Source organism: Arthrobacter sp. AOP36-F1-5, from assembly GCF_058137995.1.
Window position 1 is genome coordinate 3,422,996 of record NZ_CM176892.1, and the last position, 57,671, is coordinate 3,480,666.

52 protein-coding genes, 2 tRNA genes, 1 pseudogene and 1 riboswitch (2 of these 56 running past the window's edge) are annotated in these 57,671 nt (G+C 62.9%); of the genes and pseudogenes, 32 read left to right on the forward strand and 23 right to left on the reverse strand.

All coding sequences use genetic code 11. The annotated features are described in order from the left end of the window. Nucleotides 1–758, reverse strand: partial view of a CCA tRNA nucleotidyltransferase gene (locus tag AC3ZI9_RS15790; protein ID WP_444554450.1) — the 5' portion only. The gene continues 706 nt to the left of window position 1, outside the view; only the first 758 of its 1,464 coding nucleotides appear in the window; the start codon lies at nt 756–758; its stop codon lies off the left edge, out of view. 97 nt (nt 759–855) lie between these two features. Between AC3ZI9_RS15790 and AC3ZI9_RS15795 the strand changes: the two genes are divergently transcribed. The 5 genes from AC3ZI9_RS15795 to trxA all read left to right on the forward strand — a co-directional run bounded on the left by AC3ZI9_RS15795 (nt 856) and on the right by trxA (nt 6,250). Then, a complete protein-coding gene (locus AC3ZI9_RS15795; protein WP_444554451.1) occupies nt 856–1,383 on the forward strand; it encodes an NUDIX hydrolase in 528 nt (175 codons plus the stop codon). After that, nucleotides 1,373–3,076 (forward strand): murein biosynthesis integral membrane protein MurJ, encoded by a 1,704-nt coding sequence (murJ, locus tag AC3ZI9_RS15800; protein ID WP_444566103.1) that lies wholly within the window; start codon nt 1,373–1,375, stop codon nt 3,074–3,076. The genes AC3ZI9_RS15795 and murJ overlap by 11 nt, the downstream gene beginning before the upstream one ends. 98 nt (nt 3,077–3,174) lie before the next feature. Continuing rightward, nucleotides 3,175–4,803, forward strand: a complete 1,629-nt coding sequence (locus tag AC3ZI9_RS15805; protein WP_444554453.1) for an ABC transporter substrate-binding protein — start codon at nt 3,175–3,177, stop codon at nt 4,801–4,803. Nucleotides 4,804–4,917: 114 nt separating this feature from the next. Continuing rightward, nucleotides 4,918–5,898 carry a thioredoxin-disulfide reductase gene (gene trxB, locus AC3ZI9_RS15810; protein WP_444554454.1) on the forward strand — a complete coding sequence of 327 codons (981 nt, stop codon included), beginning with the start codon at nt 4,918–4,920 and terminating at the stop codon, nt 5,896–5,898. A gap of 28 nt (nt 5,899–5,926) precedes the next feature. Next, complete coding sequence (gene trxA / locus AC3ZI9_RS15815) at nt 5,927–6,250, forward strand: thioredoxin (protein WP_444554455.1); 324 nt, start codon at nt 5,927–5,929, stop codon at nt 6,248–6,250. Between the two features lie 1,214 nt (nt 6,251–7,464). On the opposite strand, the gene AC3ZI9_RS15820 is transcribed toward trxA, so the two are convergent. The 8 genes from AC3ZI9_RS15820 to rpmH form a co-directional block, all read right to left on the reverse strand. Next, nucleotides 7,465–8,583 (reverse strand): ParB/RepB/Spo0J family partition protein, encoded by a 1,119-nt coding sequence (locus AC3ZI9_RS15820; RefSeq protein WP_444554456.1) that lies wholly within the window; start codon nt 8,581–8,583, stop codon nt 7,465–7,467. Nucleotides 8,584–9,118: 535 nt separating this feature from the next. Further along, nucleotides 9,119–10,072, reverse strand: a complete 954-nt coding sequence (locus AC3ZI9_RS15825) for a ParA family protein (RefSeq protein ID WP_444554491.1) — start codon at nt 10,070–10,072, stop codon at nt 9,119–9,121. Between the two features lie 228 nt (nt 10,073–10,300). Then, the gene (gene rsmG / locus AC3ZI9_RS15830; protein WP_444554457.1) at nt 10,301–10,951 is read right to left on the reverse strand and encodes a 16S rRNA (guanine(527)-N(7))-methyltransferase RsmG; all 651 of its coding nucleotides are present in this window, start codon (nt 10,949–10,951) and stop codon (nt 10,301–10,303) included. Nucleotides 10,952–10,996: 45 nt separating this feature from the next. Further along, nucleotides 10,997–11,503: a Jag family protein gene (locus AC3ZI9_RS15835; protein ID WP_444554492.1), complete on the reverse strand. Its 507-nt coding sequence runs from the start codon at nt 11,501–11,503 to the stop codon at nt 10,997–10,999. Between the two features lie 69 nt (nt 11,504–11,572). Continuing rightward, nucleotides 11,573–12,532 carry a membrane protein insertase YidC gene (yidC, locus tag AC3ZI9_RS15840; RefSeq protein ID WP_444554458.1) on the reverse strand — a complete coding sequence of 320 codons (960 nt, stop codon included), beginning with the start codon at nt 12,530–12,532 and terminating at the stop codon, nt 11,573–11,575. A gap of 6 nt (nt 12,533–12,538) precedes the next feature. Then, complete coding sequence (gene yidD / locus AC3ZI9_RS15845; RefSeq protein WP_444554493.1) at nt 12,539–12,916, reverse strand: membrane protein insertion efficiency factor YidD; 378 nt, start codon at nt 12,914–12,916, stop codon at nt 12,539–12,541. Beyond that, the gene (rnpA, locus tag AC3ZI9_RS15850; protein WP_444554459.1) at nt 12,903–13,298 is read right to left on the reverse strand and encodes a ribonuclease P protein component; all 396 of its coding nucleotides are present in this window, start codon (nt 13,296–13,298) and stop codon (nt 12,903–12,905) included. Before rnpA ends, yidD begins: the two co-directional genes overlap by 14 nt. A gap of 70 nt (nt 13,299–13,368) precedes the next feature. Then, nucleotides 13,369–13,506, reverse strand: a complete 138-nt coding sequence (gene rpmH / locus AC3ZI9_RS15855; protein ID WP_444554460.1) for a 50S ribosomal protein L34 — start codon at nt 13,504–13,506, stop codon at nt 13,369–13,371. A gap of 519 nt (nt 13,507–14,025) precedes the next feature. On the opposite strand from rpmH, the gene dnaA reads away from it, so the two are divergent. From dnaA to AC3ZI9_RS15915, 12 genes are all read left to right on the forward strand, one after another. After that, on the forward strand, nt 14,026–15,441 hold the full coding sequence (dnaA, locus tag AC3ZI9_RS15860; protein WP_444554461.1) for a chromosomal replication initiator protein DnaA: 1,416 nt from the start codon (nt 14,026–14,028) through the stop codon (nt 15,439–15,441). Nucleotides 15,442–15,846: 405 nt separating this feature from the next. Then, on the forward strand, nt 15,847–16,968 hold the full coding sequence (gene dnaN / locus AC3ZI9_RS15865; protein WP_444554462.1) for a DNA polymerase III subunit beta: 1,122 nt from the start codon (nt 15,847–15,849) through the stop codon (nt 16,966–16,968). A gap of 43 nt (nt 16,969–17,011) precedes the next feature. Next, nucleotides 17,012–17,899, forward strand: a complete 888-nt coding sequence (gnd, locus tag AC3ZI9_RS15870) for a phosphogluconate dehydrogenase (NAD(+)-dependent, decarboxylating) (RefSeq protein WP_444554463.1) — start codon at nt 17,012–17,014, stop codon at nt 17,897–17,899. A gap of 15 nt (nt 17,900–17,914) precedes the next feature. Next, nucleotides 17,915–19,102, forward strand: coding sequence for a DNA replication/repair protein RecF (gene recF, locus AC3ZI9_RS15875; RefSeq protein ID WP_444554464.1), 1,188 nt, complete (start codon nt 17,915–17,917; stop codon nt 19,100–19,102). Further along, entirely contained in the window at nt 19,099–19,656 is a 558-nt protein-coding gene (locus tag AC3ZI9_RS15880) for a DciA family protein (RefSeq protein ID WP_444554465.1), read from the forward strand. Before recF ends, AC3ZI9_RS15880 begins: the two co-directional genes overlap by 4 nt. 261 nt (nt 19,657–19,917) lie before the next feature. Then, nucleotides 19,918–22,113 (forward strand): DNA topoisomerase (ATP-hydrolyzing) subunit B, encoded by a 2,196-nt coding sequence (gene gyrB, locus AC3ZI9_RS15885; protein WP_444554466.1) that lies wholly within the window; start codon nt 19,918–19,920, stop codon nt 22,111–22,113. 49 nt (nt 22,114–22,162) lie between these two features. After that, nucleotides 22,163–24,853 carry a DNA gyrase subunit A gene (gyrA, locus tag AC3ZI9_RS15890; RefSeq protein ID WP_444554467.1) on the forward strand — a complete coding sequence of 897 codons (2,691 nt, stop codon included), beginning with the start codon at nt 22,163–22,165 and terminating at the stop codon, nt 24,851–24,853. Continuing rightward, nucleotides 24,850–25,401: a DUF3566 domain-containing protein gene (locus AC3ZI9_RS15895; RefSeq protein WP_444554468.1), complete on the forward strand. Its 552-nt coding sequence runs from the start codon at nt 24,850–24,852 to the stop codon at nt 25,399–25,401. Before gyrA ends, AC3ZI9_RS15895 begins: the two co-directional genes overlap by 4 nt. 110 nt (nt 25,402–25,511) lie before the next feature. Further along, nucleotides 25,512–25,585 (forward strand) — tRNA-Ile (locus AC3ZI9_RS15900). Between the two features lie 37 nt (nt 25,586–25,622). Continuing rightward, the gene (locus tag AC3ZI9_RS15905) at nt 25,623–25,739 is read left to right on the forward strand and encodes a DLW-39 family protein (protein WP_444554469.1); all 117 of its coding nucleotides are present in this window, start codon (nt 25,623–25,625) and stop codon (nt 25,737–25,739) included. Between the two features lie 10 nt (nt 25,740–25,749). Beyond that, nucleotides 25,750–25,822 (forward strand) — tRNA-Ala (locus tag AC3ZI9_RS15910). Between the two features lie 43 nt (nt 25,823–25,865). Beyond that, the gene (locus tag AC3ZI9_RS15915) at nt 25,866–26,066 is read left to right on the forward strand and encodes a hypothetical protein (RefSeq protein ID WP_441356577.1); all 201 of its coding nucleotides are present in this window, start codon (nt 25,866–25,868) and stop codon (nt 26,064–26,066) included. 360 nt (nt 26,067–26,426) lie between these two features. Here AC3ZI9_RS15915 and AC3ZI9_RS15920 read toward each other — a convergent pair. Further along, nucleotides 26,427–27,467 (reverse strand): annotated as a pseudogene (locus AC3ZI9_RS15920) (recombinase family protein); the annotation flags it as partial. 421 nt (nt 27,468–27,888) lie between these two features. Between AC3ZI9_RS15920 and AC3ZI9_RS15925 the strand changes: the two are divergent. Both AC3ZI9_RS15925 and AC3ZI9_RS15930 read left to right on the forward strand, forming a co-directional pair. Then, on the forward strand, nt 27,889–28,584 hold the full coding sequence (locus AC3ZI9_RS15925) for a hypothetical protein (protein ID WP_441356576.1): 696 nt from the start codon (nt 27,889–27,891) through the stop codon (nt 28,582–28,584). Nucleotides 28,585–28,602: 18 nt separating this feature from the next. After that, nucleotides 28,603–29,085, forward strand: coding sequence for a GNAT family N-acetyltransferase (locus AC3ZI9_RS15930; protein ID WP_441442608.1), 483 nt, complete (start codon nt 28,603–28,605; stop codon nt 29,083–29,085). Between the two features lie 36 nt (nt 29,086–29,121). Here the strand turns inward: AC3ZI9_RS15930 and AC3ZI9_RS15935 are convergent, their stop codons facing one another. After that, nucleotides 29,122–29,529 (reverse strand): RidA family protein, encoded by a 408-nt coding sequence (locus tag AC3ZI9_RS15935; protein WP_441356574.1) that lies wholly within the window; start codon nt 29,527–29,529, stop codon nt 29,122–29,124. 219 nt (nt 29,530–29,748) lie between these two features. Here AC3ZI9_RS15935 and mobF point away from each other — a divergent pair, with 219 nt between their 5' ends. Beyond that, the gene (gene mobF / locus AC3ZI9_RS15940) at nt 29,749–33,204 is read left to right on the forward strand and encodes a MobF family relaxase (protein WP_441442611.1); all 3,456 of its coding nucleotides are present in this window, start codon (nt 29,749–29,751) and stop codon (nt 33,202–33,204) included. Nucleotides 33,205–33,375: 171 nt separating this feature from the next. Here mobF and AC3ZI9_RS15945 read toward each other — a convergent pair whose 3' ends face one another. Genes AC3ZI9_RS15945 through AC3ZI9_RS15955 form a run of 3 tightly spaced genes read right to left on the reverse strand, consistent with a single transcriptional unit; the run spans nt 33,376 to nt 35,990 of the window. After that, nucleotides 33,376–34,227 (reverse strand): ABC transporter ATP-binding protein, encoded by an 852-nt coding sequence (locus AC3ZI9_RS15945; RefSeq protein WP_441356572.1) that lies wholly within the window; start codon nt 34,225–34,227, stop codon nt 33,376–33,378. Then, nucleotides 34,202–34,900, reverse strand: a complete 699-nt coding sequence (locus AC3ZI9_RS15950; protein ID WP_441356571.1) for a TetR/AcrR family transcriptional regulator — start codon at nt 34,898–34,900, stop codon at nt 34,202–34,204. The genes AC3ZI9_RS15945 and AC3ZI9_RS15950 overlap by 26 nt, the downstream gene beginning before the upstream one ends. Before the next feature lie 58 nt (nt 34,901–34,958). Beyond that, entirely contained in the window at nt 34,959–35,990 is a 1,032-nt protein-coding gene (locus AC3ZI9_RS15955) for an ABC transporter substrate-binding protein (RefSeq protein ID WP_444554471.1), read from the reverse strand. A 65-nt stretch (nt 35,991–36,055) separates the two neighbouring features. On the opposite strand from AC3ZI9_RS15955, the gene AC3ZI9_RS15960 reads away from it, so the two are divergent. From AC3ZI9_RS15960 to AC3ZI9_RS15975, 4 genes are all read left to right on the forward strand, one after another. Further along, entirely contained in the window at nt 36,056–36,946 is an 891-nt protein-coding gene (locus tag AC3ZI9_RS15960) for a siderophore-interacting protein (RefSeq protein ID WP_441442605.1), read from the forward strand. Continuing rightward, nucleotides 36,924–37,955: a FecCD family ABC transporter permease gene (locus tag AC3ZI9_RS15965; RefSeq protein WP_441442604.1), complete on the forward strand. Its 1,032-nt coding sequence runs from the start codon at nt 36,924–36,926 to the stop codon at nt 37,953–37,955. The genes AC3ZI9_RS15960 and AC3ZI9_RS15965 overlap by 23 nt, the downstream gene beginning before the upstream one ends. Beyond that, entirely contained in the window at nt 37,952–39,004 is a 1,053-nt protein-coding gene (locus tag AC3ZI9_RS15970; RefSeq protein WP_441442603.1) for a FecCD family ABC transporter permease, read from the forward strand. The genes AC3ZI9_RS15965 and AC3ZI9_RS15970 overlap by 4 nt, the downstream gene beginning before the upstream one ends. 616 nt (nt 39,005–39,620) lie before the next feature. Continuing rightward, entirely contained in the window at nt 39,621–40,511 is an 891-nt protein-coding gene (locus tag AC3ZI9_RS15975; protein ID WP_444554472.1) for a DMT family transporter, read from the forward strand. 70 nt (nt 40,512–40,581) lie between these two features. Here the strand turns inward: AC3ZI9_RS15975 and AC3ZI9_RS15980 are convergent, their stop codons facing one another. Further along, nucleotides 40,582–41,505 (reverse strand): hypothetical protein, encoded by a 924-nt coding sequence (locus AC3ZI9_RS15980; protein WP_444554473.1) that lies wholly within the window; start codon nt 41,503–41,505, stop codon nt 40,582–40,584. A 170-nt stretch (nt 41,506–41,675) separates the two neighbouring features. On the opposite strand from AC3ZI9_RS15980, the gene AC3ZI9_RS15985 reads away from it, so the two are divergent. The 3 genes from AC3ZI9_RS15985 (at nt 41,676) to AC3ZI9_RS15995 (ending at nt 44,864) form a co-directional block, all read left to right on the forward strand. After that, nucleotides 41,676–42,221 carry a peptidylprolyl isomerase gene (locus tag AC3ZI9_RS15985; protein WP_444554474.1) on the forward strand — a complete coding sequence of 182 codons (546 nt, stop codon included), beginning with the start codon at nt 41,676–41,678 and terminating at the stop codon, nt 42,219–42,221. A gap of 121 nt (nt 42,222–42,342) precedes the next feature. Next, nucleotides 42,343–43,215 carry a rhomboid family intramembrane serine protease gene (locus tag AC3ZI9_RS15990; protein ID WP_444566106.1) on the forward strand — a complete coding sequence of 291 codons (873 nt, stop codon included), beginning with the start codon at nt 42,343–42,345 and terminating at the stop codon, nt 43,213–43,215. A 677-nt stretch (nt 43,216–43,892) separates the two neighbouring features. Next, nucleotides 43,893–44,864, forward strand: coding sequence for a GNAT family N-acetyltransferase (locus AC3ZI9_RS15995; protein WP_444554475.1), 972 nt, complete (start codon nt 43,893–43,895; stop codon nt 44,862–44,864). Between the two features lie 28 nt (nt 44,865–44,892). Here the strand turns inward: AC3ZI9_RS15995 and AC3ZI9_RS16000 are convergent, their stop codons facing one another. Then, nucleotides 44,893–45,507, reverse strand: a complete 615-nt coding sequence (locus AC3ZI9_RS16000) for a LysE/ArgO family amino acid transporter (protein ID WP_444554476.1) — start codon at nt 45,505–45,507, stop codon at nt 44,893–44,895. Nucleotides 45,508–45,578: 71 nt separating this feature from the next. On the opposite strand from AC3ZI9_RS16000, the gene AC3ZI9_RS16005 reads away from it, so the two are divergent. Further along, complete coding sequence (locus AC3ZI9_RS16005; protein WP_444554477.1) at nt 45,579–46,490, forward strand: ArgP/LysG family DNA-binding transcriptional regulator; 912 nt, start codon at nt 45,579–45,581, stop codon at nt 46,488–46,490. 44 nt (nt 46,491–46,534) lie between these two features. Here AC3ZI9_RS16005 and AC3ZI9_RS16010 read toward each other — a convergent pair whose 3' ends face one another. After that, nucleotides 46,535–47,026 (reverse strand): DUF3817 domain-containing protein, encoded by a 492-nt coding sequence (locus AC3ZI9_RS16010; RefSeq protein ID WP_444554478.1) that lies wholly within the window; start codon nt 47,024–47,026, stop codon nt 46,535–46,537. Between the two features lie 70 nt (nt 47,027–47,096). Then, nucleotides 47,097–47,161: riboswitch (guanidine-III (ykkC-III) riboswitch) on the forward strand. 21 nt (nt 47,162–47,182) lie between these two features. Between AC3ZI9_RS16010 and AC3ZI9_RS16015 the strand changes: the two genes are divergently transcribed. Then, nucleotides 47,183–47,497, forward strand: coding sequence for a DMT family transporter (locus AC3ZI9_RS16015; RefSeq protein ID WP_444554479.1), 315 nt, complete (start codon nt 47,183–47,185; stop codon nt 47,495–47,497). Between the two features lie 15 nt (nt 47,498–47,512). Here AC3ZI9_RS16015 and AC3ZI9_RS16020 read toward each other — a convergent pair whose 3' ends face one another. Beyond that, complete coding sequence (locus tag AC3ZI9_RS16020; protein ID WP_444554480.1) at nt 47,513–47,764, reverse strand: cell division protein CrgA; 252 nt, start codon at nt 47,762–47,764, stop codon at nt 47,513–47,515. Between the two features lie 141 nt (nt 47,765–47,905). On the opposite strand from AC3ZI9_RS16020, the gene AC3ZI9_RS16025 reads away from it, so the two are divergent. From AC3ZI9_RS16025 to AC3ZI9_RS16035, 3 genes are all read left to right on the forward strand, one after another. Beyond that, on the forward strand, nt 47,906–48,706 hold the full coding sequence (locus tag AC3ZI9_RS16025) for a class E sortase (protein WP_444554481.1): 801 nt from the start codon (nt 47,906–47,908) through the stop codon (nt 48,704–48,706). Nucleotides 48,707–48,772: 66 nt separating this feature from the next. Continuing rightward, nucleotides 48,773–48,937 carry a hypothetical protein gene (locus AC3ZI9_RS16030; protein WP_443383319.1) on the forward strand — a complete coding sequence of 55 codons (165 nt, stop codon included), beginning with the start codon at nt 48,773–48,775 and terminating at the stop codon, nt 48,935–48,937. Between the two features lie 2 nt (nt 48,938–48,939). Further along, nucleotides 48,940–49,584: an anthranilate synthase component II gene (locus AC3ZI9_RS16035; RefSeq protein ID WP_444554482.1), complete on the forward strand. Its 645-nt coding sequence runs from the start codon at nt 48,940–48,942 to the stop codon at nt 49,582–49,584. Nucleotides 49,585–49,660: 76 nt separating this feature from the next. Here AC3ZI9_RS16035 and pknB read toward each other — a convergent pair whose 3' ends face one another. The 5 genes in view from pknB to AC3ZI9_RS16060 are tightly spaced (at most 24 nt apart) and all read right to left on the reverse strand, a layout consistent with a single transcriptional unit that may run on beyond the window. Then, nucleotides 49,661–51,706 (reverse strand): Stk1 family PASTA domain-containing Ser/Thr kinase, encoded by a 2,046-nt coding sequence (pknB, locus tag AC3ZI9_RS16040; RefSeq protein WP_444554483.1) that lies wholly within the window; start codon nt 51,704–51,706, stop codon nt 49,661–49,663. Nucleotides 51,707–51,730: 24 nt separating this feature from the next. Next, nucleotides 51,731–53,617, reverse strand: coding sequence for a protein kinase domain-containing protein (locus AC3ZI9_RS16045; protein ID WP_444554484.1), 1,887 nt, complete (start codon nt 53,615–53,617; stop codon nt 51,731–51,733). Beyond that, complete coding sequence (locus AC3ZI9_RS16050; RefSeq protein WP_444554485.1) at nt 53,614–55,062, reverse strand: penicillin-binding transpeptidase domain-containing protein; 1,449 nt, start codon at nt 55,060–55,062, stop codon at nt 53,614–53,616. The genes AC3ZI9_RS16045 and AC3ZI9_RS16050 overlap by 4 nt, the downstream gene beginning before the upstream one ends. Further along, entirely contained in the window at nt 55,059–56,537 is a 1,479-nt protein-coding gene (locus tag AC3ZI9_RS16055; protein ID WP_444554486.1) for an FtsW/RodA/SpoVE family cell cycle protein, read from the reverse strand. Before AC3ZI9_RS16055 ends, AC3ZI9_RS16050 begins: the two co-directional genes overlap by 4 nt. After that, on the reverse strand, nt 56,534–57,671 hold the 3' portion of the coding sequence (locus AC3ZI9_RS16060) for a PP2C family protein-serine/threonine phosphatase (protein WP_444554487.1). The gene runs 275 nt beyond the window's last position; the window shows 1,138 of its 1,413 coding nt (coding positions 276–1,413); its start codon lies beyond the right edge, outside the window — the gene reads right to left on this strand; its stop codon occupies nt 56,534–56,536. The genes AC3ZI9_RS16055 and AC3ZI9_RS16060 overlap by 4 nt, the downstream gene beginning before the upstream one ends.

Here is a 57,671-nt window from a genome sequence, read left to right on the forward strand (position 1 = left end):
TGGTGTTCGTCGACCTCCAGGCGCAGAGCGGAGACCTCGGGCAGCACGTGGTCGGCCAATCCGGTGCGCACCAGCAGGTCGACGCCCTCCCGCGGGTGGCGGCCGGTCATCAGCTTGATGAGCTCGTCGCGGACCCGTTCGGCGGAGATGATGTCGATCCGTGCCGCCATATCGGTCATCGCGGCTTCGACCTCGGGGTCCACCGTGACCCCCAGCTGGGCGGCGAACCTCGCGGCCCGCATCATCCTCAGGGGGTCATCGGAAAAGGACGACGCCGGGGTTCCGGGGGTGCGGATCAGCCCCTGTTCCAGGTCCTTGAAACCCCCGTAGGGGTCCACCAGTTCCAGCTCGGGCAGGCGCAGCGCCATCGAGTTCATGGTGAAGTCCCGACGGTACAGGTCCTCCTGGAGCGAGGTTCCGAAGGCCACCACCGGCTTGCGGGAAGCCGGGTCATAGGCGTCCGCCCGGTAGGTCGTGACCTCGATCGTGTGTTCGGCACGGCGCAGGGCGATGGTGCCAAAGGCCCGGCCGACCTCCCAGGTGGCGTCCGCCCATCCGGCGACCACGGCCAGGGTCTGGTCCGGATCTGCGTCGGTCGTGAAATCCAGGTCCGGTGAGACGCGGCCCAGGAACAGGTCCCTGACCGGGCCCCCAACCAGGGACAGGGCGTGGCCGGCCGCGGTGAAACGGTCGGCCAGTTCGAAGACGACGGGGGGAAGGAGCGTCCTGAGGGCGGATGGTGCGGGTAGCTGCTGCATAGTCCGTTAAGCTTGTCAGATTTTTCCGCCGGCGCCTGACGCGCGGCGTACGCGGGGCGGGCACATGTGCACAGCAAAGATGGATAGAGTGGTTTCCATGGCCCATCCAGTACCTCGCGCTCCGAAGCGCACACCGCTGAACGCCTCCATGGCGTCTGCGCAGCCGGGCCAGCATTCCCTTCCCACCGTCGAGGAAATCTCCTCCGGCGGAGTCATCGTCGATACGGCGCTGCCCGGACTCCCGGTGGCAATCATCGCCCGCTACAACCGGGGTGGCCGGCTTGAATGGTGCCTGCCCAAGGGCCACCCCGAGGGCGAGGAGACCAATGAAGCGGCCGCCGTGCGGGAAGTGGACGAGGAAACCGGCATCGCCGGACGGATCCTCGCCCCGCTGGGCAGCATCGACTACTGGTTCACCGTGACGAACTACCGCGTGCACAAGACGGTCCACCATTTCCTGCTCGAAGCCACCGGTGGAGAGCTGACCGTCGACAACGATCCCGATCACGAGGCAGTGGATGTCGCGTGGATCCCGATCGCCGAACTCGGCAGGAAGCTCTCCTTCCCCAACGAGCGCCGCATCGCGGAATTGGCCCGGGACGTCCTCGCTCAACATGGCAACTGAGACCACCACGGACCAGAAAGCTGGTTCGAACGCCAAGGCTTATCACCTCATGGCCTCGGGGACCATTGTGTCCCGGGGTCTGGGCTTCGCCCGGACGGCCCTGTTGGCCTTCGCCATCGGATCGAATGCCATGGTGGCGGACATCTTCGAAAAAGCCAACGTCATCCCCAACATCATCTTCATGCTGCTGGCAGGAGGCATCTTCAACGTCGTGCTGGTCCCGCAGCTGATCAAGGCCTCGCGGGCCGCGGACAAGGGCTCGGACTACACGAGCCGGCTCATCACGCTGACCATGGTCGTCATGGGTGCCTTCACCGTGCTGTTGACCCTCGGGGCCGGCCCCATCATCACCATCCTGACCAAGGACTGGTCGGAGCCGATGCTCACCCTGGGCACCGCGTTCGCCTATTGGTGCCTACCGCAGATCTTCTTCTACGGCGTCTACGCCGTCGTCGGACAGGCCCTGAACGCCCACGGACGCTTCGGCGCCTACATGTGGGCGCCGGTCGCCAACAACGTCGTGCAGATCCTGGTCATCATCGGGTTCATGATGTCCTTCGGCAAGTACGACGGCGATCCGGACCAGTTGGCGAACTGGACATCGATGCAGACCCTCTGGATCGCCGGCGGTTCGACCCTGGGCATCGTGGTCCAGGCGCTCGTGCTGTTCATTCCGCTGGCCCGTTCAGGTCTGCGGATCCGTCCCAAGTTCAACTGGCGGGGCATGGGGTTGCGCCATGTCGGGAAGCTGGCGATCTGGACGCTGGGTTCGATGACCATGGGCAACGTCGCATCGTTGATCTACGCCCGGCTGGTTTCCAGCGCGGCGAACGCGCGCAGCTCCCTGCCCCCGGGGGAACGGGCGGGCGTTCCGGGCGAACAAGCGCTGAACGCGATGCAGCTGGTCACCGTCCTACCGCACTCCATCTTCGCCTTGTCGCTGGCCACCGTCCTGTTCAATGAACTCTCACGGGCCTTCGCCGACAATAAGCGGGAGAAGGTCGCTCCCGCCCTTTCCCAGGGACTCCGCACGACGGCGGTGCCCGTCGTGTTCGCCACGGTCGCCTTCATCGTGCTGGCCGGACCCCTGGGCCTGCTCTTCGCCGGCGGCGGGAAGTATTCGGTGGTGGCCGGCGCCGCGATCGGGCAGCTGCTGCTCCTGACGGCGCTGGGTCTGCCCTTCAAGAGCATCCACTTCTTCCTCATCCGGGTCTTCTTCGCCGAGGAGGACACCAAGACGCCGATGATCATCCAATCCTCGATGGCCGTCGTCGGCGTGCTCATCGCCTACGCCCTGGCCGCGGCCCTGCCGGCGGCCAAGATCGCCTTGGGGATCGCACTGCTCTACGGGGTCACGAACATCATTTCCGCCGTGATCGCCCATGTCCTGGTCGTGCGCCGCTACGGCGACTACGGCACCAGGGAGGTCGTGAACACGTATATCCGGATCGGCTGGTACTCCGCCATTTCGGGGGCCGTCGGGGCCCTGGTGCTCTGGTTCATGGGCGGATACACCAGCGGATTCGCCTGGGATTCAATCTTCTCCGCCCTGATCAGCATCGCCGTCGTCGGCAGCGTGATGGCCGTGGTGTACCTGCTGTTGTTGAAGGCCGCCAACGTGCCGGAACTGGACGATTTCATCGGCGGGGCAGCCAAACGCATCCCGGACCTGGGCAGAAGGTTGCGCCGCTAGGACACAATGTCCCGCCCGCCGGGCGCGGACACCGGTAACATGGTCGAAGCACAGCAGCAGCGTGCCCAGCTACACACCACCAAACCCGGGAGTAAATAGTGTCGCAGCCCATCGATGTCGGAGCCGTTCTTGGGGGCCGGTACAAGGTCACCGAACTGGTTTTGACCTCCGCCGACGGCGACGCGGTCCTGGGCGGGATGGATCAGGTGCTGAACCGTTCGGTGAGCATCCTCGTGGCTTCACCGGAGAACGCGAGCCAGGTGGCGACCAGCGCCCGGGAGATCGCGACGGGCGAGCGTTACGGGACCATGCAGGTCCTGGACCTGGGCATCTCCGACGGCAGCACCTACCTCATCACGAACACCGCCAGCCCGGCCGATCTGCTCGACCTGGTCATCCAACGCGATGCCCCCTTCATCGAACCCTTCTACACCGACACGCTGGGTTCGGAGATCTTCGGGGTCACGCGCAGCGCGGAACCGGAAGTCTACGACGACGAAGAAGAATACTGGGAAGAACTCCAGGCCAATGAAGAGCGCAATGTCGGAGGCCGGGTCGCCAAGAAGCTGACCGGGTTCACCAGCCGTTGGGGGCGTGGTCGGAAGGATTCGGCATCCCCCGAGGCGGACGAAGAGGCCGAAGGGTTCGCTGCGGCCGCCGACGAAGCAGCCGCCACCGACGCGGAGGACCACGAGCCCACGGATTCCGCCCCACCGACGGCGGCAGCCAATGTCCCGCCGCGGCCGCAGATACCACCCACGTCCCCCGCGTCCCCGACGGACTCACCCGATCCCGCCGACGACGACGCCACCGGTGAAACGGAGAAGGTCTCCCTCTGGGGCACCCCCGCAGATGATGTTTCGACTCCCGCTCCCCAGGGTGACGATGCCGGCGACGCCAGCCTGGCGGCAGCGGGTGCCGCGGCCGCCGGAACGGCAGATCACGAGAGCCAACCGGTCGAAGCGGAACACTACGAACGTCCCGCAGCGGTCTTCCCCGCCGGAGCCCGTCACTTCTCCGCCCCCGATGAAGAGGCCGACGAGGGGGACCCGGAGGAGAAGGCCGCAGGAGGTGGCCTCAGCCGCCTGCTTGTCGGTGCCTTGCTGGTGGTGGTGCTGGTCGTCGCGGTCGTGATCGCCTTCAACACGTTGGGCTCCAACGACGCTCCCAAGACGGCCGCGGAAACCAGCCAGGCAGCCTCCTCGCAGGAGGCTTCCTCCAAGAAGGCCGAGTCCCAGGAAGCGACCCCCGAGGCGGCGGCCACCCCCGAGGTCACCGGGATTTCCCGGGTCGTCCCCGGCAACCAGGAGTTGAACTCCGAAACGGACTCCACATTGTCCAACGCCATCGATGGCAACCAGGGCAGTTTGTACCGTTCCTATTCCTTCACCACCCCGCAGTTTGGCGGCTTCGCCTCCAACATGATCCTGGTGGTCGAGCTGAAGGAGGAGGCCACGATCTCCGAGGTCGAATTGTCGGGGCTCAATGGCACCGGCGGGGCCTTCCAGATCAGCGTCGGTGATTCCGACGACCTGGGCTCGGCCACTGAAGTCACCTCGGGATCCTTCACCGGCCCCACGGTCACCGTTCCCGTCGCCGGGGACGATGACCAGAAGGTGACCGGCAAATACGTGTTCTTGAACATCAACGAGCTTCCCCGTTTGGCCACGACATCCAATAGCTCCCGCCCCTACGGGCTGCAGGTCGCGGAGATCAAGGTGTCCTAGCACCACCGAGGGAATAGAGCCCTGCACCGCTTCGTTGTGCAGGGCAAGAGATCATCAAAACCCCGTGCATCGCACCTGCGAGACCCCACGGGCTGAGAGGGAGGGACACACCGCGTGGCAACAGATACACCCGATGCCGTTCGCGACGTCATCATCATCGGTTCAGGACCCGCCGGGTACACGGCAGCCGTCTACACGGCACGGGCCAATCTGGCCCCGCTCGTGGTGGCCGGATCCGTCACCGCCGGTGGCGAGCTGATGAACACCACTGACGTCGAGAACTTCCCCGGATTCCGTGAGGCAATCCTCGGACCGGACCTCATGGACAACATGCAGGCCCAAGCCGAGCGCTTCGGCGCGGAGATCCAGTACGAAGACGTCTCCACCGTCGACTTGGAGGGTGACATCAAAACCGTCATCCTGGCCAGTGGCGAGGTCTACCGCGCCCGCGCCGTCATCATCTCCACCGGTTCGGCCTATCGTGAATTGGGCTTGCCGAACGAGAAGCGGCTTTCCGGACACGGTGTGTCATGGTGTGCCACCTGCGACGGCTTCTTCTTCCGTGAACAGGAGATCGCCGTCGTGGGCGGAGGCGACTCCGCCATGGAGGAGGCGCTCTTCCTTACGAAGTTCGCTTCGAAGGTCACCGTGATCCACCGGCGCGATGAGTTGCGGGCTTCACGGATCATGGCGGACCGCGCCTTGGCCCACCCGAAGATCGAATTCGTGTGGAACTCCGCAGTCGATGATGTGCTGGGCGCCGAAAAGGTCACCGGCCTGAAACTCCGCAATCTCCTGGACGGCAGTGAGTCCGAGCTCGAGGTGACCGGCGTATTCGTTGCCATCGGCAACGATCCGCGGACCGAACTGGTCAAGGACCAGTTGCCCGTCACGGCGGAAGGCACCATTGCCGTGGAGGGCCGGACGTCAAAGACGCGCCTGCCAGGCGTCTTCGCCGCCGGTGACGTCATCGACCCGACCTACCGTCAGGCCGTCACTGCCGCCGGCTCGGGCTGTGTGGCAGCACTGGACGTCGAACACTATCTCTCAGGTCTGCCTGTCCCGACAGAGCAAGCCGCAGCAGTTTCCAACTAGAACTCCCCCTCGGAAAGGACGACCAATCATGAGTCAGGCAAAGGACGTTACAGACAGCTCCTTCCAGGCCGACGTGCTGGATGCACCGAAGCCCGTCATCGTGGACTTCTGGGCCGAATGGTGTGGGCCCTGCCGCCAGCTGTCGCCCATTCTCGACCAGATCGCCGCAGAGCACGCCGATAAGGTCGACGTGGTCAAGGTCAACGTCGATGACAACCCCGGAATTGCCGCAAAGTACGGCATCACCAGCATCCCGGCGGTCTATGTCTTCGACAAGGGCGAACACGTGGCCAGTTCCATTGGTGCCAAGCCCAAGCAGGCGCTTGAGCAGGAGTTCGCGGCCTTCCTCTAGAAGGACGCAGCCGGCAATGCGCCGGCACTCCACGACCGAAACGGGGCCGCCTACCATGCAACATGGAAGGCGGCCCCGTTTTTATGCCCGGTGCGGACCGCGGGTCCTTCCCGCGGATGCTCGGAGGACGGCGAGAAGCTTCCCCACCACGTCACTGGACCCCTTCGGACCACTGCTCACGCCGGGGGCTCCGCCGGGCGCCGTCCCCCTGGCTCCAGGAAACTCCGTTCGCGCCATGGTCAAACTACCCCCTCAGACGCCCTGCTCCGTCAACAGCAGCCGACGACGGTGCCATAGGACATCCACCGCGCTCAATGCATCACTATCTGACGCAGTATCCCGGTGTTCCCAGCCTGTCCGGGGGACCCAACAGACGCGGGACCAGCACTGGATCCCTCAAGACCGGGCCCAAAGACCCTCGATACCAACGGGATCAGTTGCGTTTGTCTCTTCTCTCCTTTTCAGTAAATGATTTCTCATCAACGCGCTCACCGAACCAACTTTCTATGGATTCCTGGTCGGTCCGGTCACGAGAGATGCAATGGATGAATTTCACTGATTCCACGATCCAGGGCCCTCATCCGAACCCGTCGAGCGACCATCCACCTCGAACCATCGTTTCACGTGGAACATCCTCCAAGCATGAATCTCGTGCAAGCGTCATAACTTATCCACAAGATATGCACATTGTTAATATTCTGGGGATAACGAAGTCTCCGGCGGTCGCTCACGCCCAGGCGACGTGCGAATCAGGCACTCAATAACTCGGGTCGAACCAGTCGCGTCGATGGGGACATTGATAACTAATCGAGTCTCAAGAGTACGGTCGTAGTCCAGCCCACCACCACATCAAAGGCGTGAGGCTGCAGTCCACGTTTCACGTGGAACATCGTTGCGTCAACGGCTCGGATGGTCGCGTCAGTGAATCGGCCGTACACGACGCCAAGATCATTGATTTGGCTTCAACTGATACCCCGCGTCCTTTGAACGCACCCAGGCAATAGCTACTACCGGGCTCCCGAATACGGTCGCGCTTCACGTGAAACATAGGATTTATGGATTTTGTCGGACGAGAGCGCTCACTTGGTTCCCTTTTCCGACTCCGTGCCTACTCTGACAGGGGACTGTCTACAAGTTTTTCGGAACTACGGCCGGGCGGGGATAAAAGAAGCGGGTGGGTTTCACGTGAAACCCACCCGCTCGACTGACGAACACTACTGCTCAGCAGATGGCGCTATGACTCCCATGATTCGATTCAGATCATCGACCGAGCCGAATTCGATGCTGACGCGACCCTTTTTTGCTCCGAGGCTGATCTTGACATTGGTTTCCAGATGATCTGACAACGAATTGGCCAAATAATCGAGTCTTTCGTGCCGTGCAGTCGAACGCGGAGCCTTTTCCTTCGGCTTGCGCCGCAGACCATCATTCATCGCTACGATCTCTTCCGTCGCCCGGACCGAGAGACCCTCGTTGACGATACGCTGCGCTAGTCGCTCCATATCCGCGACATCTTCAAGTCCGAGGAGGGCACGAGCATGACCTGCGGATAGCACACCGGCAGCAACCCGTCGCTGAACCAGGGCAGGCAGTCGCATCAGACGAATAGTGTTGGAGATCTGTGGCCGGGAACGACCAATACGCTCAGACAATTCATCCTGAGTACAGTCGAACTCCTGCATGAGTTGTTGATAAGCCGCCGCCTCCTCCAGGGGATTCAACTGCGCACGGTGTAGGTTCTCCAACAGCGCATCTCGCAGTAGTGCGGTATCCGACGTCTCCCGCACGATTGCCGGGATGGTCGTCAGGCCGGCTTCCTGGACAGCACGCCAACGCCGTTCACCCATGACGAGCTCATAGAGTTGATCTCCACCTTCATCCGATGGACGCAGCACGATCGGCTGCAGAAGTCCGACTTCGCGAATCGAGTGCACGAGTTCAGCCATGTCATCATCATCAAAGACGGTACGTGGCTGCTTACGGTTCGGGTGGATGCTCGCGACAGACACTTCCGCGAACGTCGCCCCGGGTACCGCGACCAGCGTTTCACGTGAAACATCGTCCTCTGAAGATCGAGACTCACCTGCCGTCGAGGACTTATCGTCAGCAACACCCTTCCGAGATTCAGCTTCCTCATCGGTATTTGGTCCTCTGGACCCTACCGCCTGATCGGAGGGATCGGTTGCTGGATCACGCGAGGTCCGCACGTTACCGAGCACGTTCGGAACAGCTACACGGCGGTTCCTGGGTGTGGCTGGCTTGCGATCAGAATCAGCGATCTCATCGCCCGGCTTTCCTTCTTCAGTCCCTCCCTGCTCTGAGCTGAAGAACATATCAACCGGACGACTCCTCCGTGAAGGCTGCTTCGTTGTAGAACTGGGACGCGTCGACGACTTCTGTGCCTCCTTAGGGGTCTTCGGCGGTGTTGCCGCCCCCTTATCGATATCATCAGGTGTCGAGGATGCATAAGAGGTCTTCCCCGGACTGGTCGCCTGGCTGGAGGAACTACTCTTCCTCTTTGTTGGTGGTGTTTCACGTGAAACAGAAGAAGTGGACGAACCCTTGGATCCCTTGGAATCGGATTCACTCTCGATGTTCACTGCTGAAAGAGCACCATTCGGCCGGCCTGCATCATGACTCGTCTCCGCAGGTGAAGACGCCTTTGGAATGCCCTCTGACGACGAAGAAAGCCCATTATCAACCTGAGAGGGCTCTTCTTCCTCGTTTGACGGACTACCAGAGATCAGGGCACCAAGCCCACGTCCCAAACCGCGCCGCTTCTCAACCATTCGTCGTCCTCTCGACCTTGCCAGCGCGCCCGGGTGCGCGCAAAATTACCTACCAAGAGTCTACTGGCAACCAAGAGCTTCAGGAGCCGCTGACGCCCCGTTCGGCGATCTCCGCGGCTGCCTCCAGATAGGACAGCGCACCCGTTGAGCTCGGGTCATAAGTGACGACCGTCTGCTGATAGCTCGGAGCCTCTGAAATCCTGACACTCCGGGGAATCAATGCCTGGAGGACCTGGTTCGGGAAGTGCTCCCTCACCTCATCCGCAACCTGTGATGCCAGGTTGGTCCGGCCGTCGTACATCGTCAAAAGTATCGTGGAAACAACCAGATCTGAGTTCAAGTGCTTTTGGATCAGTTCAATGTTGCTGAGCAGCTGGCTCAGGCCCTCGAGTGCGTAGTACTCGCATTGGATCGGAATAAGCACTTCCTGCGCGGCAACGAAGGCATTGACCGTCAGCAACCCAAGACTGGGAGGGCAGTCCACGAAGACATAGTCGATTCGTTCGGCCCCTTGATCTTCCAGCATTTTGGCGTACTGGTCCAAGGCCCTGCGAAGTCGTTGCTCCCGGGCCACGAGCGATACCAACTCGATCTCCGCGCCAGCCAGGTGGATCGTCGCCGGGGCCACCAAGAGATTGGGGAACTGCGGACATGGCGCCAAGACATCACCCAGCGGAACATCGTTGATCAGCACGTCGTAAATACTGTCCACTTCGGCGTGGTGATCAATTCCCAAGGCAGTGGAGGCATTGCCCTGTGGATCGATATCAACCACCAGGACATTCATGCCGGCCTTCGCCAACGCCGCAGCGATGTTCACGGTCGTAGTGGTTTTACCGACGCCACCCTTTTGGTTGCTGACCGTCAGGTACCGCGTGCTATCGGGCTTGGGCAAGGTCGTCCCGCTGAGCTTCTCGCGACGCTTGGTTTCGTTGGCCAGCTGGCTTGCCAGCGGGGTGCTCTCGTCGATGCTGTCCATCATGTTCCGAACCGGTGCCTTCGCTTCCGACTGAAATTCTTCTTGCTGCTTGATGCTGCCGTCCTCCAGGGCTGGGCGTGAAGTGCACGGCTAGCTCCATACCGGCAGAACCACGTTTCACGTGAAACGTAAGAAACAACCGAATACGATTGCTCTACTGGTGGCAGTGTGCCGGTCGAGTGCTGAAGCCACTCGGTGGGGCCTGTTAAGACCTCCGTGCCATTCATGGTCGCTTCTCCTCACCACATCCATGACGAGTTCGCCACCAGTACAGCCTACCGGTCAGGACGCGGTACCGACGTTGATCCTCACTACGGTCGTGGTTTCCTCCAGCAACGAATCTCCCACGGTCAGGACTTCAGTTTCCCTGGCGCCAAGTTTTCGCAGGACCTTGGCTGCCTTATCGACTTCCTCCGCTGCACTACGACCCTTGATCGCCAACACCTCGCCCCGTCCATGCAGCAGGGGGATCGTGAGCCCGGCCAGGTTGCCCAATGCAGACACGGCGCGAGCGGTGACCACATCCGCGTTGATGTGCTCCACCGCCTGTTCGGCCCGGGAACGGTACACGGTGACGTTTTCCAACCCGAGGTCCTCCACTACTTCGTTCAGCCAGATACAACGCCGCTCAAGGGGTTCGATCAAAGTCAACGACAGGTCGGGACGAGCAATCGCGAAGGTCAGGCCGGGCAACCCTGCGCCACTTCCCACATCGGCAACCTCTGCCCCTTCAGCAATGAGCTCGGCGACCACCGCGCAATTCAACACGTGTCTACTCCAGAGACGAGGCACTTCCCGCGGGCCGAGGAGGCCACGTTCCATCCCGGTGGTGGCAAGGTGCTGAACGTACCTTTCGGCCAAAGGCAAACGATCTCCGAATATGGCCTGCGCCGCCCTCAATTCCGCTTCACTGGGCTGTACTTCCTGAATCACAACGCTCCTGTTCCTGGCTTCGGTAAGGTCGAACTCGCCGTAGGGTTAGGCGTCGCCCAGTGATACAACGATATGTCGGCGGCTTCCTTCGCCCTCGGATTCACTTTGCAATCCGAGATCGGCGACCGCGTCATGAACCAACTTTCGTTCATAAGCGCTCATAGGATCCAGCGCAATGTCCTCACCGCTTTCGCGGGCGCTCGCCACGGCCTCTTCGGCGATCTTCTTCAATTCGCCTGCCCGACCATCGCGGTATCCGGCAATATCCAGAACGAGCCGTGAACGATTGCCCGTCGCCGAGAGAACTGCGAGACGGGACAGTTCCTGGAGGGCTTCTAGGCCTTCCCCGTCACGACCGATCAGGTCCTTCAGGGATTCGTCTTCGGCTTCTTCACTGACGATGGAGATATAGGTCCGACCATTCCTGATCTCGATGTCGAGATCACCATCCAGATCGGCGATATCGAGCAATTCCTCGAGATAGTCCGCGGCGATGTCCCCCTCTTCCTCAGCACGGTTCGGCGCATCTGCGGTCTGGTCCATCGCCTGCATGGAAGGCTTCGTCTCATCCACGGTGTTCTCGACCGTGTCGGTGGCGTTCACATCGTCGGCACTCATCGTCTACTTCTTCTTCCTGTTCTTGCGCTGCGGTTGCTCGCGCTGTCCCTTGGGCTCGATGACCTCGGCTTCGACCACTTCGTCGGTCTTCTTCTGCCCGAGAGGCGGAAGACCCTTAGCTGCACGACGTTCATTGAGTTCGCGTGCCGCTTGGGAGCCGGGTGTCGGGTTGTTGCGGATCACGTAGAACTGCTGCCCCAGCGTCCAGACGTTCGTGGCGGTCCAGTAGATCAGTACACCGATGGGGAAGTTGATGCCGCCGATGCCGAACACCAGCGGCAGGATGTACATCATCATCTTCTGCTGCTGCATGAAGGGGCCCTGGAGGGCTTCCTTCGTCATGTTCTTGGTCATGATCTGTCGCTGCGTCGTGAACTGGCTCGCAGACATCGCGATGATCATCACGATCGCAGTGATGATGACGGAGACTTTCGGGGCCCCAGAATTCACCGTTCCGAGGAAGGTTTCCGACAGGCCGGCGCCAAAAATAGTCGACCCGTCAAAGCTACGCACCAGGTTGACGGACAATGCCCCGACGCTTTCCCCTTGATCACTGGCATGCGAAGCGTTGTTCAGTGTTCGGAAGAGGGCGAAGAAGAACGGCATCTGCACCAGAATCGGCAAGCAGGAAGCCAACGGGTTCGTCTTGTGCTTCTTGAACAGCTCCCGCTGTTCGGCAATCATGGCCTGCTGCGAGAGCTGGTCCTTCTTACCCTTATATTTAGCCTGCAGCTTCTTCAGATCGGGTTGGAGGACCTGCATCGCCCGCTGGGCCTTGATCTGTTTTACGAACACAGGGATCAGTGCAGTACGAATGAGCAACACCAGGCAGATGATGGACAACGTCCAGGTCCACCCCGAATCGGGATCCATGCCCACGAAAGTAAAGATCGCGTGGAAGGCCCGAAGGATCCATGAGACCACTTGGGTGAATGGCCACAGAAGTGTGTCTAGGAAGTTCATTTCCGGTTATGCTCCTCGAGCCGCATCCGCGGCATCATCGTCGGCGGGAATCGGCGGATGATTCAACACCATGATCTTGGGGGTTCTGCCTTCTGGCCAAATCCTGGATCCTGCAGGGACATGATCGATGCCGCCGTGACTCCATGGATTGCAGCGAAGGACGCGCCAAAAAGCCAACGCGCTGCCCTTGACGGCTCCATGTGCGGTGACCGCTTCCAGGCCGTACGCCGAGCAACTGGGAAAGTATCGACAGACGTCCCCGTATAAGGGCGAGATTGCCTTCCGATACCCCATGATCAAGAGGATCAAGAGGTTCCGGGGAAGATCCCAGAGCCAGCGAAGGGGTCCGGGACCAGCATCTGAAGGGACTTCAGCCAACCGAATGCCTCCTTCTTCTGCTCTCCGTCTTCAGCTCGGCTGCTTGCTGGCACGAATTGTCCAACGCTCGGCGCGCATCCGCGGATAAACCCGCCCATGTGGCCTGAGCCGAAGCGGGAAGGGCTCGCACCACGACGTCGTATCCTGACGCCAGTGAGGGAAGTTCCTGTGCCGCGACGGCCCTCAACCTCCTTTTAACGAGATTGCGGGTCACCGCGTTCCCGACGGCCTTGGACACGATAAAACCGAACCGCGTGGGTTCGGCATGATCGGCCTCAGGCCGCAAGCGTGCATATAGCACGACGTTCCGGCGCCCAGAACGGGCGCCGGAACGTACGGTGGCAGAGAATTCCGCGGCTGCGCGCAGACGGTGTCTCATGGGCAACATGGTCAGTATCCGACTCCGTCGGGGAACATGCTCACGTCACCCACGCGCGGTCCGCAGGAATGGCTCGATGCTATGCAGACAGCTCGGTGCGGCCCTTGGACCGGCGTGCTGACATGATGGCGCGACCTGCACGGGTGCGCATACGAAGACGGAAGCCGTGCTTCTTGGCACGACGGCGGTTATTCGGCTGAAAAGTCCGCTTGCTCACAGTAGTAACTCCAAGACGATCAAAGGATGCGCCTTAACCCGTTGCTACAAGGGGGAAGAACAGGCTGACGCTCGTATTTCATGTGGCACATTGGGTTGCCTGGCCCGAATCCCGCGTAAGCGGACGGATTGCAGGGTCCCAAAGCACACACACAGGACTAAACTACGATAGGCGACGCGTGGTAGCAAGGTCAAACCGGCACGCGGCGGATACCTCGGACATCCGACTACCGGGCTGTGAATAACTTCGTCTTCATTAATCCACAGTTGTGGACAACGAACAAGGCATTTGGGTGATTTCCCGCTACCGGCCATCGTCCTCGATCGCGCTCATGGTAGTTATCCGCAGCAATTCATTGGACTTGCGCGGCTGCTCGCCAATACTTCGCAGTTATCCACGGACTGTGAATAACGCTGTGGATGACGGCTAGAATCGAAACTCGTTGGTCGTCTTTCGCTTAGGGTGCGGGCCAGCGGAAACCTATCACCGGACCGGCCCACCTTGAAGGGGGAGATCGCAATGAGCACAGACGAATCCAACAGTGTCGGCAGCTCCTGGCGTCAAGTCGTTCGGATACTCGAACAAGACGATCGGGTCACCCCCCGCCAGCGCGGATTCGTGGTGCATGCCCGGCCGCTCGGCTTGATCGGCACCACCCTGCTGTTGGCCGTGCCCAATGAATTGACCCGCGAAGTTCTCCAAACCCAACTGAAGAATTCCCTCGACGCGGCACTACGCCAGGTCTTCCAGGATGACATCCTCTGTGCCTTCAGCATTGATGCCGATCTGGTCCCGGACACGGAGCCGGAGCCCAGCAAGCCCGAGCCGGCTCCGGTGGCCAAGGAACGGATGAGCGACCACCGTCCCCAACCTTCCCCGCCCTCGAATTCCCAGGAGTTCGGTCGCCTGAACCCCAAATACATCTTCGATACCTTCGTGATCGGCTCATCGAACCGCTTCGCCCACGCCGCCGCCGTGGCGGTCGCTGAAGCACCCGCCAAGGCATATAACCCGCTGTTCATATATGGGGATTCCGGGTTGGGCAAGACCCACTTGCTCCACGCCATCGGCCACTACGCCCGACATCTGTACAACGGCATCAGGGTCAGATATGTGAACTCCGAAGAGTTCACCAACGACTTCATCAACTCCATCCGCGACGACGAGGGCGCCAGCTTCAAGCAGACGTACCGCAACGTCGATATCCTCCTGATCGACGACATCCAGTTCCTGGCGAACAAGGATGCGACACAGGAGGAGTTCTTCCACACATTCAACGCGTTGCACAACCACAATAAGCAAGTCGTCATCACCTCGGATCTACCGCCGAAACAACTGGCGGGTTTTGAAGACCGGATGCGCTCGCGTTTCGAATGGGGACTGTTGACCGACATCCAGCCCCCTGAGTTGGAAACCAGGATCGCTATCCTGCGCAAAAAGGCCACCGCAGAGGGACTTTCGGCGCCGGACGATGTCATGGAGTACATCGCCTCGAAGATTTCAACGAACATCCGCGAGCTCGAAGGCGCCCTGATCCGCGTGACGGCTTTTGCCTCCTTGAACAACCAGACCGTGGACCTGACATTGGCCGAGCAAGTACTCAAGGACCTGATCACGGACGAGGGAGCCCAGGAGATCACGCCGGCCGCGATCATCGCCCAGACCGCTGACTACTTCAATCTCAGCATCGAGGAACTCAACAGCAAATCCAGGACACGCACCCTGGTGACCGCGCGACAGATCGCGATGTATCTACTGCGTGAGCTCACCGACATGTCGCTTCCAAAAATCGGGGCGGAACTCGGAGGGCGTGACCATACGACCGTGATCCACGCGGACCGCAAGATCAGGGAACTCATGGCAGAGCGCAGGGCGATCTTCAATCAGGTGACCGAACTGACCAACCGCATCAAGCAACAACAGCGCGAGGGCTAGGAAGCCCGAGTTTCCAGCGATATGAACGCTTGTGGATAAGTCTGTGGATAATTAAGTGGACGACTAGGTTCTTCTGCGGATAACTACAGGATTCCTGTGGACCCCCGAAATACCAATAGTTTTTATCCACCGGCCCGTTGGACTTCACACGATGGGAACCCACAAGTTGTGAACAGCCTTAAAGCCCGAGACGAACACGCGGGACATGGTTATCCACAGTATCCACAAGGGTTATTAACACTACTAATCCCTCTTTCTAGAAGAATCCAGATAACAAGTTCCCGTTCCCGACCACTCTGGCCTGCTGAGCACAGATCCCACCGGGGCAGTATGCCCACGTTGATGACTCGGGCTAAGCTTGCACCGGAAAGTTGTCACCAAAAGCTGTGAAAGGCGGATCACTACGTGAAGTTCAGTGTTGAAAGGGACGTTCTGGCAGATGCCGTGTCCTGGACCGCCCGTTCGCTGTCACAGCGGCCTCCCTCGCCGGTCCTCTCGGGGATCCTCATCAATGCGGGAGACTCGGTGGTCTCCTTCGCCGGTTTCGATTACGAAATTTCTGCTCATTTGGAGATCGCGGCGGAAGTCTCCACTCCCGGCACCATTCTTGTTTCAGGCAAACTGCTGGCTGAGATCTGCCGAAGCCTGCCCCAGTCGACCGTCACCATCGAAACGGAAGGCTCCAAGGTCACCGTCACTTGTGGCCGTAGCCGTTTCCACCTGGCGACCATGCCCGTGGCCGACTACCCCGAACTACCGGTCCTGCCGGAAATCGCCGGTGTCGTGGACGGGGCAGCCTTCTCCGAGGCCATCGCCCAAGTCATCGTCGCCGCCTCAAAGGACGACACACTGCCGATCCTCACGGGTGTGAAGATGGAGATCGAGGATGACCTGATCACTTTCCTGGCCACCGACCGTTACCGTCTGGCCATGCGTGAGGTTCATTGGAAGCCCACAACTCCCGGCATCTCAACCTCGGCCCTGGTGAAGGCCAAGACGCTCAACGAAGTCGCCAAGACCCTTGGCGGTGCCGGGGAGTTGCAGATCGCCCTCGGAGAGAACAGCGACCTCATTGGTTTCGAAAGCGGTAGCCGACGCACGACTTCACTCCTGGTCGACGGCGATTACCCGAAGATCAGGTCGTTGTTCCCGGAGAACACCCCCATCCATGCGACGGTCCGCACCCACGAGTTGGTTGAAGCAGTGCGTCGCGTCGCCGTCGTTGCAGAACGGAATACACCCGTTCGACTGGCCTTCACCGATTCCCAGCTGGCCCTTGATGCCGGTACGGGCGAAGACGCACAGGCCGAAGAAGCCATCGAGGCCCAGCTTGAAGGCGAAGAGATCACGGTGGCGTTCAATCCCGCGTACCTGAGCGAGGGCTTGAATGCCTTCAACACGGAGTTCGTTCGGTTCTCGTTCACCACCGCCCCCAAACCGGCGATGATGACCGCCCAAAAGGCACTCGACGGAAACGACGAGGACGACTACCGCTACCTGGTCATGCCGGTACGACTTCCAAACTAAGGCCAATCCACCGACCGGGGATTCCACTATCGAGGAGGATGCCATGCACATCGGAATGATCGGCTTGGGCAAGATGGGCTACAACATGCGGGCCCGCCTTCGCCAGGGTGGAATCGACGTCACTGGGTACGATCGGAACCCCGACGTGACCGATGTCGGATCCGTCGATGAACTACTGGCCCTGCTGCCGGATCGTAAAGTCCTGTGGATCATGGTTCCCTCAGGGGCCGTCACCGATGCGGTTGTCTCGGAGCTCGCGGGAAAACTGGGGGAGGACGATCTGGTCGTTGACGGCGGAAACACCCGATTCAGCGACGACATCCGCCATGGCACCGACCTGGCCAAAAGCGGCATACGCTTTGTGGATTGCGGCGTTTCAGGTGGCGTCTGGGGCCTGGAGAACGGCTACGGGCTCATGGCCGGCGGTGCTCCGGAGGACATCGAGGAACTTCTTCCGCTCTTTGATGCGTTGAGGCCGGAGGGAACCAGATCCGAGAGTTTCGTCCACGTCGGCGACATCGGCGCTGGGCATTACGCGAAAATGGTCCACAACGGCATTGAATACGGCATCATGCAGGCTTACGCCGAAGGCTATGAGCTCCTTGCCGCGAAGGAGATCATCAAAGACGTCCCCGGAACGTTCGGTGCCTGGCAGCAAGGAACGGTCATCCGTTCGTGGTTGCTGGATCTGCTGGTCAAGGCCTTGAAGGAAGACCCGGAACTCAAGGACATCGCCGGCTATGTAGAGGATTCAGGAGAAGGCCGTTGGACCGTTGAAGAGGCCATCGCCAATGCGGTTCCTGCCCCCGCCATTACGGCTTCGGTCTTTGCCCGGTTTGCCTCGCGGCAAGAAGATGCACCGGCAATGAAGATGGTTGCCGCCCTGCGGAACCAGTTCGGCGGACACGCGGTGCGCCGGCCGGGCGAATAAGCGGGACATCAGCAGTTGTACGTTTCTCATGTTTCCCTGACCGACTTCCGTTCCTATCGCCAAATCGACCTCGAACTCGCTCCGGGCACGACGGTCTTCGCTGGTCCCAATGGCGTGGGGAAGACCAATATTGCCGAAGCCTTGGGCTATTTGGCTTCGTTGTCCTCACACCGGGTGTCCAATGATGCTCCCTTGATTCATTTCGATGCCGACCAGGCTCTGGTTCGGGCCCGGATCCATCGGGGGGAGCAGGCGGTGGGGCTTGAACTGGAAATCACGGCGGGGAAGACCAATCGGGCGAGAATCAACCGGGCCAACCCCGTCAGGGCCCGCGAGATCCTGGGCATAGTGAGAACCGTGCTGTTCGCGCCCGAAGACCTGGCATTGGTCAAGGGGGATCCCTCGGAACGCCGGCGCTATCTCGATGATGTCCTGGTTGCCTTGCAGCCCCATCAAGCCGCCACGAGGTCCGACTACGAACGCGTCCTTAAACAACGCAATGCCCTGCTGAAATCGGCCCGTTCGTCTGGACGATTGTCCACCTCCCATGAAGCCACGCTTGCCGTGTGGGATCAGCATCTGGCATCGGCCGGGGCAAAACTGTTGCGCGGTCGGTTGGATGTCGTGGCCACCATCGAAGGACATATTTCGGATGCCTATGCGGGGCTGACGGACGGCTCGAAACCCGCCACGGTTATTTATACGTCCACGGTTGGTGGTGTCCTCCCCGCCGAAGACAACAACGGGGAGCAACCGCTGGCCGCCGGGGAACGCAGCCCGCTGGCCGAGCTCGATCTGGAGGAGCTCCACGAGGCCTTCCTGGCGTCCTTGGGGTCCCAGCGCAAGAAGGAACTCGAACGGGGACTGACTCTGGTTGGACCACATCGGGATGATCTGGTTCTCGGTCTTGGACAGGCGCCGGCCAAGGGATATGCCTCCCATGGTGAAACGTGGTCCCTCGCCCTGTCGCTTCGATTGGCGGTCTACCGTGCCCTGTGTGAAGACGACGCGCGACCCGGTGCGAAGCCGATCCTCATCCTTGATGACGTGTTCGCCGAGCTCGACCTTTCACGGCGACAAAAATTGGCGGCGGTGGTCGCCGACGCCGAACAGGTCATCGTGACGGCCGCGGTCGTCGGCGACGTCCCGGATGAGTTGGGTGGGCGGGTGCTGACCGTGGGTCCAGGAACGGTATCGGCATGAGCCCGGCCGATAAGACCCCCGGGGAAGGGCCGGCGGAATTCGATGCTGCCCGGACCATGTTGAATCGCATGCGTCAGAATGCCGTGGCCCGGGGAGAAGTCAGGATAGATGCAGCCAGGGCCCGGCGGGCAGGAGAACGTAGCGCGCAGGCCCGGGAGATGCGGCGCCGTTCACCCACTGGTGTCTCCTACGAGGACGGCCGGGATCCACAGGGCATCGGGACGGTGTTCGGACGAATGGTCCGTGATAGGGGGTGGACATCCCCGGTGGCCGTTGGATCGGTGATGTCCCGGTGGACCGAATTGGTGGGACCGCAAATCAATGCCCACTGCACGCCGGAAAGCTTCGAGGACACGACCGTCGTGGTCAGATGTGATTCGACTGCGTGGGCGACCCAGGTCCGGCTCCTGAGCCACAGCCTGCTCAAGACCTTCGACGAGAAGCTTGGGCCCGGAGTGGTCACCGTCATCCAAGTCCTTGGCCCTTCGGCCCCCAGCTGGAAAAAGGGGATGCGCCGGGTTGCTGGCCGTGGGCCCCGGGACACCTACGGATAGCTGCGGATCATCCAGGAAGAAGCTTTTCGGTCATGGAAGACCGACCGCCCCCGGAAGTTACCGACAGGGAACCGGCTACAGAGGCACTGGGAGCCCCATCGGCACATAGGGCCTCACTCAAGGGCACTGGAGAGGCTTCTAGGCCGGTTTTTTTGCCAATGAGAGGCAATTGGGGGCTGATTTACCCCACCACGGCTGAGAAACACGGTAGAATTGTAGTTACGGTGCCCGCCCGTCCACGGTCAGGGCGCCGGTTCATGGATGCCCGATCTACCGGATCGGCGTCCTCCGAGAACGCACAAGGAGTCTGCACCGCCTGTGGATACTGAGAACACCACCCCCGAGGACGAGAATTCCACAGCACCACAGGAGCCGATAGCGGCCCAGGAACCCGGTCCGGCCGTAGAACCGGAATCAGTAGTGGAGCAGGAACCACACGAGAATTCCCACCGGGTCGAACACGCTTACGGAGCCAGCGACATCACGGTCCTGGAAGGCCTGGAGGCCGTTCGTAAACGGCCCGGCATGTACATCGGCTCGACGGGGCCGCGCGGCTTGCATCACCTGGTCTATGAGGTGGTCGACAACTCCGTCGACGAAGCTCTGGCTGGATACTGCGACACCATCAAGGTGGCCCTGCAGGAGGACGGCGGTGTCCGGGTCGAAGACAACGGACGTGGCATCCCCGTGGACATGCACCCGACCGAAGGACGGCCGACCGTCGAGGTCGTCATGACCATTCTGCACGCCGGTGGCAAGTTCGGTGGAGGCGGCTATGCCGTTTCCGGCGGTCTGCACGGGGTGGGTGTCTCGGTCGTCAATGCCCTTTCCAGCCGCGTCGACGCCGAGATTCATCGGCAGGGCAACGTCTACCGGATGTCATTCGCTGATGGCGGGAAGCCCCAGGGCGAACTGGTCAAGGGCGAGGAAACCGAAAAGACCGGAACGACGATCACGTTCTATCCGGATGCGGGGATCTTCGATACCACCGAGTTCGACTTCGAGACCATCCGCATACGTTTCCAGCAGATGGCCTTCTTGAATAAGGGTCTGCGTATTTCCCTGACCGATGAGCGCACGCTCGATGATTCGGCCGATGAGATCGCCGAGGACGACACTGAGGAACGGGCCCACGAGGCCGAGGAACCCAAGCACCGGTTCGTCGACTACTGCTACCAAAACGGGTTGCTCGACTATGTGGAGTACCTCAACACGTCGAAGAAGGCCGACCTCGTCCACCCTGACGTCATCGCCTTCGAAAGCGAAGACACGGAACGGATGATTTCCGTTGAGGTCGCGATGCAGTGGACGACCGCCTATTCGGAATCCGTCCATACCTACGCCAACACGATCAACACCCATGAGGGCGGAACGCACGAAGAGGGCTTCCGGGCGGCGATGACCTCGCTGATCAACCGCTACGCCAAGGAAAAAGGCATCCTCAAGGACAAGGATGACAACCTCACCGGTGACGACATCCGGGAAGGCCTCACGGCGGTGATCTCCATCAAGCTGGGAGAACCGCAGTTCGAGGGCCAGACCAAGACCAAGCTGGGCAACTCCATGGCCAAGGGGTTCGTCCAGGGTGTGGTCAACGACGAACTTGGAGACTGGCTCGAGCGCAACCCCTCGACGGCCAAGGACATCATCAGGAAGTCCCTTTTTGCCGCCCAGGCCCGTATGGCGGCTCGGAAGGCCCGGGACAATGCCCGTCGCAAATCCCCGCTGGAGTCATTCGGGATGCCGGGCAAGCTCTCGGATTGCTCCTCGAAGAACCCCTCCGAGTGCGAGGTCTACATCGTGGAGGGTGATTCCGCCGGTGGTTCGGCCAAACGCGGTCGTGATCCCCGGACCCAGGCCATCCTGCCGTTGCGCGGGAAGATCCTGAACGTGGAGCGTGCACGCCTGGACCGGGCCTTGGGAAATGCCGAGGTCCAATCGATGATCACGGCCTTCGGAACGGGCATCGGCGAGGAATTCGATATGGCCAAGCTCCGGTACCACAAGATCGTGTTGATGGCCGATGCCGATGTGGACGGCCAGCACATCACCACGCTGCTGCTGACCCTGGTCTTCCGGTACATGCGTCCGCTGATCGAAAATGGCTACGTGTACTTGGCGCAGCCACCGCTGTACCGGATCAAGTGGTCCAACTCGGCTCATGAATACGTCTTCTCGGATGCCGAGCGGGATGCCTCCCTGACCGCTGGTGCGGCGGCCAATAAGCGCCTCCCCAAGGACAACGCCATCCAACGCTATAAGGGCCTGGGCGAAATGGACTACTCCGAGCTCTGGGACACCACCATGGACCCGGACCACCGGACCCTGCGTCAGATCACCATGGAAGACGCCGCCGCAGCGGATCAGATCTTCGCGGTGCTCATGGGCGAGGACGTTGAATCCCGCCGTAACTTCATCCAGCAGAACGCCAAGGACGTGCGCTTCCTCGATATCTGAGGAAACCGTCCCCACGTTCCGACGCAGCTTTGAATAGAGGAAGAAACCGATGAGCGACGAGACGCCAGAAAACCCCCACGACCCGGAGCACGAGGACGTCGTGCAGCCGGACCAGCCCCTGGCCGCGGCCACCATCGACAGGGTCGAACCCATCGACCTGCAGACCGAGATGCAACGGTCGTATCTCGACTACGCGATGGCCGTGATCGTCGGCCGTGCCCTGCCCGACGTCAGGGATGGGCTCAAGCCGGTCCACCGCCGCGTCCTGTACGCGATGTTCGACGGCGGCTACCGCCCGGAACGGTCCTACAACAAGTGCGCGCGTGTGGTCGGCGAGGTCATGGGTCAGTACCATCCCCACGGTGACACCGCGATCTACGATGCCCTGGTCCGGCTTATCCAGGACTGGACCTTGCGCTACCCGTTGGCCCTGGGACAGGGGAACTTCGGCTCCCCGGGCAATGATGGTGCCGCGGCCCCGAGGTACACGGAAACCAAGATGGCTCCCCTGGCCATGGAGATGGTTCGCGAAATCGACGAGGAGACCGTCGACTTCCAGGACAACTACGACGGGAAGAACCAGGAGCCGACGATTCTGCCGGCACGGTTCCCGAACCTGTTGGTCAACGGCTCCTCCGGCATTGCCGTCGGAATGGCCACCAACATCCCTCCGCATAACCTGCGTGAAGTGGCCGCCGGTGCGCAGTGGTACCTGCAGAATCCGGAGGCGACGAAGGAAGAGCTGCTTGAAGCCTTGATGCAACACATCAAGGGACCGGACTTCCCCACCGGGGCACTCATCCTGGGCCGCCGCGGTATCGAGGATGCCTATAGGACCGGACGTGGCTCGGTGACCATGCGTGCCGTGGTCAATGTCGAGGAGCTGCAGGGGCGGACCTGCCTGGTCATCACCGAATTGCCGTACCAGGCCAACCCGGACAACCTTTCCATCAAGATCGCCGAGCTCGTCAGGGACGGCAAGATGGGTGGCATCGCAGATCTCCGTGACGAGACGTCCGGCAGGACCGGCCAGCGTCTGGTGATCGTCCTCAAACGTGATGCCGTCGCCAAGGTGGTGTTGAACAACCTCTATAAGCACACGGAGCTGCAGGGGAACTTCTCGGCAAACATGCTGGCCATCGTGGACGGCGTACCGCGTACCTTGTCCTTGGATGCCTTCATCCGTCACTGGGTCAACCACCAGATCGATGTCATCGTCCGGCGAACACAGTTCCGGCTGCGCAAGGCCGAAGAGCAGGCCCATATTTTGCGGGGACTTCTCAAGGCGCTGGACGCCTTGGACGAGGTCATTGCCCTCATCCGCCGGTCTCCGACCGTCGAGGACGCGCGTAACGGCCTGAAGGACCTGCTCGATATCGACGACCTCCAAGCCCAGGCCATTCTGGACATGCAGCTGCGTCGACTAGCAGCCCTGGAGCGCCAGAAGATCCAGGACCAGCACGCGAAGCTGGAGGCCGAGATCACCGAATACAAGATCATTCTGGCCGATCCGGTGCGTCAGCGCGAGATCATTTCCGAGGAGCTCGACGGAATCGTCCAGCGCCACGGGGATGACCGTCGTACGCAGATCGTCGCCGGCTATGACGGTGACATGTCGATGGAAGACCTCATCCCCGAAGAGGAAATGGTGGTCACCATCACCCGCGGCGGCTACATCAAGCGGACCCGAAGCGACAACTACCGCTCGCAAAACCGTGGTGGCAAGGGGATCCGGGGCGCCCAGTTGCGTGGGGACGACGTGGTCGAGCACTTCTTCGTCACCACCACGCACAACTGGCTGCTTTTCTTCACCAACCACGGGCGCGTGTACCGGGCGAAGTGCTACGAGCTGGCCGAGGGCGGTCGCGATGCCAAGGGCCAGCACGTGGCGAACGTGATGGCTTTCCAACCGGATGAGCATATTGCCCAGGTCCTGGACCTGCGCGATTACGAGCAGTCGCCCTATCTGGTGTTGGCAACCCGCCGGGGACTGGTGAAGAAGAGTCGACTGACCGACTACGACACGAACCGTTCCGCCGGGGTGATCGCCGTGAACCTGCGGGAAGGCGACGAGCTGGTGTCGGCGCAGCTGATCTCGGAAACCGATGATCTGATGCTCGTTTCACGCCACGGACAGTCCGTGCGGTTCACAGCCACCGACGAAGCGTTGCGTCCGATGGGCAGGAACACGTCGGGAGTCACCGGCATGAAGTTCCGTGATGACGACGTCTTGCTGACCGCGGGCGTCGTGGGAGAAGACTCCTATGTCTTCACCGTCACGGAGGGAGGCTACGCCAAGCGGACCTCTGTGCAGGAATACCGTGTGCAGACGCGGGGCGGCATCGGCATCAAGGTGGCTAAGTTGGCCGACGAACGCGGAGTCCTGGCCGGGGCCCTCATCGTCGAGGAAACCGACGAAGTGCTCGTGGTCATGCAGCGCGGGAAGGTCGTCAGGTCCAAGGTCACGCAGGTGCCGGCCAAGGGACGCGACACCATGGGGGTCATCTTCGCGAAGCCGGATAAGAAGGACCGGATCATCGCAGTGGCCAAGAATGCTGAGCGTGGGCTGGGAGTCGATGAGGACGAGGATGAAGTACCGTTGGATCCTGAAGATTCTCAGCAGAGGGCACCGGTAGTGGACGGGGCACCGGCCGATGGTGAAACCGGCTCCGTTGCCGCGGAGTCCGTGGAAGCCACCCAGGCTGCTGATGAGACCGAAATCGACGGAGGTAATGCGTGAGCACCCCGAACAACCCGCGCCCAGCGGCGCCGCGGCAAAAGCCCGGCGGACAGCAGGGACGCCCGACCGCTCCCACGCAACGACCTGCCTCCGGTGGCCAGCGTCCTTCGGGCCAGTCAGCCGCAGGCAGGAGCCCCGCCCAGAAGAAGGGGACCCAGCAGCTCGTGCGGCCGGCGCCCAAAGCGAAGGTCCGTAAGGCCCGACTGCTCATCAGCAAGGTCGATCCCTGGTCGATCCTGAAGATGGCGTTCTTGTTGTCGGTGGCGTTGGGGATCGTCACCGTCGTGGCGGCCGTCGTACTGTGGACCGTCCTGGATCTGACCGGCATCTTTGATCGAGTGAACGATCTTCTCGGGGAGGTGATCGGTTCGGAGTCAGGATTCGACCTCAAGGAGCTAGTTTCCCTGGGCCAGGTTGCCTCCTTCGCGACCATCATCGCCGTTGTGAACGTGGTGCTGCTCACGGCCATGTCGATGCTCGCTGCCGTGCTTTATAACATTTCCTCCACCCTGGTCGGTGGAATCGGGGTCACCCTCACCGACGACTGATCGGGTACTGATCGGCTTCCGCGGCGTCGTGTCCACCACGCCGCGGAAGCCGATTTGTTTTCCCGGCGACCGGTCCGGTAAAGTCATATCTCGTCCTGAAGGGACAATGAGGGCGTATAGCTCAGGCGGTTAGAGCGCTTCGCTGATAACGAAGAGGTCCCAGGTTCAAGTCCTGGTACGCCCACGGAATCCCTCCATCTTCCAGGAACTGTGGAGAATGCATGCGGAAATTATTGGTCGCAGTCGTGGCCGCCGCCTCCGTGGTCGTCTACCGTAGATGGAAGGCCTCCGAATCGGAGAAATCCGTGTGGAAGGCATCGACGGATCAACTCGATTGATTCCCGTCACGGGGGTATGGCGCAATTGGTAGCGCACCTGCTTTGCAAGCAGGGGGTTAGGGGTTCGAGTCCCCTTACCTCCACCCAAAGTGTCTTACGGGAACACGCGACATCGAAAGATGTTGTGTGTTCCCGTTTCGCTTCCTTGCCTTCGTCGCCGCCCTGGTGCGCTTCGCGGAAGATCGTCGCGAAAGGTTCGGCCAGCGTGGGACGGAGCTGTTCGTCGTCGGTGATGTCGAGGCGCGTGTAGAACGCTTGGTTCGCGAGTCGCCTGTCAGCGTCTCCGGAGCGCGTGTAGGCACGGTGCGCGTCGGTGAGCAGCCGTAGCGAGTCGTGGAGGAAGGCGCGCCCGCCGGTGTGGTGCTCGCTGTGTTCAGCGAGTCGGCGGTTCACATCGGCGAGGCCCGCGCGGATGCGGTCTTGGTGCCTTTTCAACGTGTCGAGGTCGATGGCGTCGGCGAAGTGCGCGGCGAGGAGCTTGTCGGACTCGGATTCCAACCTGGCTCGGTTCGCCGTCAGATCGGCAAGTTTCTGGTCTTGGCTGGTGTTGCGCTTGTCGAATGCCGCATCAACGTCGGCCGCGATTCGTTGGTAGGTGGTGTCACTAATCGTGATGCTCGCGTAGGAGTCCGCGACGAGACGTTCCGCGACCGCGACGGGAACCGCGCGTCTGGTACAGGTCGTCTTCTTCGCAGCGCGGCCGGAGCAGATGAAGTAGGCGTAGGTGACACCGCGTGGGTTGGTGGCGAAGTCGAGCAGCATCCGCGACCCACAGGTGCCGCAGTGCAGCAGGCCCTTGAGGTGGTGGGCGTGCTGGACGTGCCGGGTCATCTTCGCCGTCCGCGCCCGGAGCAGCGACTGCACCTTGTCGAACAGCGCAGGCTCCACGATGGGATCATGCGCGCCCGGATGCAGCGCACCTTTGTAGCGGATCACTCCCGCGTAGTACGGGTTCGTCAGGAGCTTGTAGAGCGTGTTCTTCCCCAACGGCTTCGACGGACGCTTCGGCGTCGGCACCGTGAGTAGCCCCCGTGCGGTGAGGTCGCGGAGGAGGCCGGTGACGGAGGTCTCGCCTTCGGCGTAGTGCTCGAACGCCCAGGTGATGAGCGGTGCTCGTTCGGGATCGACCTCGACCGTGCGAACCTCCCGCCCGTTGTCGTCCGTCTTGCGGACGTTCAAATAGCCGATGGGGGCGCGCATCGGGGTGCCGCCCTGGGCGACCTTCTGGGTGAGGCCCTTGGTGACTTCGGTGGCGAGGTTGCGGCTGTAGAACTCCGCAATACTCGACATGATGCCGTGCACGAGCATCCCCGACGGCGTCTGATCGATGCTCTCGGTCGCCGACACCAGGGTGACGCCTGCGCCTATGAGTGCTTCGTGGATTTTCACATCGTCCGAACGGTTGCGGGCGAGCCGGTCGAGCTTGTGGACGATGCAGAACGTGATCCGGGTGGCGGCGATGAACGCCAACATCTCCTGCAACCCATCCCGATCCGCAGACCTCGCAGACTCCCCGGCATCCACGAACTCCCGCACAACCCGCGCGCCCAGTTCGTTGGCCTTCCTCGCGTTGGCCTCTCGCTGCGCGGGGATCGAGAACCCCTCCTCGGTTCCGCCCCGCTCAGCCTGCTCACGGGTCGAGACGCGGAGATAGGACACAGCCAGCAGCACCGGCCGATCGTCCGCTTGCGCGTTGGTCGGGATGACTGTGGGAGCGGTGGTGGTCATGCGGTGCTCTTTCGTCGGTGCAACAGCTCGGGTTCTTCATGCTCTTCTACTCTGCCGCGCGCATCTGACATCAGGCTCAGATTCGCAGGCATCGGGAGGTCGTAAGGGTCAGGTTCCCCGGCCCGGTAAGCCTCCCAACGCGCCTGGGTGATGTTCAGCACCCACTCCACGAGCTTCCCCATGTCGGGTTCGGCACGGCGGATCGTGCGGAGACGGAGCTGCCCCGGATCGCTCCCCGCCCCTGCCCCGAGCGCAGCCCGGCTTTGCGCCGCGTGTGGTGGGCGCTCACGGGTCGGGGCTGGGGTCAGGCCACTCACCACCAATCTCATACAAAAGCAGATACGCCAGAACCAAGGTAGCACACTCCTCGCGTAACGGCCATTGTTTGAGATGAAGTGGTGGTTCCACTACGATCAGAGGCATGAGTCAAGACGTGGAGGACATGCCGCTGCTGGTCCCCGAAGACCTGCCAGCAGGCTGGGTGATGCCTGATCCTCCCGTGATCGCCTCTTCTGCCGACTCGGTAGCCATCGATGCCGCGCTCAAGTACGACAAGCGGACATACCCCACGCCGGGGTCGGACGGGAACCTGAGCGGGTATAACGATGGTCGCGACGGTCGCTGGTTCCTCATCGAGCACACCCAGTCCCGTACCCGCGTGCTGCTACGCCTGCAACGCCAATACCTCATGCACCAAGAGCCAATGGGTGAAGTGCGGATCACGGGGATCGTCTACCTGCCCGAGCTGGCGGGCGACCCGGTGGCCAGCCCGATCCTTCGGAACTTGCCGACCTCCCGGATTGAGGCGGCGATCAACCGCCGCCAGTTCACCGTCACCGGAGCCACCCGCTTCGAGGGCGGCACACTCACCATGCCCTCGGGTCGCATTCTCCACTCCTCAGAGGTCATGCAGCCGTTGGGGAACCCGAAGCGGATCGCGGACTTCTACGAAGTCGTCGCCCTCCAACACACCCGCCTCGTAGACGACGGGGAGACAAACCCGACCGCGAAGATGGCAGAAATCAGCCGCGTACCCCTCTCCACCGCACAAGGCTGGGTCGCCCGCGCCCGCTCGAAGGGGTTGCTCCCGCCTGGACGACGCGGACGCGCGGGATAGTTGGACGAAACGCAGAGCATGACCTTTGATTTCGTGAGAGAAGCGACGGCGGCAGACCGTGGGCTGCTCGCGCGGGCGACGCTCGACAACCTGAACTGGAACGGCCCGCGTTTCACCATGCGTGAGGTCGAGGACACCCCGCAGTTCCGCCACTACTACGACGAGTGGCCAAGAGATGAGGACTTCGGCCTCGTCTCTGAGGACGCCGACAGAATGGTCGTCGCAGTGGTCTGGCTACGTTACTTCACCGCCCAAGACCCCGGCTACGGATTCGTCGCGGACACCATCCCGGAGCTGAGCATCTGGGTCAGCGCCGCGCATCGAGGCCAAGGCATTGGTGGACTGCTCCTGCATCGAATCTCCGAGACAGCTCGATCCCGTGGCGTCGCGGCGATCAGCCTCTCCGTCGAGGACGGCAACCCCGCCGCGAGACTCTACGCCCGGCACGGCTTCCGACCTGCCCCGAACGGTGTGCCGGGCTGCCTGCTCATGGAACTCTGACGCAAGCTTTTCGCCACCTACCGGCGGGCTTCGCAGTCAGTCAATGACGGCGGCAACCGCTTCGATCTCGACCAGCTGGTCGTCGTAGCCCAACACCGTCACGCCCATCAACGTGCTCGGCACGTCGTGTTCTCCGAAGGCATCGCGCACGACCTCCCAGGCCGTAACAAGATTGCTCTGCGAAGAAGATGCGACCAGCACGCGAGTGCTGATGACATCCTGGATCGTCGCGCCAGAAGCGGCGAGAGCACGCTTCATCGTTTCGATACATGCGGCAGCCTGGCCCGCGTAATCGCCGACCGCGACGGTGGTACCGTGCTCGTCAAGCGGGCACGATCCGGCGAGGAAGATCAACCGAGAGTCCTTCGGTGCTGTGGCCGCATACGCGTACTCGGCGACGTCTGAGAGGTCGGAAGCTCGGATCAACTGAACGGAACTCGGCATGCCCCTCATTCTCTCAGGACAGTCGCCGCCGTCATGTCCGCGCCACCTGACCCCGTGCCGCCGACCTTGCCGAGCACGCTCCGCACGCGCCACCTATGTACCCCGCCTTCCACCCCAGCACCCATTCTCTCGCCCCAATCTCAGAATGAACGTATCCTAAGTGCCGTAGTTGCTGATACGCTAGATGCCCAATGAGGCGGCGGAAGGGCGGTGGTCGGGATGCATGGCGGCGTGATCCCGTTCCGGGGCACCGGGGCTGATGCGCTGCGCTATGTCGAGTCCGACCGCTCCCGCGCCGACGACTACTACCTCGGCGCGGAGACGACCGTCGCGCAGTTCGCGGCGCTCGACGGATCGGGCGCGGTGACCGCTGAGCTGGCCCTTGACCCTGCCGCGTATGCGGGGTGGGTGGACTGGGTGAACCCGCTCACGGGTGAGTCGATGGGAAGACCTCGGGGTGCGGGGTCGGATCGCAAGGCGTCGCCCCGGTTCATGGAGATGGTCATCAACACGCCCAAGTCGCTGTCGATCGCCGCCGCTCTGCACCCGGAGGTCTCCGACGCTCTCGATGCCGCCCAGCAGGACGCTTTGGCGGAGATTCGGCGCTGGCTCGCCCTCCACTCCGTGACTCGCGTGGGGTCGCTGGGGGCGCAGGAGGTCGTGCCCGTCGAGCAGATGCACGTCGTCGGCATCACCCACAGAACGAGCAGAGCGGGTGATCCGCACCGGCACATTCACATGCAGATCGGCACAAGGGTATGGGCGGCCGGGAAATGGCGGGGCCTGTTCACCGCCGCGCTGTTCAAGCAGCAGAGCGCGATCCGCGCCCTGGGCACCGCGGTGATCGCCGCCAGCCCCGAACTGCATGCTGTGCTTGACCGGCACGGCCTGACTCTCGACCCCGTGACCGGCGAGGTGGCCCAGTTGCAGCCGTTCAACGCGCTCATGTCGAAGCGCGGCAAGCAAGTAGGCGAGAACCTCGAACGCCTCGAAACCGAATGGGATCACGCGCACCCCGGCGAAAGCATGGGGCCGGTCGTCGCCACCCGGCTGCAAGCCGAAGCATGGGCCTACCAGCGGCCTGCGAAGAAACCCACCTCCCTCGCCGAGGAAACCGGCTGGGTGACGGAGCTGCGCGAGGCCGGATACGACCCCGCAACATTGCAACGGCCAGCGCCGCGCGCATCGGTGCGATTGGACGAGTTGAGTGTGCAGGAGGTTGCATCCCGCGCGCTGGATCGTTGCGCCGCTTCCAGTTCCGCGTGGACGGCGCACACGGTGACTGAGCACGCGGCGCGGATCATGACCCAGTACGGCGTGCAAGCATCTCCTGCCGAGATACGAGAGTTCATCACGGCGGCGTCGCGGTTGGCGTTGGAGGATTGCTTCTCGATCCTCCCACCGGACAAGCCTGCGCTGGAGCATGTGGCGCATCTGACGAGCGTGCGCGTCATGCAAGCCGAAACCGAACTGCGCGACCTCCTCACCGCCCGCATACCCAAGATCGAGCCGGCAGTGCCGGACGTGCGCCAGTTGGCGCAGGCCGCCGGCCTCGACGTCGGGCAGACGGAAGCGGCAGCAGCACTCGCATCGGCTGATCCGCTGGTGGTCGTGGAAGGGGCAGCGGGCAGTGGGAAGACGACCATGCTTGCCACGGCCATCCAAGCTGCCGAGCGGGAAAGTCGAGCAACGCGGGTGGTTGCGCCGACGAAGAAGGCCGCCGACGTCGCACACCAGACGCTCGGGGTTCCTGCGGATTCGGTGGCGGCGCTCGTCCACGCGCATGGCTACCGCTGGAACGCCGATGGCGTATGGACACGCCTGGAACCCGGCGACACCGATCCTGAGACCGGACGCACCTATACCGGCCCACCCGATGCGGCATGCCTCCGAGCGGGTGAGCGGATTGTCGTGGACGAGGCGGGCATGCTCGACCAGGACAGTGCCATCGCCCTGTTCACCGTTGCCGCCGAGTCGGGCGCGACGGTTGCGCTTGTGGGTGACCGGGCGCAACTGCCAGCCGTCGGCAGAGGCGGGGTGCTCGATATGGCCGCGCAGATTCGCGGCCGCACCATCGACATGGCCGAAGTCCACCGCTTCACCGATCCCGCCTACGCCGAACTGTCGGTGCGGTTGCGGGAACGGAACGATCCCGGCAAGGTCTTCGACCAACTTGCCGCGCTCGGCCTGATCCGCCTACACGCCGACGCCGAGCACCTGCACGAGCACATCGCCCGCAACCGGAAGGATGGGGAGGCGGTCACGGTCGCCACCAACGACGAAGCCGCCCGCCTGAACGAGCACATCCGCGACCAACGCGCAGGTGCTGGGGCCGTGGACGACGCCGCGCCTATGACAGGCAGCGACGGCCTCCCCATTAGTTGCGGTGATCTGATCCAGACGCGGAAGAACGACACCATCCTGGGGGTCGCGAACCGGCAACTGTGGATCGTGCAGCACGTCGAGGTTGACGGCACCGTGTGGGCGGCCGAAGGAAGCAGTGACCGCAAACGCGAGCACTCCGTGCGCCTGCCTGCCGCGTATGTCGCCGGGCATGCGCATCTTGCTTATGCTTCGACCGCGTACGGGGTGCAGGGCGTCACCGCCAAGGGGTCGCACACGATCCTTAGCGACGCGATGAGCGGAGCCGCCGTGTACGTCGGCATGACCCGAGGCACCAGCGAGAACCAGCTACACATCATCGCCGAGAGTCTGCCCGCCGCGCGTGAGCAGTTCATTGACGCACTCGAACGCGACCGCGCAGACCGAGGACTCCCCCACGCCACACAGCAAGCAGCAGAAGCCGTGCGCGGTCTCGTGGATGACGGCCCCGCGAAACTCGTCAGCACCGAAGTAGTTGCGCTGATTCGACGTGCCGAACAAGCCGAGGCTCGAGCGGCACAGTGGCAGCAAGCCGCCGAAGCCCTGGACGACCTATACACGCGGCAGCGCGCCGAACGCGACCATGTAGTCCAGGCGAACAAGGAAGCTAAGCAGCAGGTTGAACTCGTACGTTCTGAGGTCGCCGAGCCGCTGACCGCGCAGGCACGGGAAGCGTTCACCAATTGGCAAGCCGCCGATGCCGCTGAGAAGACCGCCCACGAGAAGGCGTGGATCGTGGGGAGGCTCAAGAAGCGTCGCGCGACTGCCGAACACGACGCCGCGCGAGGTGTCGCCCGAGACGTGGAGCGGGTGCTCAAGAGAGCGTGGGGTGATCTGCCCCGATGGAACGAGGGGGAGAATGCGTGGGTCGAGCGCGTCACCCGTCCCCGGATCGATGCCGACCCGCGCGTGATCGAAGCCGAGCAACAGCACGCGACCGCTGCGCAGGCGTTGCATGCCGCGCTGGAACCGAACCCGTGGCCCAGCCTGGGCGTCTACGCCCGCATCTTCGGAGAAGAGACCGTGCGGCAGAACCCCGGCGCGTACGTCAACGCGCGCCCCGCACGCCTGGTCGAAGACGCGACCCGCACCGCTCAGCACGCCCGTGCCGAAGCAGATGCGCTTTGCACGCTGACCCCGGCCGAGGCGGTCGAACGGATTAGGCAGACTCGTGCATCGGAGGAGGCTAAGCGCGAGGCTGCCCGCATGCTTGCCGAGCGCGAGCGCCAACTACGCGCCTCCCGATTTGCCTCCACCGATCCACGCCGTGGTGGGCCAAGCCTGGGCCGGTGAGCCGAGCCGTGGCATGAGTGTTCTTATACTTCTGGGGCGCTTCCGCAGGCGATTATCAACCCCGAGTAATCCGTTCGCAACGCTGATCTCCCGGTCTCGGGGGCTAACTACCGACCGGATGCAGCCGTCGGCGCGCGCCGCGAGCAAGGACGGCGCGACCAGCTCTCATTGTCATCGCGTGTTCGCGACGCTGGTGAGGGGGACGATGACAGGGGCTGTGAGTTCCGGGTCGTGAAGGATGCGTGCCTCGATGCCGAACACATCGCGGAGCAGTTCTCCTGTCATGACCTGCTGGGGGGTGCCGCGCGCGACGATCTGTCCCTGACTGACGACGATGAGCTCGTCGGCAAAGACGACCGCCTGGTTGAGATCGTGCAGCACCAGAACGATGGTGCGACCATCGTTCTGGTTCAGTCCTCGCACCAGTTCGAGGACTTCGAGCTGATGGGATACATCGAGGTACGTGGTCGGCTCGTCCAACAGCATGACGGGCGCTTGCTGCGCGAGCAGCATCGCGATCCACACTCGCTGGCGTTGTCCGCCCGAGAGCTCTGCAACGGGCCGATCAGCGAGCTCAGCGATACGGGTCGCTGCCATCGCGTGCTCGACCGCCCTGGTGTCCGCCTCCGTTAGCGTCCTCAGTGCACGTTGGTGGGGGAATCGTCCTCGCGTGACCAACTCTGACACGGTGATGCCGACGGGGGCCGTCGATGTCTGCGGGAGAATTCCGAGCCGCCGCGCAAACTCCTTAGGCGCGTAGCGTCGTACGTCGGTCTCATCAAGCAGAACCGCGCCGTCCGTGGGATTGATCAAGCGGGCGAGGGCCCTGAGAACGGTGGACTTGCCCGAGGCGTTCGGCCCAATGATGACCGTAACCTTGCCCTGCGGGATTTCGACGTTCAGGTCTCGGCAGATTTCACGTCGGTCGTACGCGAGGGTGAGTTGCGTGCCGCGCAGCCTCCCGCCAGTCGCTGAAGGGTTTTTTGGGTCGTAGGTTTTAGGGCGTCGAGTTGGAGTCGTCATCTGGTCTCGTTTCGATCTGGTCTGGTTGGCCGGGGATGCCCGTGATCGAATCGAGCAGTCCCTTGATAAGTGCGTGCGCCCCGAAGAGGAAGTGGCGTTCGGCGTCTTCGTGCTTGAGGACACGTGCAGTCGCGGACAACGCGGGAAAGCGCGGATCGTTGGCCATGCGTCGCAGGTCTCGGCGTCGACCTTCCCCGGCGTGCACGACGTCGGTGACCGCCAGCGAATGCTCAGCGACAGTCGCCAAGAGGATTGAGCTGTGGACCAGGGGGAGCCTGTAAGCCTCGGCAACAGAGCGCTGGTGCGCATCCATCGCGGCGACGAGGGCGGGAGAGATATCCGACGAGGTTCGCAGCAGGAATCCCGCGATGCCCGGGTTTTCGATCGCGAGCCGCCGCAGCGACGATGCAATGGCGAGCAGATGCTCCTCAAGCGGTTGCCCTTCGGGGGCGGGTGCCTCCCAAGAGGCGAAGATTGCTTCGGCGGTGATGATCTGAATATCCTCGATGCCGCTCGTGTGCTTGTAGAGCGATCGGATAGCTACCCCGAGTTCTTGCGCGACATCGGCCACGGTCACCTTGGGGAGGGTGAGCCGCCTTCCCGCGTCGGCAATCGCCTCGCGAGTGATCTTTCTGGGCCGCCCACGACGGGCAGGCGTGGGCTCGGATGTCATGTCGCCAATTCTTCCAGGGAAGGGTGGGGGCACGCCGGTGCCCCCACTCACCATGCGGTTATTGTTCCCCGAGCGCGGGCACGATGCTCCCTGCGATGACCTCGTCGATGACGTACGGGATCGACAGCGGTGAAGGATTGCGCAGCGCCGTGCTGGCCGACAGATCCATCGCGATAAATCCGCCGTTCTTGACCGCGTTGAGCTGTTGGAAAAGCGTTGAGCTCTCCCAGAACGTCTGGGTGTCGGCGCCGAAGAACCCGATCATGACGATGTCCGCGTCGAGCGCGGCAACGTTTTCCTCCGACACTCCTGCTGATCCGGATCCGTCGCCGAGGCCGGGGAGGGCTGCCGCTGTCTCGCTGAAGGTCATGCCGAACGCATTCATGATTTCGACGCTCGCATCGGCGGGATCGTTCATGACCTTGATCTGGTCGGGGGTGCCCAGTGAAAGCGTGTAATCGTGACCTTTGGTGATTGTGTATTCGGCCGCAGCTTCGACCATCTGTTCCTCGACTGCGGCGATCCGGTCGTTGACCTCTTCCAGTAGCCCCAGCGACTCACCGATGGCGCGTGTCTGATCGCGCCACGGGAGCTGTAGGTAGTTCGCGTCCGACGGGCCGAGGACGGGAGCGATCATCGCGAGTTGGTCGTAGTACTGGCCGAGCTGTGTGTAGGTGGTTGCGATGATCAGATCAGGGTCCAGAGCGGCGATCGCCTCGACATCGAGTTCGGCACCATTGGCACCGGTCGTTGTGGTGTCGATGATCTCGGGCGCCTCGTCGAGCTCGGGGGCAAGCCACGGGGCGATGCCGTCCGGGGTTGCGAAGAACTTCGCAATCGCGATCGGAGTGACTCCGAGGTCAACGGCCACATCGGTTTCCAACAGGCCGAGGGTGATCACGCGCTCGGGTGCCTTGTCAAGTTCGAGGGTCCCGTATGCGTGCTCGATCACGATGCTCGCGTCGCCAGAGGCCGAAGGGCCGGTGCCGTCCGGCTCGGCGTCGCTCGTTCCGGAGCAGCCCGCGAGTGCGAGTGTTGCCGTTGTGACGAGGGCCAGAGCCGTGATCGAGTGTCGGCGCGTTCGTTGCATGTGTGTTCCTTTGCGAATGGAGTAAGGTAAGGGCAACCTTAGTGTAATAAATCATGGAGTAGGAAATGAACAACGTGAGCAATGCGCTCTATGGTGGTCGCCATCAGAAAGTTCTTGACCATCCTGACCATCGCGCCGGTGTCAATCACGGGACGATGACGGTGACCGCAGTGGCTGAGATCGCCCCGTCGGTCGTCCGCGTCACAGCGACCCTCGACCACGATGGCGACGCAGAGCGCTGGCGTGTCACGAACCCAGCGATTCGGCTTGAGCTCCCTGACGTAAAAAGTGATGCCATGGTGTCGCGCGTCTACACGGTGCGCGACTATCGAGAATCATCTGCTGGGGTGCGCGAGCTAGACGTCGACATCGTGCGACACGAGGGAGACAGCCCGGTGATGAGGTGGCTCGCCGCCGCACAGCCGGGGATCGCCGTGCGAATCCTTGGCCCGCGTCCGCATTTCTGCCCGGCGATCGTTTCCGAGCGGCCTGCGTGGATGTTTGCTGACGAAACAGCCATTCCCGCCCTGGCAACTATCCTCCGCGACTGGGTCCAGCCGGGTGTGCGAGGAGAAGCCTGGGTCGAAACGCCTGATGAAGCTGTCTTCACTGAGCTTGAAGCACCGGAAGGCGTCGCCCTCCACTGGTTGCCGCGTCCTACGGATGAGCCGCCCGGAACCACCGGACGACTTGTCGCGGCTGCACTAGAAGCCAGTTCTGCCTTCGCCGAACCCGTGACCGTCTGGGCGGGCGGCGAGCATCAGGAGATGCGGCAGATTCGGGATCACTTCCGCCATGATCGCGGCATGGACCGAACCGAGGTCCAGGTTTTCGGCTACTGGCGTCGAAGTCGCACGAGCAGCCAGGTCGATGAAGCACGACTGCAGCGTTATGAGGAAGCGTTGAAGCACAGTTCCCGGATGGCGCCGCTCGATGACTTCGACGTCCAAGACTGAGCGAGGATCCCAGCCCCTCAGACGCTGGTCAACGGCGCTCATCACCATCGGGGTGCTTGGCGCAGCGATGGCATCCGGGCTGTTCATTGGAGGTCAGTCAACCAGCCCGTGGGTCGTCCTCGGGGTGATCAGAGGTGATGTCGACATCGTTGCTCAGGCCTTGGTCGTCGAGATCCGACTCCCCCGGACACTTGCTGCCGCGATCGCCGGTATAGGGCTCGGCCTCGCCGCATCGCTTCTACAGACCCTGACCCGCAACCCGGTGGCCGATGCCGGCCTCCTCGGCGCCAACGCCGGAGCGACGGTGATGATCGCGTTCGGCATCGCGACCGGTATGGCCGCGGACTTCGTCGCACAGAGCGCCTGGGCGCTGCTCGGCGCGCTCACCGCGACCATCCTCGTGAGCGCCGTCGGACTGAGCGGAAGGATCTACTCGGCCACGCGCCTTGTCCTGTTCGGTGTCGCACTGGGTGCGGTGCTCACCGGGATCACCACAGGCCTGATGCTCGCGGTACCCGAAGCCTTCGACAGCATGCGCAGTTGGCTCTCGGGGTCGATGGTCGGCGTTGCGATGCCATCGAATTTGACAGCGGCAATGCTCATCGGTCTGTCACTCATCGTAGCCCTCGCGGTCTCGCGTGCACTGGAGTTGACCCTCATGGGCGATGATGTCGCGCGTGCACTCGGGGCTCGCCTGCTGCCGACGCGGGCGACAACCGTGCTGGCTGTCGCGCTCGCCAGCGCCGCAGCGACTGCTTTAGTTGGACCGATCGGATTTGTCGGGCTCCTTGGCGCTCACCTCGCCGCGGCAACCGCACAACGACTCGCTCTCCCCGCAGCCTTGCGGCACCTCGTCGCCGCTGCTGGCGGGGGCGCGCTACTCGTCTTAGCAGACTTGGTCGGCCGAATCGCGTTCTGGCCTGGAGAGCTTCCCGCGGGCATCGTCGTGGCAGTCATCGGTTCGCCGTTCCTACTACTCATTATCCGCCGCAACCGGAGCCTCACATGACGAGACCGCATCCGCACCCCTCTGTGGCGATGCCGCGAAATGAAGCGTCGCGAGCCACATCCGAAGTCGTCTACCGACGCCGTCGTAGAACGGCTCTCTCGCTCGTTATCGTCGCGGCTGTCGGCGTCACCACGCTGGTACTTGCTGTGTCCGTCGGAAGCTACGCGATCCCGCTCGATCGGTTCTGGCAGGTGCTCACCGGTCAGGGGACGGGCTTCGATCACACTGTTGTCCTGGAATGGCGGATGCCGCGTGGCGTTACGGCCCTCGCCGTTGGTGCGTGCCTCGGCCTGAGCGGAGCCCTGCTGCAGACCGTCACGCGTAACCCTCTAGCCTCCCCCGATCTCATCGGCATTTCCGGGGGCGCATACACCGCCGTGCTGATCCTGCTGGTCTACGTTGGCTCGCAGTGGGAACTCGTCGCACCCGCTGCGCTCATCGGCGCCCTGATCGTTGCCGCAGTTCTCTTCTCCGTCTCCGGTGGACGCAGTACTCAGAGCGGCAGCAGGTTCCTTCTCGCTGGCGTCGCCCTCGCCGCATTGCTCGGCGGTATCAACAGCTGGATCATCCTGTCCGCCTCCCTTGAGTCTGCGATGACGGCAGCCACCTGGGGTGCAGGTTCTCTCGCAGCATCTACATGGCAGACCGTATTTCTCTCTACTGCGGCTCTCGCGGTCGGATCAGTGCTCAGCTCACTTGCCGTGCGGCGGATCAAGGTGCACACGCTCGGCGACGATCTCGCGACGAGCCTGGGTTCCGCACCTCGCACGCTGCGCATCCAGCTGATCGTGATCTCGGTGATGCTTGCGGCCATCGCGACCGCGCTGTGTGGACCAATCGGGTTGCTCCCGCTGGTTGCGCCACCGATCGCGCGTGCGCTCGTCCGTACCTCTGAGGCGCCCCTCGCGCTTTCGACGCTCGTCGCCGCAGTACTCCTCGCGATGGCCGATCTGCTGGCTCAGCACGCACTCCCGGGCGGACCACCCGCGGGTCTCGTCACCACCGTGCTCGGGGGGATCTATCTCATGTTCGTGCTTCTTCGACGGTGAAACTCCTAGGAGATCGCGGCAGATCGCTCCCGGCGGGCTGCCAGCAATGTCTATACAAGGTCGTCGGCTGCGACGCTTGCCGAAAGGGGCCAACGCCCGGGACAAACCATGCGGCACCAAGTACGTTCTCGAATGCACTGAGAGCTACTTGAGCGCCAAGATCAGCCTGGAAGTTGTTAGTCCTCTGCGGTTCTGTGACTCTCAACGCTGATCTGCGCTCACGCGGAGGCAAGAGTTCAATGCGGCTACCGAGTCTTCGCCCACACCGTGCCCCGGTGAATCCCGAACTGCTTCGCGATCGCCTTCACGCTCACCCCGCGCTCACGGGCTGTTCGCATAGCGTCCACTTCGCTGCCTGTGAGGCGTGTTCGAGGTCGTTTACTTGGTTCTGCCGAGGCCCCAATCAGTGAGTCGTCAACCTTGCCCGACTCGTCGCCGTCACCCCGAATCCTTTGATTCCATGCGGAAACGAGCTTCTGAACCCGTGGTCGCCTGTTCCCGCAGCGCCCAATTGCTTCCACATATTGAAGACAAGGTCCCGGGTCATCGACCCGGGACCTTGTCATTTGTGGACTCGCATCCCGAGGGCTTCTTCCCGGCAGCCTAGAGTGGTCATGTGATCTTCCTGCTGGCTCTCGTAGGCGTCCTTGGAGTCTCCGCATCCGGGCCCCTCGTTGCGGCTACGCCCAGTGTCCCGCCTTTGGCCATGGCCTTCTGGCGCAACGGACTCGGTGCCGGCGCCATGGGCGTGATGGCCACGGTCCAAAGCCGCGGACGACTGCGGTTCCCCACGCACCGCGAATGGAAGTACTGCCTGATTGCGGCCGTCGCGTTGGCCCTGCACTTCGCCACGTTCATGACCTCGGTACGTTTGACCACCGTCGCTGCGGCTACTGCGCTGGTGTGCCTGCAGTCCGCCTGGATCGCCGGCTTCCAACGACTCCGTGGAGCTGCTCTGGGCAAGCAGGTCGGGTGGGGCATGGCCCTGTCCTTGGCCGGAGTCGTTGTCATCACCGGTTTCGATGTCGGCGACGGGTCGGCAGAAGCCCTCCTCGGAGACCTACTGGCATTGGTCGGAGGAGCCTTTGCGGGGGCCTACACGCTTGCCGGTAGCAAGGCCCGGGCCACGATGGACACCGGAAGCTATACGACGGTGTGCTACGCCTTGACGGCCGCCATGCTCTTGATCATGTCCGTGCTCATGGGGGAACAGCTCGTCGGGTTCCCGCTCGCCGGATGGGTCGGGATCATCGCGCTGACGGTTGCCTCCCAACTGCTGGGCCATACTGTCTTCAACCACCTGGTCGTGGCCTTGGGGCCACTGGTGGTCTCGATGATCATCCTGCTGGAGATCCCGGGAGCGGCGATCCTGGCCGGGATCTTCCTGGGTCAGAGCCCGCCGGTGGGAACGTACCTGGGGCTGATCCTGATCCTACTCGGGCTCCTGGCAGTGGTCTGGGGGCAAGGGCGGAGCCTACGGCACCTGCCAGCCGTCCAGGATGACTGAGCACCAGACAAGACAAAAGCGGCGGTGATCCTTCAGGATCACCGCCGCTTCACGCGTTTCGGATGAATGCTTACTTATCGTCCGAATCGTCGGCACGCCGGCGTGCGGAGCTCCGCGGGCCCGGCTTCGGGGCGTCCGTGCCCTCCTCGGCGGCAGGGGCCTTTGCGGCCTCGGGTGCCTTCGGTGTCGGCTCGGCTGCGACCGGTGCCTTCGGCTCTTCGGTTTCCGCCTTGGCCTGTGCCGTGGCCTCGGTGACGTGGGTGTGCACGTCCTCGGTCTTCAGCTGGGTCTCGGGAGCCGGAACCGGCGCGGGGACGGGGGCCGGCTCGACCGGGGTCTTCCAAGGATCCTCGACGGGCTTGGAAGCACGCCAGGCGGCCACTCCTGCGGTGACCACCGCGGCGATGATGCCAAAGACCAGGAAACCGCGCTTACGGCTCTGACGGGCCTTTTCGCGCTTGAGCTGCTTGGAGGCTTCCTTGGCTGCGGTCACTGCGGCCTTCTGGGCCCGCTTGAGTGCCTTCTTGTCACCGGTGGCCCGGGCAACTGCCTGCTCGACCTGAGCGGGAACCTGGACATCATCCAACCGACGCGCCGCGTATCCGGCGGCATCGCCCAGACGTGCACTTGCGGAAGGGATGTAGTCATTGACCACGACATCGCGGGCATGCTGCAAGGCCGGGGTGGCTTTGTCGAGGGTTTCCTGCAGCCGCGGAGAAACGTCATCGACGGCCTGGGAGATGCGCGGAGCGACCTTGTCGAGACCGTCTTGGATCTTCGGGGTCACCTTGGCGACACCACCGGCAATTTCATTGGTGGCACGCTGGAATCCCTCCTGGATGCGCGGGGAGGCATTCTCGACGCCCTTCTCAAGCCGGGGCACCGCCCAGTTGACGGCTGCATCTACCTTCGGGGCTGCCCAATCACGGGCATTCCCGGTACCGGCATTGACCGAACAACGCAGATCTCGGGCCATTCGCTTCTTCTTCTTCACACGTTCCTCCCAAGTAGTTGGAGTATCCACGCCTAGCCTACGCGTTGGAGGGTTGACGGGCTATTCACGACGTGGGTGAGGCTACCGTCCAGGACCGATGTTCACTGTCCGCGTAGTCGACCTGCCGCGGGGGCTCACGGATGAGTGCGGGGAAGTGGAAGAATGAAGTCATGACTGCAATCCCCACGCATAAGGCCACCATCCACACGAACCACGGTGACATCGTGGTCAACCTGTTCGGCAACCACGCCCCGAAGACGGTCAAGAACTTCATCGGACTCGCCACCGGCGAGCAGGACTGGACCCACCCGGAATCGGGCGAGGAGAAGACCGGCACCCCGTTGTACGACGGCACGATCTTCCACCGCATCATTTCCGACTTCATGATCCAGGGCGGGGACCCGTTGGGCCAGGGCGTCGGCGGCCCCGGCTACCGATTCGACGATGAGATCAACCCCGATCTGGACTTCAACGAGCCCTATAAGCTCGCCATGGCCAACGCCGGCCTGCAGATGGGCCGGGGCACCAACGGTTCGCAGTTCTTCATTACGACGGTCCCGACCACCTGGTTGCAGGGAAAGCACACCATTTTCGGTGAGGTGACGGACGAGAAATCCCGGGAAATTGCTGCCGCGCTGAACAAGGTTCCGACCGATGGCCGCGATAAGCCGCTTGAGGACGTTGTCGTCTCAAGCATCGACGTCGAGGCCCTCTAGACTCAGGAACAGCCACGGCGGACATCCCCCGCACAGCAAGGGCGGTTCCCCATCGACTCCCCGGAGCCGACGGGGACCGCCCTTTCGTCTTCCATCCCTGACCACGAACCAGGAGCATGACATGGCCTTCGGCCAACCAGAGCAGGAACCCCAGACGCCGGTTCCGACGTGCCCGCGGCATCCCGATCGTCCCTCGTACGTTCGCTGCCAACGCTGTGGGCGCCCCGCCTGTCCCGAATGCCAGCGCACGGCCGCCGTGGGGGTCCAGTGCGTTGAATGCGTCGCGCAGGCAAACAGCGAACGGCGCCGACCGCAGACGGTCACCGGCGGGCGGCTGACCTCTGGACGTCCGACCGTCACGTATGCGGTGATTGCCCTGTGCGTGGTGCTCTTCGGAGGCCAGTACCTGATACCGGGGCTGACGGATCGTCTGCTCTATGCCGGCCTGTACACAGGGAGCGAACCGTGGCGCATGATCACTTCCTTGTTCCTGCACTCCACGGGTCTGATCATGCACATCGCCTTCAACATGTATGCCCTCTACATCCTGGGCCGGGTCCTGGAGCCGGCCCTGGGGCACGTGAGGTTCGCGGTCCTGTACCTGGTGGCCGGTTTCGGCGGCTCGGTGGGTGTGTTGCTTCTTGCGGCGCCGAACGTCGCGGTGGTCGGCGCCTCCGGCGCCGTATTCGGGCTATTCGGCGCGTTCATGGTCGTGACCAAGGCCCACGGTGGCAACCTCGTCCCCGTGTTGGTGATCATCGGCATCAACCTAGTCATCGGTTTCCTGCCGGGCGCCAACATCGCCTGGCAGGCCCACGTGGGCGGTCTGGTCACCGGTGGTGCGGTAGCGGCCGTGTTGGTCTTTTCCCCGCGCGGTAGGAACCGGGCACTCCTTCAATGGAGCGGCATCGGGATCATCGTGGTGGCGCTTGGCGTACTCACCTGGTTGGGCTGGGCACCGATCCGCGCACTGTACCAACCAATAATGGGTTGATCGACCAGCGGTCCGGTTGTATTCGGGTCACATCCACGGGGTGGGCGGTGGAATCATTCCACCGCCCACCCCCTTTTTCGTCGCTCCCGGGGAAGACTATCCACAGGGTTTATCCACATTGTTAATAACTCACAGCCGTGTAATTCACTGAACATTCCGTCCGCGCATCCCCGGGTGCTGGCCCGAAGGCATCAAATCGTGGGCCGATCCGCTTGAATATTCACATAACAATCCACACCTGTGGATAACTGTCGTGCACAGCCTGTGCGTACAGCTTCATGACGAGCTTTCGAGCAGTGCCCGTCGGCCCGGGGACACCAAAACCGCGAAATCACGCGGAAATTCGAACATCGAGTCGTCATCCACAGGGGTTGTCCACATTGTTAATAACTCACACCCATGTAATTCGAATGCCTTCCGGGACCTGCATCCCTGCCAGCGCGGGCTAATCGAACATAGTTACGCACAGCTCTATCCCCAGCTGTGGATAACTATATTCACAGCATGTGCATGACTGGGGTGAACCCGGACCGGAACGCTGATCGACCCCACCAGCAGGCCCCTGACACCACGGTGGAACACGGGGTGGGGAGGTGACGTGGGACAACACTCGCCTGTATCTTGAGTCCACCCTGGAAATTCCGGCGGCATCGGGGCAGGGGATGACTGGAGGATCCATGACCATACGCTTTTCCGCCCTGTCAGCCGTCGATCTCGTTGCCTGGTCCGGTCTGACGAACCTCTTGGCGCAGGCCGATGAGACCGACGAGTTCTACGATGCCGAGGATCTCGCGGAAGAACTGGAAGAACCCGGATTCGATCCGGGACGGGACAGCATCGCGGTGTGGGACGGCGAGGAACTGGTGGGTTTTGGGCAGCTGCGTGTGGCTGACGTGCTCTTCGAGGGCCAGGCCAAGGCAACCATCGATGGTGGAGTGCATCCGGACCACCGGGGCCGAGGAATCGGCCGCCGGATCATGGATGGCCTGGAGGCCCGTGCGCGCGAATTGGCGGCGCAGAGGCACCCCGGGGCTCCGGTGAGCGTGGGTTTGGCAACAGGAGCCGAAGGATCCAGCTCGGGACGCATGGCCGTGTCGCGGGGCTACGCCCCGGTTCGATATTTCACCGACATGATGATCGAGTTGCCGCGTCGGCGCGGTGACACCGTGGAGGCGCCCCCCTCAACGGAAGGGCCGCTGATAGAGGTCTACACCGCAGAGATGGAAGAAGCGGTCCGACGGGCCCATAATGATGCCTTCGCCGATCACTGGGGGGCGGTCCCGAAGACCCGGGAACGATGGGCCGATCAGCAGTCCGCCCGAAGCTTCCGTGCGTCCCTGAGCCCGGTCGTCCGCACCAGGGATATCGGGCTGGATCCGGTGGAAAGCGTCGATGGATATGCCTTGTGTGGTCAATGGGCCGAGGGGGAGATCCATGTCAGCTTGTTGGGCACCAGGAGTCGCGCCCGCCACCAAGGGCTGGCCTCCGCCCTGTTGGATTGGATCGTGACGGAAGCAGAGCGCGATGGGTACCGGATGGTGGACCTGGCGGTTGATTCAGCCAGCCCCACCGGTGCGGGCCGCGTTTACGAACGGGCCGGGTTCACGGCGGTCCGGACCTGGACGGTCCATAGGCGTCAACTGGACTGACCGTGTCGTCGCTCGTCCCAGCCGAGGTTCATGGCCCGGTGAGCAAGCTGATGGCGACCAACAACATGACCGCGGCTACCAGGCCATCCAGGACCCGCCAGGAGCCGGGGCGGGCGAAGAAGCCGGCCAGGAGGCGGGCGCCGAATCCGACCGCCGGAAACCAGAGGAAGCTTCCCAGCACGGCCCCGGCGGCGAAGATCCACCTCCCCGGGTCGCCGTGGGCGCTGGCAATCGTGCCGAGCAGGATCATGGTGTCCAGATAGACGTGGGGATTCAACCAGGTCAGCGCGGCAGCAGTGGCTAGTACCGACCTGCGGGTGGTCCCCGGGGTCCCGCGGTCGACGGTGAGCGCCGCAGGACGGACAACCCGACGCAGCGCCACGAAGGCATAACCGACAAGGAAGGCGGCCCCCGCCCAACGGGCCAGCACCAGCAGCCAGGGGGCCGTGGCGACCAGGGCCCCCACCCCGGCAACGCCGGCGAAGATCAAGACCGCATCGGAGAGGGCGCAGATGAGGACAACGCCGAGCACGTGTTCGCGCCGGATGCCTTGGCGCAGTATGAAGGCATTCTGTGCCCCGATCGCGATGATCAACGCCAAACCGGAACCCAGTCCGGCGAGCAGGGAAGGAAAATAGGTCACTGGTCAACGGTAAGCGGAGCAACATGCAGTAGACCAGCTAAAGATATGCATGGGACATTAGAATATCTAATATGGATTTTCCGGCGGACCAGCTCCGCGCTTTTGCAGCGGTCATCGATACCGGCACCTTCGACGCAGCCGCCACACGGCTCCGGGTGACTCCTTCGGCGGTGAGCCAACGGATCAAGGCGTTGGAAACGCAGGTCGGAACCGTGGTCGTCCGTCGGGGAAAGCCCGCGCTGCCCACGGCCGCCGGCACGGTCTTGTTGCGCCTGGCGCGCCAGACCGATCTCCTGGCTGCAGAAGCCGCGGCGGAACTCTCCGGCGGGGGCGCCACGGACCCTGCCCGGACCCCGGTGCGTGCGGCGGTGAGGGTGGTCGTCAATGCTGATTCCCTGGCGACCTGGTTCCCCGGCGCCTTCAGGTTGTTGGCCCAGGATGGAAGCCTTGAACTCGAACTCCTGCGTGAGGATGAGTCCGTTTCGGCGGAGTTGTTGCGGGCGGGCACGGCGATGGCGGCCGTGACGACCGACGGGAGGGCCGTGCAGGGGTGTTCCACCGAACTCCTGGGGACACTGCGGTACACGGCGATGGCTTCAGCGGCGTTCAGGAGGCACTGGTTCGCTGAAGATCCCCCGCGGGGGCTTGCGGTGGCCCCCATGGTTGATTTTGATCGTTCGGACCAGCTGCAGCACGCGCTGGTCCGATCCGTCTGTGGTGTGCAGGCGGAGCCCCCGAGACACCATGTACCGGACTCGTCCCAGTTCGTCCGGGCGGTCATCGACGGCCTCGGATGGGGGATGGTGCCGGACGCGCAGGACCCGGGAGAGGGTCTGCTGGAGGTCCTGGATCCGCACTGGACCCGCGGGGTCGAGCTGTATTGGCAGCGGTGGAAGCTTGATTCCCCGGCCCTGGCGCGGGTCGGTGAAGCCGTCCGGACAGCTGCCCGGAATTCGGGGGTGTTGGAACTACCCCGTCCCTGAGCACCTGATCCGCGGCCCGAGGCCTGCCAACGAAATGTGTCGGCCTAGCCCCGGGGAACCGGTGGACCGAGCATCAACAGCACCGTAAAGACCACGGCGATGAAAACGATGCCCAGAATGACCGCGGGAAGGGGATGGCGTAGGCACCATGCCTGGACGATTTCGATGAAGCCATGGGGCTCATCCCCGCCGACACCCAGCCTCCAGCCGCCGTCGAGCAGGCCCGCCCGTTTGACGGAGCGTTCGAAAGGCACCGTGCAGAACGGAATGAAGGCGGAGGCCAGCCCCAGCAGGCCCCGGCCGAACGACCACCGTTGATTGACCCAGACGAAGCAGGTCACCACGCAATAGCTGATGAACGTCAGTCCGTGGATGCCCCCGAAGACCGGAACGAATTTGTCGCTGATGTTCCCGTACTTCAAGGCCATTCCCAGCAGCAGAAGCCCCCAGGTGAACATCTCGGCAGTGGCCAGGAAACCATAGAGCCGCTGGGGTGTCAGACGGGATCCGGTCAGAGGGGTGGCAGTGGGAGGCATGGTGTCCTTTCGTCGGGTATACAGCATCTCACGACTAGGTCCCTGCTCCATGGCGGTGTGCTAGCGTGCCGGGCAGGAGCCGATTGCTCCGACCGGACGAGGGAGCCGTACCCGGACAGCGACAAGACGGCCGCCGGAAGGTAACGGTGGTTGATCATGGCGTGGTTCGTGCTGATTGTCTCAGGAATGTTCGAAGCGGTATGGGCGATCGCCCTCGGCAAATCAGAGGGTTTTTCAAAACTGGTGCCCAGCCTCGTGTTCGGAGGCGGGCTCATCGTCAGCATGAGCGGACTGGCATATGCCATGAAGGACATACCAACAGGAACCGCCTATGCCGTCTGGGTGGGCATCGGAGCTTCCCTGACGGTGATCTACGGGATGGCAATCGACGGTGAATCCATCAGTTGGGTCAAGGTCCTGCTCTTGATGCTCCTCGTAGGATGCGTCGTCGGACTCAAATACGTTGACTGAGGCCCTTCGGCCCGGCTAACGCCAGCGCGTCGTCATGAAGAACCCGACCATGGCGATACCGAAGCCGATCACGATGTTCCACCCGCCGGCGATCCCCAACGGAAGAGTGGCCTGGGAGATGTAGTAGGTGATGATCCAGAGCAGCCCCAGGATCATCAGACCGAACATGACCGGCTTGTACCACACCGGAAGGGCCTTGACATCCCCGTTCTTATTGGCGGCTTCAGACTGCCTGCGGGCCTTGCGGCGGGTCCTCGACTCGGGCACTGGTACTCCTGACCTTGGGCGGGTCAAACACTCGTTGTTTGCGACCCGGGCGATACTGTCATGGGTGGGGGCCGGCACAGCAGTATCCATGCGGCCACCCACGTCACCGACATTCTACCGGTACCGCGTCAGGAGGTTTTCGTGCCCGCTGTCCCCGAGTCAACAGCGCCGCTGAAACCCGGGCGTCGACGGAGCCGATCCGCGGCGATCATCGGTGGCCTCGGCGAGGTCCTGGTGACGCTCGGGGTCATCGTTCTCCTTTTCGTGGCATGGGAGCTGTGGTGGACCAACATTGAAGCCGATGGCGCCCAGGAAGAGCTGACGTCCAGAACGCTGCAGGAATTCGCCGGTGGTGATGCGAACGCCTCCACCGGCCCTTCCCAATCGGCAGAGGCCGCCGATGCCGACCGGAAGAAGTACGGCACCCCGGAAAAAACCAACCTGGACGGGGAGGAGACCTTCGGGGTCCTGTATGTGCCGCGCTTCGGGAAGGACTATGCGCGGCCCATCTCCGAAGGGGTAGGCAGCGACGTCCTCGACCATTTGGGCATCGGACACTACCCGCAGACACAATTGCCCGGCGAACAGGGGAACTTCGCCGTCGCGGCGCACCGGCAGACCCACGGACAGGTCTTCTGGGATATCGACAAGCTGGTCGACGGGGACCAGCTGTACGTCCAGACCCGGCAGGGCTACTACACCTACCGGTACCGCAGCACGGAGATCGTCGATCCCTCGGATTCCAAGGTCCTGCTGCCGGTGCCGCACGAACCCGGGGAACAGGCCGGCGAATCCTTGCTGACGATGACCAGTTGCCATCCGCCGTTCACGACACGGATGCGGATCATCGCCTATTCGGAGCTTGAATCATGGCGCCCCTTGGATGCGGGACCCCCAGCGGTGATCGCCGAAGCCGTGGGTCGCGCGACCGGCGGCGGCTGAATCCGGAAATCTACGTCCCCGGTCCGCCACCATCGAAGAACACCACCCCAGTGAAGGAGTCAGAGCGTGTACGCATGGTTATTCGGAAAGCTACCCGGCCCGTGGTGGGTGCGTCTGTTGATTTCAGCATTGCTGGCGGTGCTCGTCATACTGGTGTTGATGGAATACGTGTTTCCCTGGGCCAGTCAGTACAGCCCATGGACCGAATCAACGATTGGTCTGGTGCAGTGACAATGCCCGCCCCCACGCGGATCCTAGTGATCGACAACTATGACAGCTTTGTCTATACGCTGGTCGGCTACCTGCGCGAACTCGGTGCCGAAACGACCGTCGTGCGCAATGACGACGTGACGGTGGCCCAGGCCATTGAACTGGCCGAGGCCCGGGACGGTGTCCTGGTCTCCCCCGGCCCCGGGACGCCCGGCGAATCCGGGGTCTGCATCGATCTCATCCGTTGGTGTGGTGAACACGCCAAACCGATGTTGGGGGTCTGCCTCGGACACCAGGCCCTCGCCGAGGCCTACGGCGGGGTCGTCACGCACGCCGAGGAACTCATGCACGGCAAGACCTCGTCGGTCCATCATGGAACCCACCCGTTGTTCCACGACATCAGCAATCCGTTCACGGCCACCCGCTACCATTCCCTGGCGGCGGTCCGCGCGTCGATCCCGGATGAGTTGGAGATCATCGCCGAAACCGATGGTGGCGTCGTCATGGGTCTGGCCCACCGCGAGGCCCCCCTATGGGGCGTCCAGTTCCACCCCGAGTCGGTGCTCACCGAAGGTGGGTACCACATGCTGGGGAACTGGCTGGAAGCACTCGGCCTCTCCGGTGCGGCGGCCCGCGCCGAGAAATTGAGCCCGTTGATCACCGACTGATCCGGCCACACCTGGCCACTGTTCCGCCCAGCCCCCACCTCGGCAAGGAAGCGGCGTTTCCTGGACGGGACAGCGGCTAGGGGGAGGGTTCGGCTGCCTTCGAGGACTTTGACGCCTTCTTGGAGGCCTTGGCCGACTCGGACGCAGCCTTCTCCGATGACTTCTCGGCCGCCTTCGAACTCTTTGAACTTTCCTTCGCCGACTCCTTGGACTCCTTGGAATCCGATCCGGGTTCGGATTCGGACGGTGGAGCAGAGGGGGATTCCTCCGGTTCCGGCTTCTTCGCGATCTTGACCCTCACGGTGCCGTCCTGATCCAGATCCTTGCCACCCACGGGAGTCTGTTCGATGACGCTATCGACGGGCTTGGAGCTCTCCTTTTCTTCGGATTCGAGTTGCAACCCGACGGCGTTGTCGGAGAGGACCTTGCGCGCCTCGTCCACATCCAGGCCGATGAGCGAAGGAACAGTGACCTTGCCCGTGGAGAGCGTCAGTTCGATCAGACTGCCGGTCTTGACCTTCTCCCCCAGCTTCGGATTCGTCCCGATGAGGCTGCCCAGTTCCACGGTCGCCGTGTTCTCGCGCTTCACATCGTCGGAGACGTCCAAACCCAGCCGTTCCAGCGTGCTGCGCACGGTGGCCTCCGACTGGCCGGCCAGGTCCTTGGGCAGGGTCACCTGTTCGGGGCCCTGAGATACCAGCAGTTGGACCTCGGAGTCCTTGCGTGTCGAGGAGCCGGCCTTCGGGTCGGTTCCCACCACGGAGCCGGAATCGACGTCGTCGTCGTAGACCTCCTTGGTGACGGGCTTCAGATTGGCGGCGTAGATCTTGTTCTGTGCATCGATCACCGACAAGTTCGATACGTCGGGAACGGGGATCATGGCATTGCGTTCCTGCTGGTCCTGGCTCCAGTTCCAGAAGAACCAGGCACCGAGGGCGATGACAATCACCGCCAGAATGGAAAAGACGGTGATCCATGCCCGTCGGCGCGACGTGCGTTGACGGTCGGCCTCGTCGGTCCGGGAGGGGCCCGAAGACCCGGCGAGCAAGGACTCTTGTGAATCGGTGGCGTGCACGGCAGGCTGTTTCCCGGTGTCCCCGGCCCCGCCGGAGCCCTCGGCGGCCAGAGCGGCAGTACGTTCCCTGCCCTCGTTCCCGGGGGGCCCGGAAGCGAGGGCCTGCGTGGGTGGTTCGGTGGTCAGCATCGCCTGGGTCGACATAGGCATGACGGCCAGGGCCTGGGTGGCATCGCCCAGATCCTTCGGAACGGGGCGGTCGTCCTGGGCCGCGCGCAACGCGGCAGCGAAAGCCGCGGCATCCTGATAGCGGTCGTCCCGGTCCTTCGTCAGTGCCGTGGAGATGACCTCGTCGATCCGAGGGCTGATTTCGGGGTTGTGGACGCTGGCGGCGACCGGCTTTTCACTCACATGCTGGAAGGCCACGGAGACGGGACTGTCGCCCGTGAAGGGTGGCCTGCCGGTGAGCAGCTCATAGAGGAGGCAGCCTGCCGAATACAGGTCGCTGCGGGCATCGACGGTTTCCCCGCGGGCCTGTTCGGGGGAGAAATACTGGGCCGTCCCCACCACGACTTGCGTCTGGGTCATGGTGGCCGAGGAATCGGACATGGCGCGGGCGATACCAAAATCCATGACCTTTACGGCGTCGTCGCCGGTGACCATCACATTGGAGGGCTTGATGTCCCGGTGGACGATGCCCATGCGGTGGCTGTATTCCAGGGCCGACAGGACGCCGAGCGTGTACCTGACCGAGGACTGGGGATTCAATTCCCCGGCCTTGGACAGATCACGCAGGGTCTTCCCCCGGACATACTCCATGACGATGTACGGCAGCTTGGTGACGTGGTCCCCCGAAGCATCAACATCCTCTTCGCCGGTGTCGTACACGGAGACGATGGCTGGATGGTTCAACCCGGCGACGGCCTGGGCCTCCCGGCGGAAGCGGGTCTGGAACACCGGATCGCGGGCCAGGTCGCGACGCAGCAGCTTGATCGCGACCTCGCGCCCGAGCCGGAGGTCGCGGGCATGGTAAACATCCGCCATGCCGCCGCGACCAATGAGGTCGCCGACTTCATAGCGGGCGTTCAGGATTCGGGGTTCAGTCACACATTTCCTCTGCACGCCTCAGCGTTAGTTGCCCGCGCCGGTCGGGGCGGCCTGCTTGAAATTTCCATTTGACCCCTTGTCGTCCTTGGCAGCGTCAGGGTTTTTCGAATCCGTCGGCTTGGTTGCTGGAGGCTCCGTGACCGGGGCCTTGGACGGTGCCGTTTCCTTGGGAGGTTCGGTCTGTTCCGAGGTGGTGGGGGCCTGCGTCGGCGGGGCAGGTGCGGAGCTACTGGCCTTGCTGCTGGAGGGCTTCGAGGATTTGCTGCTCGGAGCCGGCGTGGACTTCCTGGTCGGCGCGGGGGCCTTGGTCTTGGTCTCTTGCACCGGCGGAGGCGGAGGCGTGTTTTCCACCGGCAGCGGCACGGCGTAGCTCAGCTCGATCACGGTGCCGACCTTGACGGTACCGGTGGGGGAAACGGCAACGACCGAATTCTCCGGATCGCTGGCTTCCTTCTCCTTCGTCGACACCTCCAGGCCCAGGTCCTTCAATTCGGCCGAGGCCTTGTCGACGTCCATGCCGAGGTAGTCGTCAGCATCGACCTTGACGGTCTTCTGCGAGGACTGCGCGCTTGATGCCGGAGACTCGTTGCCGGTCTTGTCACCGGTGAACATGGGCACGAGCCACACCGCGAGCAAGGCCAGGACCACGATCACGATCAGGGGCCAGATCCAGGGGTTCCGCTTTTTCCGCGGAGGGGTCCCGGAACCGCCTGAGGCTCCGCCGGCGCCGGCCCCGGCACCAGCTGCGGCGCCGTCCTCGTCATCGGGATCCCAATCCTTGCTGGCGCCGAGGACCGAATTGAAATCCTGGTCGTCGTTGCCGGACCCGGCCCCGGCGCCCGCGGCGGCGGCGGCACCCTGGACGCGAGTGGCGTCAGCGTCGTCGTACTCCTTGCTGGCCTGCGGACCGCGGGTGGTCTGGTCGGAGACCATGGGCAAGGCACTGGTGCTCGGGGTCCCCGAACCCGCCTCTGGTGTCTGCGGGTTGGCCTGGGTGGGAGCATCTCCCACGTTGATGGCCTGCGTGGCGTCGCCACCGCCGGTTCCCAGGAACGGGATGATGCCCGGGACGGCGGTTTGGGCCGCCTCGAGGTTGTCGGCCCGGATGGCGTCGGCCGCCTCCGCCAGCTTCGTGGCGGTCTCCGGTCGTTCCGCCGGACTCTTGGCCAGCATCGACATGATCAAAGCCCGATATTTGGCCGGGATGGATTCATCGAGTGCCGGAGGGTTGTCGTTGACCTGGGCCAGCGCAATGGCGATCTGTGATTCGCCGGTGAACGGTCGACGACCGGCCAGGCACTCGTAGCCGATGACTCCGAGGGAGTAGATGTCCGAAGACCCGCTGGCCTGCTGCCCGGTGGCCTGTTCGGGGGCAAGATACTGGGCGGTGCCCATGACCTGCCCGGTCGCGGTCAGGGGGACCTGGTCGGCGATGCGTGCAATGCCGAAGTCGGTGATCTTCACCCGACCATCGGGCAGGATGAGCAGGTTGCCCGGCTTCACATCCCGGTGGACCAGGCCCTGTGCATGGGCCGCGGCGAGGGCGCGGGCGGTTTGGGCGATGATGGACATGGTCCTGTCGGGGGACAGGACCCGTTCGCGTTCGATGATGGCGGACAGCGGCTGGCCGGGGACCAGCTCCATGACCAGGTAGGCCGAACCGCCTTCCTCGCCGTAGTCGAACACGTTGGCGATGCCTACGTGGTTCAACAATGCCGTATGGCGTGCCTCGGCGCGGAAACGCTGCAGGAAGCCGGGGTCGCCGGTGTATTCCTCCTTGAGGATCTTGATGGCGACGATCCGGCCAAGGATCTCATCGCGCGCCTTCCAGACCTCCCCCATTCCGCCGATGGCTATCCGCTCGGTCAGTTGGAACCGACCGCCCAGGGTGATACCCGATGTAGGCCTCACTTATTGAACACCGCCTCTAGCATCTTCTTCAGGTTTGGACTGGTCAGGTTGTGGCCGGTCTCGTAGTCGGTCTTTTCTATGACAATGGTGACAGCGACCTCCGGGTCATCCGCCGGGGCGAAGCCGGTGATCCACGAATTGACGCGTTTGGTCCCATCTCCGAGTTGCGCCGTGCCGGTCTTCGCCGCGATGTCCAGCCCGGGGATGTCTGCCGTGTAGGCCGTCCCGCCCTTGAGTGGTGCGCGCATCAATTCGGTCACCTGGTTGGCCACCTTCTTGGTCGTTGCCGTACTGAATTCCTCGGGCTTCGGTTCTTCCAGCACGCTCAGATCCGGAGCGGTGACCCGTTTGATCAGGTTCGGCTTCATGATGACCCCGTCATTGGCGATGCCCATGGCGACCATGTTCATCTGCAGGGGCGTGGTCTTGACGTCGAACTGTCCGATCGAGGACAGGCCCAACTGGTCCGGAGTGAGATCGCTCGGGAATTGGCTGGGGGTCACGCGTTGCGGGATCTCCAGTTGCTGGCCGAAACCGAAACGTTCGGTGACGTCGCGCAAGGCGTCCTGCCCGACCGCCTCGCTCATGGCCACGAATGGCGTGTTGCAACTCTGGGCCACGATGAATTCGAGCTTGGCCCGGTTCTGGTTCGCGCAGATGCCCTGGTCGAAGTTGTTCACCTTCGTCGAAGTGCCCGGCAGAGTGATCGACGTCGGATTGTCGTAGACCGAATCAAGGTCGTACTTCCCCGATTCCAGGCCCGCGACCAGGTCGAGGATCTTGAAGGTGGAACCCGGTGAGATCAGATTGTTGATGGCCGGGTTGATGTTCGGGCTCAGTCCGTTCGTCTCGAGGATGTCCGCCATGTTCTTCGAGGCGATCTTCCCGCTATGCACGGCCAGGAGGTTGGTGTCATAGCTGGGCTTGGACACCATGGCCAGGATGTTTCCCGTACTCGGTTCGGAGACGATGATGGTCCCCTGCTGTCCGTCGGGGATCAGATTATAGGCCGTCTTCTGGAGAGCCGGGTCGATGGTGAGCTCCACGGAGGCACCCTCGGTGGATTGACCGGTCAACAAGTTGACCATGCGGTTGTAGAACTGCGAGTCGCTCTGCCCGTTGAGCTCGTCGTTCATGACGCCTTCGAGGTGGTTGGCACCGTAGGTCAGCGAGTAGAAGCCGGTCAGGTGCGCATACAGTTTCGGGTCGTGGTACACGCGTTGGTAGTCGAATTGGTCATCGGAGGCGACGGATTCGGCGATCGGTGTTCCGTCGACCAGCAAGGCACCACGGGCCAGATCGAAGTTCTTGTACAGCTGCCGGGTGTTGAGCGGATTGGCGTTGAGGTCCTTGACCGCGAAGAACTGGATGTAGCTCAGGGCGCCGAAGATCAGGACGAAGAGGCAGACGATGGCGATCCACACGTGGCGTATGGCGGTGTTCATGCGGTGTCCCCCTTTCGCGGTGGCGTGGCTACCTTGGCTTGTGCCTTCTTGGCGCGGCGCCGGGCGTCTTCCTCTTCGCGGGCCTTCGCCTTCGCGCTGATGTCTGGTCCGGCCGCGGCCATGTCCCGCTCGTTGAGCGGTCCCGTGAGGGCTGGTCTCCGGGAATTATGGGAGACTAGGAGCAATAGGGCGACGATGATCCAGTTGGAGAGCAGGGAGGACCCGCCCGCCGACATGAAGGGCGTGGTCAGCCCCGTCAATGGAATCAACAGAGTCACCCCTCCCATCAGGACGAAGCACTGTAGGCCGATGGTGAAGGAGAGGCCGGCGGCGAGCAGTTTGCCGAAGGCGTCCCGGCTGCCGAGGGCGGCGCGGATTCCACGGCTGATGAGGATGACGAACAGCAGGATGATGGCCACCAGGCCGATGAGACCCAGTTCCTCACCCAGGGCGGCGATGATCATGTCGGAGTTGGCCAGGGGGACGAAGTCGGGTCGTCCATTGCCCAGGCCGGTACCGAACAGTCCGCCGTTGGAGAGCCCGAAGAGGCCTTGGACGATTTGCCGGCTCCCGCCGTACTGCTGGTCGTAGACGGAGGGGTCGAAGGCGTGGAGCCAGGAATTCAGTCGCAAGGCGACGTGCGACATGAATTGCGCGGCAAAGAACCCGGCGACGACCACCATGACCAATCCGATGATGATCCAGCTGATACGCCCGGTCGCGACGTAGATCATGACCATGAACAGGCCGAAGAACAGGATGGATGAACCGAGGTCGCTCTGCATCACCAGCACGCCGATGCTGAGCAGCCAGGCGACGATCATGGGGCCGAGGTCCCTCGCCCGGGGGAGCTGCAGGGGACCGATCTTGCGGCCGGCCAGCAGGATCAGGTCCCGGTGGGTCGAGAGGTAACCGGCGAAGAAGAGCGCCAGGGTGATCTTGGCCAGCTCACCGGGCTGGAAGGAAAGGGGCCCGATGAAGATCCAGATGCGGGCGCCGTTGATGACCTTGCCCAGGCCCGGCACGAGTGGCAGGAGCAGCAGGAGGGCACTGATGACCAGGAACGTGTAGGGGGCCTTGCGCAGGATGCGGTGGTCGCGAACCAGCCATAGCGTGGCGATGGCAGCGGCCATGGCAAGGCCGGTCCACAACAGTTGGCGGGTCGCCGCATCGTCGTTGTTGGCCAGATCCAGCCGGTGGATCATCGCGATCCCTATCCCGTTGAGCGCCACCACGCAGGGAAGAATGATCGGATCGGCATACTTCGCCCAGATCCTCAGCACGATATGCATGACCAGGGCCATGCCGGCCAGGACGGCTCCTTGGGTGATGAACCCTTCGTCGAAACCATCCGTGTTGCTCAAGCTGACCAGGTAGTTGGCACCCACCGCGACGGCCAGGGCCAGGATCAGCAACACCAGTTCGGTATTGCGCCGTGGGATGGGCGCGGTCTCTAGTTCCGGGGTTTCGCTCACGGTGTCACCTCCTGACAATAATTGGGCAAGCCCGGCGGCGAGTCGGCGGACTGCGGATCGGCCGGTACCACGACCGGACAGGCCTGTTTGGCGCTGATGACCAGTTCGGTCACGATGTCCTGGGCATGGGCGAGATCGCGGGCCGCCAAGGAGTTGCGCAACCTCTGTTGCGTGTAGGAGGGCAGGGCCTGCGTGGGTATATGCGTCACGGTGTCGACATGGGAGAGCTTGATGGGACCCAGATCCTGTGACACGCCGTTGTAGATGGCCACCTTGCCGTCGTGATCGGCCACGTAGTACTGCGTTTGGGTCCAGGCGAACCCGAACCACAAGACGGAAACCAGGATCAGTCCCATCAGGGTCAGGAAGGTCGGGATGAGCCACCCCCGGTTCAGCGGGCGACGCATGGGATCGAATTCGCGGTCCTCCGGCACCTCGTCGGGCTCGGAAGCCTTATGGGTCAGGATCGCGGCGGCCCGCTTCTCCGCCGACCGTTGGGTGACCATCGGGATTTGTCCGGTCTGGGTGGCCAGGGCGGCCGCGCCGACTAGGGCATGGGGGCGAATGGACATCTCGTGGCGGATGACGGCTGCGCTGGCCCCGAGATCGCCTTGCTGGGCGACCTGGAGTTGGCCGGTATCCGGGGCGGGTTCGAGACCGGGGTCAACCCCCGGGGCGTCGTCGTCGGCATTCTCAGCGACTTCGACCATCACGATGGTGACGTTGTCGGGGGAGCCATGCTGGAGGGTGACCTCGACCAATGCGTCGACGGTCTGTTGCAACGAACCGGCGGTCCGCACGATGCGCTCGGTGATGTCGTCGGGCACGACGGCATTGAGGCCGTCGGAGCATAGGAGCCAGCGCTCCCCCGGGGCGATGGGGAACTGGTCGATATCCAGCTCGGGACTCGCATCGGAGTCGCCCAGGACCCGCATCAACACGTTCTTATGCGGGTGGTGCTCGGCTTCCTCGGGGCGTATGCGGCCCTCGTCCACGAGCCGTTGGACGAACGTATGGTCCTTGCTGACCTGTTCGAAGACATCATCCTTGAGCCGGTAGGCGCGGGAATCGCCGATATGGGCGTATTGGAAGCGGTCCCCGGTCAGCAGCAGGGCCGTGACGGTGGTGCCCATC

What these genes read in the sequence shown, in the direction of transcription:
- AC3ZI9_RS15905 (WP_444554469.1), top strand. Translation starts at nt 25,623, where the DNA reads ATGCGGAAATTATTGGTCGCAGTCGTGGCCGCCGCCTCCGTGGTCGTC.
- AC3ZI9_RS16050 (WP_444554485.1), bottom strand. Translation starts at nt 55,062, where the DNA reads ATGAACACCGCCATACGCCACGTGTGGATCGCCATCGTCTGCCTCTTC.
- AC3ZI9_RS16005 (WP_444554477.1), top strand. Translation starts at nt 45,579, where the DNA reads ATGGATTTTCCGGCGGACCAGCTCCGCGCTTTTGCAGCGGTCATCGAT.
- yidC (WP_444554458.1), bottom strand. Translation starts at nt 12,532, where the DNA reads ATGAACTTCCTAGACACACTTCTGTGGCCATTCACCCAAGTGGTCTCA.
- AC3ZI9_RS15945 (WP_441356572.1), bottom strand. Translation starts at nt 34,227, where the DNA reads ATGACGACTCCAACTCGACGCCCTAAAACCTACGACCCAAAAAACCCT.
- mobF (WP_441442611.1), top strand. Translation starts at nt 29,749, where the DNA reads ATGCATGGCGGCGTGATCCCGTTCCGGGGCACCGGGGCTGATGCGCTG.
- AC3ZI9_RS15935 (WP_441356574.1), bottom strand. Translation starts at nt 29,529, where the DNA reads ATGCCGAGTTCCGTTCAGTTGATCCGAGCTTCCGACCTCTCAGACGTC.
- rnpA (WP_444554459.1), bottom strand. Translation starts at nt 13,298, where the DNA reads ATGTTGCCCATGAGACACCGTCTGCGCGCAGCCGCGGAATTCTCTGCC.
- AC3ZI9_RS16015 (WP_444554479.1), top strand. Translation starts at nt 47,183, where the DNA reads ATGGCGTGGTTCGTGCTGATTGTCTCAGGAATGTTCGAAGCGGTATGG.
- trxA (WP_444554455.1), top strand. Translation starts at nt 5,927, where the DNA reads ATGAGTCAGGCAAAGGACGTTACAGACAGCTCCTTCCAGGCCGACGTG.
- AC3ZI9_RS15955 (WP_444554471.1), bottom strand. Translation starts at nt 35,990, where the DNA reads ATGCAACGAACGCGCCGACACTCGATCACGGCTCTGGCCCTCGTCACA.
- AC3ZI9_RS15950 (WP_441356571.1), bottom strand. Translation starts at nt 34,900, where the DNA reads ATGACATCCGAGCCCACGCCTGCCCGTCGTGGGCGGCCCAGAAAGATC.
- AC3ZI9_RS15990 (WP_444566106.1), top strand. Translation starts at nt 42,343, where the DNA reads ATGGCCTTCGGCCAACCAGAGCAGGAACCCCAGACGCCGGTTCCGACG.
- AC3ZI9_RS15970 (WP_441442603.1), top strand. Translation starts at nt 37,952, where the DNA reads ATGACGAGACCGCATCCGCACCCCTCTGTGGCGATGCCGCGAAATGAA.
- murJ (WP_444566103.1), top strand. Translation starts at nt 1,373, where the DNA reads ATGGCAACTGAGACCACCACGGACCAGAAAGCTGGTTCGAACGCCAAG.
- AC3ZI9_RS15995 (WP_444554475.1), top strand. Translation starts at nt 43,893, where the DNA reads ATGACCATACGCTTTTCCGCCCTGTCAGCCGTCGATCTCGTTGCCTGG.
- AC3ZI9_RS15985 (WP_444554474.1), top strand. Translation starts at nt 41,676, where the DNA reads ATGACTGCAATCCCCACGCATAAGGCCACCATCCACACGAACCACGGT.
- gyrB (WP_444554466.1), top strand. Translation starts at nt 19,918, where the DNA reads ATGCCCGATCTACCGGATCGGCGTCCTCCGAGAACGCACAAGGAGTCT.
- AC3ZI9_RS15820 (WP_444554456.1), bottom strand. Translation starts at nt 8,583, where the DNA reads ATGTTCTTCAGCTCAGAGCAGGGAGGGACTGAAGAAGGAAAGCCGGGC.
- gyrA (WP_444554467.1), top strand. Translation starts at nt 22,163, where the DNA reads ATGAGCGACGAGACGCCAGAAAACCCCCACGACCCGGAGCACGAGGAC.
- AC3ZI9_RS15930 (WP_441442608.1), top strand. Translation starts at nt 28,603, where the DNA reads ATGACCTTTGATTTCGTGAGAGAAGCGACGGCGGCAGACCGTGGGCTG.
- AC3ZI9_RS15795 (WP_444554451.1), top strand. Translation starts at nt 856, where the DNA reads ATGGCCCATCCAGTACCTCGCGCTCCGAAGCGCACACCGCTGAACGCC.
- AC3ZI9_RS15925 (WP_441356576.1), top strand. Translation starts at nt 27,889, where the DNA reads ATGAGTCAAGACGTGGAGGACATGCCGCTGCTGGTCCCCGAAGACCTG.
- AC3ZI9_RS15960 (WP_441442605.1), top strand. Translation starts at nt 36,056, where the DNA reads ATGAACAACGTGAGCAATGCGCTCTATGGTGGTCGCCATCAGAAAGTT.
- dnaA (WP_444554461.1), top strand. Translation starts at nt 14,026, where the DNA reads ATGAGCACAGACGAATCCAACAGTGTCGGCAGCTCCTGGCGTCAAGTC.
- AC3ZI9_RS16035 (WP_444554482.1), top strand. Translation starts at nt 48,940, where the DNA reads ATGCCCGCCCCCACGCGGATCCTAGTGATCGACAACTATGACAGCTTT.
- gnd (WP_444554463.1), top strand. Translation starts at nt 17,012, where the DNA reads ATGCACATCGGAATGATCGGCTTGGGCAAGATGGGCTACAACATGCGG.
- AC3ZI9_RS15965 (WP_441442604.1), top strand. Translation starts at nt 36,924, where the DNA reads ATGACTTCGACGTCCAAGACTGAGCGAGGATCCCAGCCCCTCAGACGC.
- AC3ZI9_RS15880 (WP_444554465.1), top strand. Translation starts at nt 19,099, where the DNA reads ATGAGCCCGGCCGATAAGACCCCCGGGGAAGGGCCGGCGGAATTCGAT.
- AC3ZI9_RS16010 (WP_444554478.1), bottom strand. Translation starts at nt 47,026, where the DNA reads ATGCCTCCCACTGCCACCCCTCTGACCGGATCCCGTCTGACACCCCAG.
- AC3ZI9_RS15835 (WP_444554492.1), bottom strand. Translation starts at nt 11,503, where the DNA reads ATGCAGGCGATGGACCAGACCGCAGATGCGCCGAACCGTGCTGAGGAA.